Source organism: Prevotella sp. LCP21S3_D2 (genome assembly GCF_052118345.1).
Classification (GTDB): domain Bacteria; phylum Bacteroidota; class Bacteroidia; order Bacteroidales; family Bacteroidaceae; genus Prevotella.
Genome location: NZ_JBQKHJ010000022.1, coordinates 1 through 57,671 on the forward strand (window position 1 = coordinate 1; position 57,671 = coordinate 57,671).

General features: G+C 46.4%; 44 protein-coding genes and 2 pseudogenes (1 of these 46 running past the window's edge). 15 read left to right on the forward strand and 31 right to left on the reverse strand.

The genetic code is table 11. The features are described from left to right. Positions 1 to 160 precede the first annotated feature (160 nt). Positions 161 to 319: a hypothetical protein gene (locus tag ACTQ16_RS12530; RefSeq protein ID WP_441937685.1), complete on the forward strand. Its 159-nt coding sequence runs from the start codon at positions 161 to 163 to the stop codon at positions 317 to 319. Positions 320 to 376: 57 nt separating this feature from the next. Here the strand turns inward: ACTQ16_RS12530 and ACTQ16_RS12535 are convergent, their stop codons facing one another. After that, a complete protein-coding gene (locus ACTQ16_RS12535) occupies positions 377 to 943 on the reverse strand; it encodes a 6-carboxytetrahydropterin synthase (protein ID WP_094380541.1) in 567 nt (188 codons plus the stop codon). Between the two features lie 5 nt (positions 944 to 948). Further along, positions 949 to 1,365, reverse strand: coding sequence for a Fur family transcriptional regulator (locus ACTQ16_RS12540; RefSeq protein ID WP_427877084.1), 417 nt, complete (start codon positions 1,363 to 1,365; stop codon positions 949 to 951). A gap of 333 nt (positions 1,366 to 1,698) precedes the next feature. Here ACTQ16_RS12540 and ACTQ16_RS12545 point away from each other — a divergent pair. After that, positions 1,699 to 2,106 (forward strand): annotated as a pseudogene (locus ACTQ16_RS12545) (YifB family Mg chelatase-like AAA ATPase); the annotation flags it as partial. Between the two features lie 102 nt (positions 2,107 to 2,208). Further along, the gene (locus ACTQ16_RS12550) at positions 2,209 to 4,065 is read left to right on the forward strand and encodes a calcineurin-like phosphoesterase C-terminal domain-containing protein (RefSeq protein ID WP_441937687.1); all 1,857 of its coding nucleotides are present in this window, start codon (positions 2,209 to 2,211) and stop codon (positions 4,063 to 4,065) included. Positions 4,066 to 4,804: 739 nt separating this feature from the next. Here ACTQ16_RS12550 and cysS read toward each other — a convergent pair. Continuing rightward, positions 4,805 to 6,295 carry a cysteine--tRNA ligase gene (cysS, locus tag ACTQ16_RS12555; RefSeq protein ID WP_441937688.1) on the reverse strand — a complete coding sequence of 497 codons (1,491 nt, stop codon included), beginning with the start codon at positions 6,293 to 6,295 and terminating at the stop codon, positions 4,805 to 4,807. Positions 6,296 to 6,680: 385 nt separating this feature from the next. On the opposite strand from cysS, the gene ACTQ16_RS12560 reads away from it, so the two are divergent. Beyond that, complete coding sequence (locus ACTQ16_RS12560; RefSeq protein WP_217759997.1) at positions 6,681 to 8,186, forward strand: acetyl-CoA hydrolase/transferase C-terminal domain-containing protein; 1,506 nt, start codon at positions 6,681 to 6,683, stop codon at positions 8,184 to 8,186. 96 nt (positions 8,187 to 8,282) lie between these two features. Here ACTQ16_RS12560 and ACTQ16_RS12565 read toward each other — a convergent pair whose 3' ends face one another. From ACTQ16_RS12565 to ACTQ16_RS12590, 6 genes are all read right to left on the reverse strand, one after another. After that, complete coding sequence (locus tag ACTQ16_RS12565; RefSeq protein ID WP_264951117.1) at positions 8,283 to 9,095, reverse strand: DUF3108 domain-containing protein; 813 nt, start codon at positions 9,093 to 9,095, stop codon at positions 8,283 to 8,285. A gap of 2 nt (positions 9,096 to 9,097) precedes the next feature. Continuing rightward, positions 9,098 to 11,071, reverse strand: a complete 1,974-nt coding sequence (locus ACTQ16_RS12570) for an Ig-like domain-containing domain (RefSeq protein WP_441937690.1) — start codon at positions 11,069 to 11,071, stop codon at positions 9,098 to 9,100. Positions 11,072 to 11,122: 51 nt separating this feature from the next. After that, positions 11,123 to 12,631, reverse strand: coding sequence for a GH3 auxin-responsive promoter family protein (locus ACTQ16_RS12575; protein WP_441937691.1), 1,509 nt, complete (start codon positions 12,629 to 12,631; stop codon positions 11,123 to 11,125). Positions 12,632 to 12,845: 214 nt separating this feature from the next. Beyond that, a complete protein-coding gene (gene rnc / locus ACTQ16_RS12580) occupies positions 12,846 to 13,910 on the reverse strand; it encodes a ribonuclease III (protein ID WP_441937693.1) in 1,065 nt (354 codons plus the stop codon). After that, positions 13,900 to 15,162 carry a beta-ketoacyl-ACP synthase II gene (gene fabF / locus ACTQ16_RS12585; protein ID WP_118416262.1) on the reverse strand — a complete coding sequence of 421 codons (1,263 nt, stop codon included), beginning with the start codon at positions 15,160 to 15,162 and terminating at the stop codon, positions 13,900 to 13,902. Before fabF ends, rnc begins: the two co-directional genes overlap by 11 nt. Positions 15,163 to 15,183: 21 nt before the next feature. Continuing rightward, positions 15,184 to 15,420, reverse strand: coding sequence for an acyl carrier protein (locus ACTQ16_RS12590; RefSeq protein ID WP_004342032.1), 237 nt, complete (start codon positions 15,418 to 15,420; stop codon positions 15,184 to 15,186). Between the two features lie 225 nt (positions 15,421 to 15,645). Here ACTQ16_RS12590 and ACTQ16_RS12595 point away from each other — a divergent pair, with 225 nt between their 5' ends. The 5 genes and pseudogenes from ACTQ16_RS12595 to ACTQ16_RS12615 all read left to right on the forward strand — a co-directional run. After that, complete coding sequence (locus ACTQ16_RS12595) at positions 15,646 to 16,251, forward strand: DUF4254 domain-containing protein (protein ID WP_294971315.1); 606 nt, start codon at positions 15,646 to 15,648, stop codon at positions 16,249 to 16,251. 73 nt (positions 16,252 to 16,324) lie between these two features. Next, positions 16,325 to 17,410 carry a glycosyltransferase family 9 protein gene (locus ACTQ16_RS12600; RefSeq protein ID WP_294971318.1) on the forward strand — a complete coding sequence of 362 codons (1,086 nt, stop codon included), beginning with the start codon at positions 16,325 to 16,327 and terminating at the stop codon, positions 17,408 to 17,410. 415 nt (positions 17,411 to 17,825) lie between these two features. Next, positions 17,826 to 18,818 (forward strand): quinolinate synthase NadA, encoded by a 993-nt coding sequence (gene nadA / locus ACTQ16_RS12605; protein WP_217760003.1) that lies wholly within the window; start codon positions 17,826 to 17,828, stop codon positions 18,816 to 18,818. 85 nt (positions 18,819 to 18,903) lie between these two features. Then, positions 18,904 to 20,889 (forward strand): glycoside hydrolase family 97 catalytic domain-containing protein, encoded by a 1,986-nt coding sequence (locus tag ACTQ16_RS12610; RefSeq protein WP_441937694.1) that lies wholly within the window; start codon positions 18,904 to 18,906, stop codon positions 20,887 to 20,889. Between the two features lie 103 nt (positions 20,890 to 20,992). Beyond that, positions 20,993 to 21,106: pseudogene (locus tag ACTQ16_RS12615) on the forward strand (Rpn family recombination-promoting nuclease/putative transposase); the annotation flags it as partial. Positions 21,107 to 22,088: 982 nt separating this feature from the next. On the opposite strand, the gene ACTQ16_RS12620 reads toward ACTQ16_RS12615, so the two are convergent. The 9 genes from ACTQ16_RS12620 to leuS form a co-directional block, all read right to left on the reverse strand. After that, positions 22,089 to 23,177, reverse strand: coding sequence for a glycosyltransferase family 1 protein (locus ACTQ16_RS12620; protein WP_441937696.1), 1,089 nt, complete (start codon positions 23,175 to 23,177; stop codon positions 22,089 to 22,091). Between the two features lie 25 nt (positions 23,178 to 23,202). After that, positions 23,203 to 24,153 carry a glycosyltransferase gene (locus tag ACTQ16_RS12625; RefSeq protein ID WP_294969050.1) on the reverse strand — a complete coding sequence of 317 codons (951 nt, stop codon included), beginning with the start codon at positions 24,151 to 24,153 and terminating at the stop codon, positions 23,203 to 23,205. Beyond that, positions 24,141 to 25,148: a glycosyltransferase family 2 protein gene (locus ACTQ16_RS12630; protein WP_294969047.1), complete on the reverse strand. Its 1,008-nt coding sequence runs from the start codon at positions 25,146 to 25,148 to the stop codon at positions 24,141 to 24,143. Before ACTQ16_RS12630 ends, ACTQ16_RS12625 begins: the two co-directional genes overlap by 13 nt. Next, positions 25,145 to 26,263, reverse strand: a complete 1,119-nt coding sequence (locus ACTQ16_RS12635) for a hypothetical protein (RefSeq protein WP_441937698.1) — start codon at positions 26,261 to 26,263, stop codon at positions 25,145 to 25,147. Before ACTQ16_RS12635 ends, ACTQ16_RS12630 begins: the two co-directional genes overlap by 4 nt. After that, the gene (porZ, locus tag ACTQ16_RS12640) at positions 26,239 to 28,236 is read right to left on the reverse strand and encodes a type IX secretion system anionic LPS delivery protein PorZ (protein WP_441937700.1); all 1,998 of its coding nucleotides are present in this window, start codon (positions 28,234 to 28,236) and stop codon (positions 26,239 to 26,241) included. The genes ACTQ16_RS12635 and porZ overlap by 25 nt, the downstream gene beginning before the upstream one ends. Beyond that, a complete protein-coding gene (locus ACTQ16_RS12645; RefSeq protein ID WP_441937701.1) occupies positions 28,233 to 29,174 on the reverse strand; it encodes a glycosyltransferase family 2 protein in 942 nt (313 codons plus the stop codon). Before ACTQ16_RS12645 ends, porZ begins: the two co-directional genes overlap by 4 nt. A 3-nt stretch (positions 29,175 to 29,177) precedes the next feature. Then, positions 29,178 to 29,789: a non-canonical purine NTP diphosphatase gene (locus tag ACTQ16_RS12650; RefSeq protein WP_441937703.1), complete on the reverse strand. Its 612-nt coding sequence runs from the start codon at positions 29,787 to 29,789 to the stop codon at positions 29,178 to 29,180. A gap of 59 nt (positions 29,790 to 29,848) precedes the next feature. Next, positions 29,849 to 30,802 (reverse strand): YitT family protein, encoded by a 954-nt coding sequence (locus ACTQ16_RS12655; protein ID WP_294969036.1) that lies wholly within the window; start codon positions 30,800 to 30,802, stop codon positions 29,849 to 29,851. Between the two features lie 148 nt (positions 30,803 to 30,950). Further along, the gene (gene leuS / locus ACTQ16_RS12660) at positions 30,951 to 33,812 is read right to left on the reverse strand and encodes a leucine--tRNA ligase (RefSeq protein WP_441937705.1); all 2,862 of its coding nucleotides are present in this window, start codon (positions 33,810 to 33,812) and stop codon (positions 30,951 to 30,953) included. A gap of 244 nt (positions 33,813 to 34,056) precedes the next feature. Here leuS and ACTQ16_RS12665 point away from each other — a divergent pair, with 244 nt between their 5' ends. Continuing rightward, on the forward strand, positions 34,057 to 36,966 hold the full coding sequence (locus tag ACTQ16_RS12665; protein ID WP_441937707.1) for an outer membrane beta-barrel protein: 2,910 nt from the start codon (positions 34,057 to 34,059) through the stop codon (positions 36,964 to 36,966). Positions 36,967 to 37,159: 193 nt separating this feature from the next. Next, positions 37,160 to 38,452, forward strand: coding sequence for an ATP-binding protein (locus ACTQ16_RS12670; protein ID WP_294969024.1), 1,293 nt, complete (start codon positions 37,160 to 37,162; stop codon positions 38,450 to 38,452). A 112-nt stretch (positions 38,453 to 38,564) separates the two neighbouring features. Here the strand turns inward: ACTQ16_RS12670 and ACTQ16_RS12675 are convergent, their stop codons facing one another. After that, on the reverse strand, positions 38,565 to 39,965 hold the full coding sequence (locus ACTQ16_RS12675) for a hypothetical protein (protein ID WP_441937708.1): 1,401 nt from the start codon (positions 39,963 to 39,965) through the stop codon (positions 38,565 to 38,567). 455 nt (positions 39,966 to 40,420) lie between these two features. Between ACTQ16_RS12675 and ACTQ16_RS12680 the strand changes: the two genes are divergently transcribed. From ACTQ16_RS12680 to ACTQ16_RS12690, 3 genes are all read left to right on the forward strand, one after another. Beyond that, the gene (locus tag ACTQ16_RS12680; RefSeq protein WP_441937710.1) at positions 40,421 to 41,749 is read left to right on the forward strand and encodes a VapE domain-containing protein; all 1,329 of its coding nucleotides are present in this window, start codon (positions 40,421 to 40,423) and stop codon (positions 41,747 to 41,749) included. A 469-nt stretch (positions 41,750 to 42,218) separates the two neighbouring features. Next, positions 42,219 to 42,638 carry a DUF6078 family protein gene (locus ACTQ16_RS12685; protein ID WP_441937712.1) on the forward strand — a complete coding sequence of 140 codons (420 nt, stop codon included), beginning with the start codon at positions 42,219 to 42,221 and terminating at the stop codon, positions 42,636 to 42,638. Positions 42,639 to 42,794: 156 nt separating this feature from the next. Continuing rightward, on the forward strand, positions 42,795 to 43,964 hold the full coding sequence (locus ACTQ16_RS12690; RefSeq protein WP_441933737.1) for an ATP-binding protein: 1,170 nt from the start codon (positions 42,795 to 42,797) through the stop codon (positions 43,962 to 43,964). Between the two features lie 103 nt (positions 43,965 to 44,067). Here the strand turns inward: ACTQ16_RS12690 and ACTQ16_RS12695 are convergent, their stop codons facing one another. After that, entirely contained in the window at positions 44,068 to 45,036 is a 969-nt protein-coding gene (locus ACTQ16_RS12695) for an aldo/keto reductase (protein ID WP_441937713.1), read from the reverse strand. 193 nt (positions 45,037 to 45,229) lie between these two features. Here ACTQ16_RS12695 and ACTQ16_RS12700 point away from each other — a divergent pair, with 193 nt between their 5' ends. Further along, positions 45,230 to 46,315 (forward strand): TIGR04133 family radical SAM/SPASM protein, encoded by a 1,086-nt coding sequence (locus ACTQ16_RS12700; protein WP_441937714.1) that lies wholly within the window; start codon positions 45,230 to 45,232, stop codon positions 46,313 to 46,315. Here ACTQ16_RS12700 and ACTQ16_RS12705 read toward each other — a convergent pair. The 11 genes from ACTQ16_RS12705 to ACTQ16_RS12755 all read right to left on the reverse strand — a co-directional run. Next, entirely contained in the window at positions 46,298 to 47,611 is a 1,314-nt protein-coding gene (locus ACTQ16_RS12705; RefSeq protein ID WP_294968994.1) for an AAA family ATPase, read from the reverse strand. The genes ACTQ16_RS12700 and ACTQ16_RS12705 overlap by 18 nt on opposite strands. A 223-nt stretch (positions 47,612 to 47,834) precedes the next feature. Beyond that, entirely contained in the window at positions 47,835 to 48,791 is a 957-nt protein-coding gene (locus tag ACTQ16_RS12710; RefSeq protein ID WP_441937715.1) for a sensor histidine kinase, read from the reverse strand. Beyond that, positions 48,781 to 49,572: a hypothetical protein gene (locus ACTQ16_RS12715; protein WP_294968988.1), complete on the reverse strand. Its 792-nt coding sequence runs from the start codon at positions 49,570 to 49,572 to the stop codon at positions 48,781 to 48,783. The genes ACTQ16_RS12710 and ACTQ16_RS12715 overlap by 11 nt, the downstream gene beginning before the upstream one ends. 72 nt (positions 49,573 to 49,644) lie before the next feature. Then, entirely contained in the window at positions 49,645 to 50,352 is a 708-nt protein-coding gene (locus ACTQ16_RS12720) for a response regulator transcription factor (RefSeq protein ID WP_264951089.1), read from the reverse strand. A gap of 295 nt (positions 50,353 to 50,647) precedes the next feature. Further along, complete coding sequence (locus tag ACTQ16_RS12725; protein ID WP_294968985.1) at positions 50,648 to 50,998, reverse strand: hypothetical protein; 351 nt, start codon at positions 50,996 to 50,998, stop codon at positions 50,648 to 50,650. Positions 50,999 to 51,447: 449 nt separating this feature from the next. Beyond that, positions 51,448 to 53,319 (reverse strand): 4-hydroxy-3-methylbut-2-en-1-yl diphosphate synthase, encoded by a 1,872-nt coding sequence (locus ACTQ16_RS12730; protein ID WP_441937717.1) that lies wholly within the window; start codon positions 53,317 to 53,319, stop codon positions 51,448 to 51,450. A gap of 45 nt (positions 53,320 to 53,364) precedes the next feature. Next, complete coding sequence (purE, locus tag ACTQ16_RS12735; RefSeq protein ID WP_006848250.1) at positions 53,365 to 53,871, reverse strand: 5-(carboxyamino)imidazole ribonucleotide mutase; 507 nt, start codon at positions 53,869 to 53,871, stop codon at positions 53,365 to 53,367. A gap of 64 nt (positions 53,872 to 53,935) precedes the next feature. Next, a complete protein-coding gene (locus ACTQ16_RS12740) occupies positions 53,936 to 54,544 on the reverse strand; it encodes a phosphatase PAP2 family protein (protein ID WP_294968979.1) in 609 nt (202 codons plus the stop codon). 35 nt (positions 54,545 to 54,579) lie between these two features. Then, a complete protein-coding gene (gene rpoN, locus ACTQ16_RS12745; RefSeq protein ID WP_441937718.1) occupies positions 54,580 to 56,112 on the reverse strand; it encodes an RNA polymerase factor sigma-54 in 1,533 nt (510 codons plus the stop codon). 40 nt (positions 56,113 to 56,152) lie between these two features. Then, entirely contained in the window at positions 56,153 to 56,803 is a 651-nt protein-coding gene (locus ACTQ16_RS12750; protein ID WP_441933750.1) for a hypothetical protein, read from the reverse strand. A 670-nt stretch (positions 56,804 to 57,473) separates the two neighbouring features. Beyond that, positions 57,474 to 57,671, reverse strand: partial view of a C1 family peptidase gene (locus ACTQ16_RS12755; protein WP_441937719.1) — the 3' portion only. 873 nt of this gene lie beyond the right edge of the window; the window shows 198 of its 1,071 coding nt (coding positions 874-1,071); its start codon lies off the right edge, out of view; the stop codon is at positions 57,474 to 57,476.

A 57,671-nucleotide genomic window follows, 5' to 3' on the forward strand; every position in this document is an offset into this window, starting at 1 on the left:
TTTGCAACACTAAGATAAGTGAAAATTCTGACATGGCAAAATCCTGGGCAACTTTTTGTTGCTCAGGAACTTATAAATAAAGTTAAATTATAGTGTTGCGGAATTAAGGTAAATTAAACGAGAATGATAGCCTCTCTATAATCAGTCGAGCCTTAAAAAAATGGCTGCGGATGCAGGGATTACGAAAAATGTCAGTTTCCATACGAGCCGTCACACAACACAGGTGTATGCCGATGTGATTATGGAAACAAAGGTTGAAGCCATTAGCCGAATTTCAAATTATTTTTCTAACTTGTACAATACGGGTGGAAAAGTGTGAAATCTTTTCCACCCGTATTTTCATCATCACATTATTTTATATGCAGCTTTACGTGGATTATTTTTTACGATAACCACATTTTGGGCATACTCCATCCGCATTGAGGGCGACACCGCAAAGAGGACAGCGGTCGATGTTATTCTTTGTGGTAAACTCGGCAGAAGCGGCATTCACACCGCTTGTGAAAGTGATTTTAGCGATGTTCAGTTTGTCTTTCAACAAGTCATATACAATCTTAATCATACCTTCCACTGTCATGGTTTCTTTGGTAACAACCAGACGGGCATCAGGGTAAGCCGTTGCCAATTCGGTCTTGAAGGCCTCTCCTTTCATTTTGTTTTGCGGATGGCCGTTTTTGATGCCTTGCTTTTCATACACATCAAGAATGGCAGGAAGCAAAGGGTCATCTTCGCGGAGCACCAAGGCATGGTCAAAATTCTTCAACAGGCTCCATGCCACCTTTTGGATTTCATTACAAGGGTACACCATGTTTACACCTTCTTCAACCGTATCTTCCACCTCAATGGTCAGTGTGCCAGTGTGACCGTGAAGATACTGGGCTTCGCCTTGGAAGCCATAGAAGCGATGTGCATACTGCAAATCGAAAGTCGTGATACTTCTCATACTTGTTACTTTTTAGAGTTTAACTTTGGGTTATTTATCGTTATCTGCACCTGTATTCGGCTAATGTCAACCGATGCAAAATTCTTTTCTTTCAAATACTGTCGTATCAATTCCGTAAGCCCTTCATCCATATAATCCAAGATGCTCTCTCCCTCGAATATGTGGTGATGCTCTGTCACGGTAATGTCATAATAGCTTTTCCCCACTTCATGATGGAACACAAATGATAACAGATTAGCCTTGCAAAACGAATCAAGAATGCGATAGATGGTTGAGATGGTTATCTCATTATCTTTGGATTGCACACACTTGATTATTTCATCAATGGCAGCATGACGCAATTCCATCATAACCTCATAAACCACTTTACGTTGCGGAGTGATTTTTAGGCCTGCGTTCTTTATAATCTCCGTACTTTCCATTCTTCTCGTATTTTGATGCTACAAAGTTAATGATAATATTTCGCATTTGCAAATTTTTACCAACAAAATTATTTTTTTTTAAGAATAAAGCCGCAATACATTCCTTAGATTCTGTCTATCAGAAATTCACCTGGCCCATGTGGGAATGTATAGAGTCTATGCACAATGGAGCAATTCTAATCAAAAAGGCTCGACTAATTAAACAAAAAGTGTTATCTTTGCATCGTGAACATAAACAATGGCCATTCACCTATGTCCTTGATAAATCATCGTAGGCGTAGTGCCAGATGGCATGGAGCGAGCCAAAAAGTGAGACAATCAGCGGCCCCTCTTTTCTTAGACCGAATAGACATCCAATGTGAAATCAGTCCCGTTCCTTTCCAGGACATATCGAAGGCAGCACCAGGTGAGCCAAGTGCCAAGATCAGAGAAAGAGTCATCAAGGCAAGAGAAGTTCAAGCCGAAAGATTCAATGATTATAAAGGCATCCATTGCAACGCTCAGATGACCGAAAGAATGATTCATCAGTTTGCCGAACCCGACGAACAAGGTATCGAACTGCTCCGAATGGCAATGGAGAAGCTTTCTTTGTCAGCCAGAGCCTATAACAGAATACTGAAAGTGGCACGAACCATTGCTGATTTGGCAGGAAGTGAACAGATTAAGCCTTACCATATAGCAGAAGCCGTGGGATACGGAACCCTCGACAGAGGCGATTGGGCAGAAAGAGGACATTTATAATCATAAAGAAGATATATTAATATTTAGTTATTTTTAAACAATAATCTAAGGTTTTCCCATAATAAATGCGTAATTTTGCACGATAATATCAATACAAAAGGAATGAAAAGGAAACTGCTATACATCGGTGGAATATTGCTCGTTTGCTGCATGCTCGTGGCAATCGGCATGACAATGCGCCTCAACGAGGAAATCACTACCCTGCCCGCCATCGGACCCAAGATAGCGGCCAACATACATTATCATCCACAGATGAAGGATTCCATTCAGAAACCGAAGCCGGTGGTAAAGAAGATGGACTTCAATATCAGCGGCACCTTGCTGGATACCGATGGCAAGGGAGTGACTGGCGTCATCGTGAGCGATGGCTACCATTGTGTGAAGACTGATTCCTCGGGACGCTACAAGATGAAACGAGACTCGTTGGCTCGCTTCATCTACTACTCCGTGCCTGCCGACTGCGAGGTACCTACCCATAGCGAAACCGATCGCACGGCTTGTTTCTACCAAGCAGTTTCCAACGATAAGAAGAAATATGACTTTACTCTCACCCGATTGCCCGGCGGCAAGGAGGTGAGTTACAAGATGATAGTCATCGGCGACCCGCAGGTTACCAATGCCTACAGCCCTTACTATACTTCTCCGGATGATAACCCCATCAAGAAGAGCGATGTGGAAAGATTCACAACCCAGACGATGGCAGACATCAAGCAGACCATCAAGAGTCTTCCTGCAGGAACTCCCGTATATGGACTGAGCATGGGCGATGATGTACAGTATTATGGCGGCTATAATGCCAAGCTGGAGCGCCAGATACGCCAGGCATTGGGCTCTTCAGAGATGCGTCTCTTCTCCGTCATCGGCAATCACGACCAGGATGGGAAAGCACTCTATCGCAGGAAATGGGAGGAAAATTTCGGTCCTACCGATTTTTCCTTCGACCGTGGCGATGTGCATTATGTCTGCATCAACAACTGCTTCTTCCATCGCGGCATGTCTTATTATTCTCCTGGAGAATTGCGTGAGCGCCAGGTGAAGTGGCTGAAACAGAATCTGGCCCTTACACCCAAGGATAAGAAAGTGGTACTCTGCTATCACATTCCTTTTACCTTCGGCAATGCGCCTTTCAGCAAGGCGAAGCCGCTGACCAATGCCAATGAGGAGGGGCATTATTCCTCTTCCCGCCTCTCTCTCCTGCTCTCTCTGCTGAAGCGGTTTAAGGGAGGCTATGAACTCTTCTGCGGACATACTCATTTTGCCTGCAACCACGAAATCAACTACGAGGGCGAGGATGTGATGGAGCATTGTCATGCTGCTGCCTGTGGCAATATCTGGCAGTCGAACATCAACATCTGCGGCACCCCGAACGGATATTATGTCTATAGCTTTGTAGGTACCAGCATCAACGATTGCTACTACAAGGGAACTTTCTGGGACAAGAGCAAGCAGATGACCATCTTCCGTTCCCAGACCGATTTCAACGGTGAGAAATATGCCAAAGACTGGCAGTTGGCAACCAACAGGAATATCCTGGTAGCTAATGTCTTCAATGCCACCAGTCACTGGCGCGTGGTAGCCATAGAGGATGGCAAGGAATATCTGATGCGCCGCATCAGCAGCAAGGGTCAGGATGCCTTTGCAGCCGGCTATCATCATAAATACAGCGAGAGTGTATCCTATCGTTTCGTGAGCAAAGGTAACGGTTATCTCATCATGAACCACCTTTATTATTATGTACCAAAGAACCCGAATGCCAAGATTATCATCAAGGCAAGCGACCCATACGGTCACACATTCACGGCAAGCAGCAGCGATGCCGTAACCGAGCCTTTCGTCAACTACGCTCACTACTATGAGCGAGAGTACAAGGAATATAAGAAGCAGAAAGACAAAATGTTGAGAGATTCCGTAGTTACCAAGCAGAAGGATACGATTGCTACTAAATCAGTAAATAAATAGAAAAGAAAAAGGGAGATTCCCCTCTTATTTGAAGTTGGAAAGAGGCTCATTCCACTTTTTGCCTGACTATGGCACAATATTGCCCTCTACTGGGGCAACTTTTTGCCATTGCCGGGCACAAAGTAATACGCCGGGAGAAAATTTTCGGGAGGTCTACCATCGCCAGTCTGAATATGCTTTCCGGCTGCTGGAAGCGTGGTTTTGCTCGGGAAAAACCTTACTCTCGATTTTACTCTTCACTCTTCACAGATTAGCCTGAAACTCTGATAAACACTAGGGTTGCAAGCGGTGAAGAGTAGTCATCCACTCTTCACAACTCTTCACCACTCTTCACACGTACTCAAATTTTCCACCAGCATAGGATACTGTAGATGAAGCTCATCGAAAACCTCGAAGCTTACCATCCATTTGCCCTCCTCTTCCGGCATTTGGAAACAGTAGCTGATCATGGTGAAGAGTGGTGAAGAGTGGTGAAGAGTAGGCTACCACTCTTCACTCACCTAATCAACTGTATATTAGTTGTTTAGGGAGCATCCGTGAAGAGTGAAGAGTGTTTTTGAAAGTAGCTTTCTATCCACCCGCAGCTTGAAACTTATGCTAATTATTGCAAGAAGAAAAAACACGAAATATATGACCTTGTATCTCATCATTCCTTACGTTTTAGTTATCATACTAAATAAGGTATGTCTCTCAAAACGTTTCTTGAGAGACATACCTTAATTATATATAGAGACTATTTTTACTTGTTCAGTTTCCAGGTAACACCATCCTTGGTGTCCTTTACCTCAAAGCCGGCACCAGCGAGGGCATCGCGAATCTGGTCGCTGGTAGCCCAGTCCTTGGCCGCCTTTGCCTTGGCACGCAGGTCGAGAACCATATCTACTACCTTGCCATAAGCCTCTTCACGGGCATCATTGTTGGCTCCCTTCTCGCTCTTCAAGCCGAGCAGGTCGAAGGTGAAGAGCTGCATGGTGTCTGAAAGCTCCTTCAGGTCTTCGGCAGAGATGTTTGCCTTGTGGTCGAGGGCTGTGTTGATTACGTGGCAAGCCTCGAAGAGATAGCTGATGACGAGCTGAGTCTGGAAGTCATCGTTCATCGCATCGTAGCAGCGCTGGCGCAACTCGCTTACGAACTTCTTCACCTGCTCATCGCTCTGCTTAGCCACAGGCACACGCTCCAGGTCTTTCAAACCGTTCATCAGGCGCTCCAATCCCTTCTGGCTAGCCTTCAAGGCATCGTTAGAGAAATCTACTGTGCTGCGGTAGTGAGCAGAGAGGATGAAGAAACGGATGGTCATTGGCGAATAAGCCTGCTCCAGACTGTCGTGATTGCCAGTGAAGAACTGCTCCAGAGTGATGAAGTTGCCAAGACTCTTACCCATCTTCTGACCGTTGATGGTAATCATATTGTTATGCATCCAGTAATGAACCATCTGGTCGCCCTGAGAAGCCACAGCCTGGGCAATCTCGCACTCGTGGTGAGGGAAAATCAAATCCATGCCGCCACCGTGAATATCAAAGTGGCTGCCCAGATACTTTCTGCCCATTGCAGTACACTCGCAGTGCCATCCTGGGAAACCATCGCTCCAAGGACTAGGCCAGCGCATGATATGCTCTGGTGAAGCCTTCTTCCAGAGGGCAAAGTCAGCCTGGTTCTTCTTCTCGCCGATACCAGCCAGTTCGCGGCTCTCGTTGATTACGTTCTCCAGGTTACGTCCGGAAAGGATACCGTACTTATGATCCTTGTTATACTTCTCGATGTCGAAGTAGATAGAGCCGTTGCTCTCGTAAGCATAGCCATTGTCCAGGATTTCCTGTACCAGCTTCTCCTGTTCGATGATATGGCCTGTGGCATGAGGCTCAATGCTAGGAGGGAGTACGTTCAGCGCCTCCATGGCATCGTGGTAGCGGTTGATGTAGTACTGCGCAATCTCCATTGGCTCCAACTGCTCCAGGCGTGCCTTCTTCTCAATCTTGTCGTCGCCCTCATCTGCATCGTGCTCCAAGTGACCCACGTCGGTAATGTTTCTAACGTAGCGAACCTTGTAGCCCAGGTGCTTGAGATAGCGGAAGAGTATATCGAATGTAATGGCAGGACGCGCATGACCAAGATGCGGATCGCCATACACAGTTGGGCCACAAACATACATGCCCACGTTAGGAGCGTGGAGCGGAGTGAATCTCTCTTTCGTACGAGTGAGAGTGTTATAGATCAATAATTTCTGTTCCATTTTGTTTGAACCTTATTTTTATATTATTTATGTTTTGAGTGCAAAGTTAACTCATTTTTCTGATATATCCGACAAATCATTCGCAAAATGTTATTAAATGCCCCTAAAATACCACTTTTATCTGATGAAAATGCTAACATGAGTAGAGAATAAATCGGGAAAAAACAAAATACAGGATGCAGAAAACAAAATAGTTTTTTGCATAAAGTAATCAGTTTCTGTATATCTATTCACTATTTGTAAGTTTTTTGCCTAATATATGCATAAAATTATCAAATTATTAGCGTATATCGAAAATAATGTGTAACTTTGCAGCCGCATAACAGTTATCAATTATCAAGAAGGCGGCTATAAGTTCCGCCAATGAGTATTAAGTTAGAAGAAAATGGCATATACAAGATTGAGTGCTGCCGAAGCGGCAGCGATGATTAACGATCAAGATACAATCGGATTGAGTGGTTTCACACCAAACGGCGTGCCTAAGGCAACTTTCCGCGAACTCTCCAAGAGAGCCGTGGCAGAGCATGAGGCGGGCAGACCTTTCCAAGTGGGCATCCTGACAGGTGCTTCTACCTCGCAGAGTATCGAAGGTGACATGGCAGCAGCCCATGCCATCAAGTTCCGTGCGCCATTTTCTACCAACAAGGATTTCCGCACCCATACCAATCTCGGTGAAATCGACTACGAGGATATGCATCTCGGCCACATGGCTGAGCGCCTGCGCCGTGGTTTCTATGGCGAGATAGACCTTGCCATCATCGAAGTTTCTGATTTGGAAGAAGGCGAAACTACCTGTAAGGCATTCCTTACCTCTGCCGGCGGCATTGTTCCTACCATCGTCAGATTGGCAAAGAAGGTGCTCATCGAGAAGAATACCTTCCACAGTCCAGCTTCCCGTTATCTTCACGATGTATATGAGATAGCAGAATGCCCATTCCGCACACCTATCCCAATCTTGAATGTGGGCGATAGAATAGGTAAAGAGTATGTGGAGATTGATGCACATAAGATTGTGGGTGTGGTAGAATGCAACATTCCGGAAGAGGCGCGTGCCTTCAAGCCACTCGACCCTGTAACCGAACAGATGGGACATAATGTGGCTGATTTCCTGGTCAGCGACCTGAAGAAGGGACATATTCCTCCTCAGTTCCTGCCTTTGCAGAGCGGAGTGGGCGTAACTTCCAATGCCGTTCTTGAGGCATTGGGACAGAATCCTAACGTGCCTGTATTCAGCGTCTATACCGAGGTGGTTCAGGATGCTGTAGTGAAATACATGCGTGAGGGAAGAATCAAGGATGCATCCTGCTCTTCGCTCACCGTAACAAACGAGACTTTGAAAGAGGTGTATGATGATATAGATTACTTCAAGAAGCATCTCACCATCCGCCAGAGCGAGATTTCCAACTCTCCGGAGGTAATCCGCCGACTGGGTGTCATCGCCATGAATACCGCCATCGAGTGCGATATCTATGGCAACGAGAACTCCAGCCACATCTGCGGCAGCAAGCTGATGAATGGTATCGGTGGTTCGTGCGATTACGAGCGAAATGGCTACATCTCCATCTTCACCACCCAGAGTACCACCAAGAACGGTTGCATTTCAGCCATCGTTCCGATGTGCAGCCATGTAGATAGCACCGAGCACGATGTGGATGTTATCGTTACTGAGCAGGGAGTCGCCGATCTTCGCGGCAAGGGTCCTTTGCGCCGTGCCAAGGAGATTATCGAGAACTGTGCGCACCCGGATTATCGTCCAATGCTTCGTGAATACTTGAAATTTGCAGAAAAGGGGCACGAGCCACAGAGCATGCGTGCCGCCCTCGCCATGCACGATACCTTCCTGAAGAAGGGAGATATGAGACTGACCGACTTCGGAGAATATCTGAAATAAGGAAGATTACCGCATAAACATAAAAAAGGCACCAGGCTGTTTCCATCAACGGAATACAACCTGATGCCTTTATTTTTTTATCTATAAACCTGCTGCTTACTTCACAATAGAAGTAACAGGGTTTCTGGTGCCCTTCATGCCAACCAGGAATGCCTTTGCCGAACCAAACTTCAGGAACATATCCAGGCGTACAGGCACATGATTCTCATCATCGGTGATATAGAAATCTACGATTTTCTTCCATTTACCATCGTCAATCTCCATATATTCAAGACGCAGGCAACGATACTTCACGCCGTTGTCAGCCTTGACCGTAACCTTTCCACCATACTTCAACTGAGCCGGATTACGACCGCCGCCATCACAGATAGGGAACTTGACGCAATGTCCCCGCTTCCAGTTGGCAGGATCAAAGCTGCGGGCACGGAGGAAGATGTTCATCATGTCGAAAACACAATCCTCGTAGGAAGCCTTCTTCCATTTATGCTCACCATTCTTATTCTGATAATGCAGGTTTACATTGCATTTGCCACCGGCATAATTATAGAAAACCTCATCTACGGTATATCGCTTGCCTTCACGGGCTCCCTTGCGGAAATAGAGCGGTGCCAGATCCGTACCACTATAGCAAAGCAAAGTATCACGAAGCACAAAGAAATCGTCTACTCGCTTATTTCCTCTGGTTACGAGCGAACCACGATAAGCAGGCTTACCATGACGGGTAGTCTGGATAACCGACATGCTGGCATTACCAGCCTTTACCCAAACGAACTTCCAATTGTAATATAGGTTATAGGTGAGAAACTCACCCGATTTGAATGCCGTATTACGAAATGTACACTGGGCAGACACGGTTGTGCTGACCAAGAGTAGCATTGCTGCTATCAAAAAAGATTTAAATGTCTTCATAACTATAACATTTTAGGAATGTACTCTATGCCCAATTTTTTGGCACGTTGCGCATTCTGATTCTTTACTTTCTTTTCCTTGTCAGGTTTCTGCTTGGTGATGGCAGAAGGCTTCTGCCTGGACAGTTCATAAGACTTCGGGCTCCAGCTTTCCGTCAAATCCCATTTAGCCTTACATTCCAGGAGTTCCGGATAATAATATACTTCCTCCGCCTGCAAATCATCATCATAACAGCCCGTATCCCATTTGCCGTTGTTGTTTCTATCAACAATCAGGCGCATGTAATACTTCTCCGGTTTAAGATAATAGAATTCTGCTACCCCATTTACTGCCTTCACCGACTTCACCACCTGGTCCTGAGCATTCAACAACTGTACCAGGAGAGGCAAATTTCCAAAATTATCGGTGATATTCACCAGGAGAGTGCCGTATGTATCGAGCGAGCTGACCTTGAATCCCTGCTTGATAGGCTTGGATGCCAGACCGTAGATATCCTCGAAAGCAGCAGAATCCACCTCAAGACTATATTCTATATCAGGTCTCCACTCTCCTCTCAGCACATATTCCCGGTTTCCTATCGAATCAAATTCAAAAGGAGCCCGATACCAGAGCGTATCATGCTTGGCATAAAGATGCATTCCTGCCGTATCTGCCTTGGCAAGCGGAGTATCAAAACTGAACGTAACGTTCTTGTCCGGGTCCAGTTCTGAGGCAACTCCCACCTTGACCTCAAGCGGTTTGATGGCCATCACCGAGTCATAAGGCATACCTTTCTTCTTGAGTTTTTCCTGCTTCTTGGTCCACTCGGCTATCTCCTTTTCCTTGGCTTTCATTCGCTTGGCGTATGGTTCCTTGGAAAGAATCTCCATAGCCGTATCGGTATGACATATCAGCACACCCGTACTGTCGGTCATGCGATAGGTAAGATCCATGCGAAGCGTATCCTGATTGACCAGGGCAGTATCCCTCAGCCAATAGGTGATGGAATCTTTCTTCTCAGAACTTTCTATGATGAACGCTTTTTCGGCATCAAAGTTAAGTCCCTTTATCTCAGGAAGGATGGAATCTCCATAACTGAAATAGAGAGAGAAACAGTTAGGCATCTTGCGCTCTGCCTTCAGGAAATATCTGTCTGTCAACGGTTCCGTAAAAGCCCTGAGCACCACGTCATCAGGCAGGAAATGGGTATATTTCACCTGGTCAATCGACTTGATGTGCAGCGAGTCTATCCATGTGGTATCCTGTCTGATATCAGGCTTGCTGGATGGTATGATGATGTCATGGGTGAAGGCGATTTTCTCGCTCTTCTGATTGAACATATAGTTGCCGTCCATGTCCTGCAGGGCATAGATGCGATAAGAGCCCGGCGCTACGCCCTTGATGACGAAACGTCCTCTACTGTCCGTACGGCTTACACGCAACATAGGCTTGGTCTTGAACGCAGAATCAGCCTGATCATCATAGAGACCTACGAGAATACCCTTGATAGGTTCCAGATTCTCAGCCTCCAGCACATATCCCGCAACCTCCATCGTATCAATGACGGTACCTGTAGAAAAACTATAGGTATAGTTGCCCATCGGATTTCCCTCGTTGTTGTCGCTGATAGCATCCGAGAAGTCGATGGTATAAGTGGTATTGGGTTTCAGAGAATCGACAAGCGAAATATGAATACGCTTTCCTGCGCCTTTGATTTCAGGCACTTCGAGCTGAGGAGGCGAAACCACCACCTTCTCGGTAGGATTATCCACCTTGATAAACTCATCGAAGTAAATATCTATCTTCTTCTCCTTCACATTGACAGCACCGTCAGCCGGCGAGGCACCTACCACCTTAGGTGGTGTCTCGTCAAACCATCCTCCGTCAGGCTGTCCCATTCGTGCACAGGAAGCCAACAGGAAGAAGACCGCCAGATAGAAAGGCAGAAACAAGGAATTTAACTTCAACTTGTCCTTGATGTCGTTCATATTAATCATTGTATATTATCTTTATATTCGCTACCCTATCTCGAAGGCAGCGATAAAAATTTACTTGTTCATCATCAGCATTTCGTCGAGATTCTTGCGGCTGTTGCTGAGACGGGGAATCTTATGCTGACCACCCAGCTTGCCCTTGCTCTTGAGCCAATCGTTGAAGACTCCCGGTCTTGCCTTTACTATTTCCAGATGCTGGAGCGTAACGTCGTGGAATCGCTTAGCCTCATAGTCGCTGTTGATTTCCTGCAGTTTCCGGTCGAGCAGGCTGGCAAACTCGTCCAGGCTTTCCGGTTCCTTGGAGAATTCGATAAGCCACTGATGGCGGCATTTGGCGTTGCTGTCCATATAGACAGGAGCAGCCGTATATTCAGCCACCTGGGCACCCGTCTTCTCGCAGGCATAAGCCAGACCCTTCTCGGCATTATCCATAATCAGTTCCTCGCCAAAGGCATTGATGAAGTATTTGGTTCTGCCGGTAATGACAAACTTATATGGATTCTTGCTTGTAAACTGAACGGTATCACCAATCATGTAACGCCATAATCCACAGGAGGTTGTGATAACCATCGCATAGTTCTTGCCTATCTCCACATCCCATAGAGGTATGATGGTAGGATTGGCCTTGCCGAATTCATCCATAGGGATAAACTCGTAGAAGACGTCATAATCTATCATCAGGAGCATCGCCGGGTCGGATGGATCGCTCTGCAGTCCGAAGAAGCCTTCGCTGGCATTATAAGTCTCCATATAATGCATGTCAGGCGAAGTGATGAGCTGCTCATACTGCTTGCGATAAGGCGTAAAGGCAATACCACCGTGGAAGAAAACCTCCAGGTTTGGCCATACTTCCTCCAGATGCTTCTTGCCTGAAAGCTCCATGACGCGTACCAGAACGCTGAGCATCCAGCTAGGCACACCCGAGATATTCGTAACGTTCTTGTTCAGGGTTTCCTGCGCAATACGGTCGCGCTTCACCTCGAAGTCGCTCAGGAGAGCCGTTTCCTTCCTAGGCACACGCACCAGATTGGCAAGCGGATTGATGTTTTCGATGAGAATAGCGCTCAAATCGCCCACCAGACTGCCCGAAACATTATAGTTAGGCGAATGGCTACCGCCGAGAATCAGGCTCTTGCCGTCGAAAATCCTGCTTTTCGGATTATTACGCAGATAGAGCGCTACGGCATCAAATCCACCCGCATAATGAATACCATGCAAACCATCATGAGAAACAGGGATAAACTTACTCTTGTCGTTGGTAGTACCCGAAGATTTAGCATACCATTTCACGGTACCCGGCCACAGGATATCCTTTTCTCCATGGCGCATGCGGTCGATGTCCCCCTTCAGCTCCTCATAGGTGTTGACAGGCACATTCATCGCAAATTTCTCATAACTATTGGTAGTATTTAATAGATGCTTTACACCATATTCCGTATTCTTGCCCTTTTCAATAAGGCGCATGAGTGTATGATGCTGCAAATGTTCTGCATCATTAACATACTTCTCCAACTCCTTCTGTCGGGGTTTGAAGACATTACTTACTATCGTTGTTAAACTCATATCTAGATATATATACCTTATAAAGTAGATGCAAAATTAATTCAATCTTTTGATATAGAGAAAGTTTTTACTTTTTTTTAATACAAAAATCCAAGATAGATATATATGAGGAGAGAAACTGCAATGAAACCCTACCTGATGTATACAAAAAGACTCCCATAGATAAGTTTATATTACCTTTCTATGGGAGTCTTTTTCCGATATGTAAAAGAGTTTATTCTTCAGCAAAAGCAGCCGCCTCGGCAGCTGCAATGATGTCTTCTCTAGACATCTCCTTAGGCTCTGCTGTAATATCGCTCAAGTCAAACTCGTCGCTATTGTTCTGTTCTACGACGGTTTCTGCCATTTCATTCTCCTCTGCAGCAGCCTTGTCCGAAAAAACCTCTTCCTTGAACACGCTGACGTGCTTCTCCTCTAGGTTTTTTTCGTCCAGATTCTGCGAGATGATGAAATTCTCCTGCACTTCTGTGCTAGGCACATTGAGCACAGGCTCTTCCTCCATCTTTGTACGGTTAGCCTTGGCAGCAAAGACCTCGTCAATATACTGCGGTTTCTTGCGCAGGTTGTCTAAAGTTTCCTTAGAGGCAAACTGCTGGCTTTCTTTCTTGGAATATCCCTTGCCGATACCCCCTTTCACGCCTTCAATTTCCACCTGATAGGTGAACACAGGGCTTCCATTGTCATCTTTCTGCTGCTCAATCAATACATATTCAAGCTGTACGCGGTTTTTCTGGCTCCATTCGATAAGCTTGCTCTTGAAGTTAACCTCCTTGTAAGCCACCTTATCAATGTTTATCATTTGTGCCAGAATGCGATTCTTCATGAAAAACATGCATGCGTCATAACCGCGGTCCAGATAGATGGCACCAACCAAGGCTTCGAATGCATTTCCTCCCATATAGCTGTTATGAGAAGAACTGTGTCCGTTAGATAAAATCAGCTGATTGATACCCATCTCCTGCGCCAGCTTGTTGAGCGTGTCGCGCTGCACTAGCTTGCTTCGGGTATTCGTAAGGAATCCCTCACGCTTGCCAGGGAAGTGCTGGTACACGATGTCTCCTACTACAGCATCCAGAACAGCATCGCCCAGGAACTCCAGGCGCTCGTTATTCACCGGCTTACCCTTTGAATTGCGGCGCATGATGCTCTTGTGCATCAAGGCAAGCTTGTAATAACTGATATCGTGAGGATAGAAACCAAGGATTTCGTACAAAGAAAAATAAAGCTCTTTATCCTTGCGGAAAGAGAGCTTTATTCTATCTATAAAATTATTCAGCATACTTCTTGAATACTACACAGCAGTTGTGACCGCCGAATCCGAAAGTATTGCTCAATGCAGCACGAACTTCACGCTTCTGAGCTTTGTTGAAGGTAAAGTTCAAGTTGTAGTCGAGCTCTGGATCGTCATCACCCTCTTCGTGATTGATAGTAGGAGGAACGATATCGTTCTTCACACTAAGAACACAAGCCATAGCCTCTACTGCACCGGCAGCACCGAGGAGGTGACCAGTCATTGACTTGGTAGAACTGATGTTAAGCTTGTAAGCTGCATCACCGAAGACTGCCTTGATAGCCTTAGCCTCAGAGATATCACCTACGTGGGTAGATGTACCGTGAACATTGATATAGTCAATGTCCTCTGGCTTCAGATTGGCATCAGCCAATGCGCGCTCCATAACGAGCTTAGCACCGAGACCCTCAGGATGAGAAGCTGTGATGTGATAAGCATCAGCACTCTCGCCCTCGCCTACCATCTCAGCATAGATCTTCGCACCACGAGCCTTAGCGTGCTCCAGTTCCTCGAGAATCAAGCAACCAGCACCTTCGCCCATGATAAATCCATCACGGCTTGCGCTGAATGGACGTGAAGCATGCTCAGGATCATCATTACGTGTTGACAATGCATGCATAGCATTGAAACCACCCACGCCACAAGCGCAGATAGCAGCCTCGGCACCACCGCTCACGATGATGTTTGCCTTGCCCAGACGAATCAGGTTGAAGGCATCAGCCAATGCGTTGCTTGAAGAAGCGCATGCAGATGTAGTAGTGTAGTTTGGTCCGTGGAATCCGAAGTGGATTGAAATCTGACCAGAAGCGATATCTGCAATCATCTTAGGGATAAAGAATGGATTGAACTTAGGACCATTCTCCTCGTGAGTACCGTAGTACTTCACCTCATCCTCGAAAGTCTTGATACCACCGATACCTACACCGAATACAACGCCAACGTTGTCCAAGTCTTCCTTCTCAAGATCAATTTCAGCGTCCTTTACACCCTGCATGGCAGCAATCATAGCCAACTGGGTATAACGGTCAAGCTTGCGAGCTTCCTTACGATCAATCCAATCATTGATGTTCAGGTCTTTAACCTCGCAAGCGAACTTGGTCTTGAAAAGGGTTGTATCGAAATGAGTAATAGGAGCAGCACCGCTCTTTCCAGCAAGAAGGTTATTCCAGGTTTCCTCTGGATTATTACCTACTGGAGTCACAGCACCGAGACCTGTTACAACAACTCTCTTTAATTCCATTTATAAAATTTTAGTGCTAAATTACTTAGCGTTCTCCTCGATGTAAGCGATAGCGTCACCTACAGTAGCAATCTTCTCAGCCTTATCGTCTGGAATAGAAATAGAGAACTCCTTCTCGAATTCCATGATCAACTCTACTGTATCCAATGAATCTGCACCGAGATCGTTTGTGAAGCTTGCCTCTGGCTTTACTTCTGCCTCATCAACACCGAGCTTATCAACGATAATTGCCTTTACTTTGCTTTCAATTTCTGACATAATTGTAACCTTTAAAATGTTTATAAATTAATTTCTAATTAAAAATCTGGGTGCAAAGGAACACTTTTTTTTTGAGATAAACAAATATTTTGGCGAAAAAAGTGACTTTCGGTGCACAATCACCCCTAAATTGTGCATTAATTTGGTCTTTTTTCGCTTTTTTGTTGGCTCTTTGAGAGAAATTTGTTACTTTTGTGCAGTATTTAATTAAACATTTCAAACCATATGACATTTACAGAAAACGCTAACAGGATTTTTAATCAGGCGATAGCTGATTATCACATCAAAGACAATATTGATACTCCTATCAATAATCCGTTTGCCGAAGGTACCATCGAGAACCGTCTCTACCTCAAGTGCTGGATTGATACCGTACAGTGGCATTTCGAGGATATCATCCGCGATCCGCAGATTGATCCTGCTGAAGCGCTCGTCTTGAAGCGCCGTATCGACAAGAGCAATCAGGACCGTACTGACCTCGTGGAGCAGATTGACTCTTACTTCCGTGAGACTTATAAGGACGTAAAGGTACATCCGGATGCGCGCATCAATACCGAGAGTCCGGCATGGGCTGTTGACCGCCTGAGCATCCTCGCCCTCAAGATTTATCACATGAAGGAGCAGGTAGACCGTCCTGAGGCTTCTGCTGAGCACAAGGCTAAGTGCCAGGCTAAGCTCAACGTGCTGCTCGAACAGCAGGTAGACCTTTCTACAGCCATCGACCAGCTCCTGGAAGATATCGAGGCGGGAAGAAAGTACATGAAGGTATATCGCCAGATGAAGATGTACAACGACCCTTCTACCAATCCGGTTCTCTACAACCAGAAATAAAACAGGAGGAGGATGAGGGAGAGCTATTTCTCCCCATTCCCACCTTATTATATATATAAAGAAGAAAAAACAAATGAAGACAGAGCATATACTTGTTATAAGATTCTCGGCCATGGGCGATGTTGCCATGACCGTACCTGTGATATATTCGCTGGCCAGACAATATCCACATGTCAGGATAACAGTGCTCAGTCGTCCATTCGCCCGCTCATTCTTCGAAGACCTCGCCCCTAACGTAGGCTTCATGGAGGCAGACATCAAGGGCGAATACAAAGGCGTAACGGGCTTGAATGCATTGTATCGCCGACTCATCGCCAAGCAGTTCACGGCGATAGCCGACCTGCATAGCGTATTGCGCTCCAGCTATCTGCGCATGCGTTTCAATCTGGCCAATTTCAAGGTGGCACACATCGACAAGCATCGCAGCGGCAAGCGCAAGCTGGTAGCATCTTCCGGCAAGAAACTGCAGCAGCTGTCTAGCTCCTTCCAGAATTATGCAGATGTTTTTGCACAGTTAGGCTATCCCGTCAAGATGGAATTCACATCCATCTTCGGCGAAGGAAAAGGTAATCTCGCCAGCCTGCCACAGGAAGTTTTCAGAGCCGGCGACAGCGTTATCAGTCTGGAAAACAAGCACATAACCGAACCTTGGATAGGCATCGCTCCGTTTGCTGCACACGAAGGCAAGATTTATCCCGTACAGCTGATGGAAAAAGTTATCCAGCAACTTATCCACAATCATCCCCACTGCCATATCTTCCTCTTCGGAGGAGGCAAAAACGAGACTCCGGTCATGGATAAATGGGCAGAAGACTATAAGCAGGTAGTGAATGCTTCCTCCCATCTGGGCGGTCTGCAGCAGGAACTCATCCTGATGAGCCATCTCCACGTCATGCTGAGCATGGATAGTGCCAATATGCATCTGGCTTCGCTCGTCAATACTCCTGTCGTTAGCGTCTGGGGAGCCACTCATCCTTACGCTGGCTTCATGGGATGGCATCAGAGCCCCGACAATGCCGTTCAGCTTGACCTGCCTTGCCGTCCTTGCAGCATCTACGGCAACAAGCCATGCATGCGCGGCGACTTTGCCTGCATGAAGAATATATCTCCCGAACTGATTATCGAAAAAATAGAAAACGTATTCAAGCAGAAATCCTGACCGGTTTCTGCTTTTTTGTTTATACACGAAAAACCGTTGATAAGTGTACGGAAAACCCTATTCATAACTTTTTAATAACTTCGTAAATATCCACAGCCCCCATGTCATGAATGTGAAAATAGGGATATCCACAGGGTTATTAATAAGTTTTTAGAAACTTTTTCGCACTTTTTGAGCGGAAAAAGATATAAACTTATTAACTTTGCAGCGAATTGGGGAAATGTTGATAAAACGGTTAAGGCATTAAGAGCCAGGAAAAAGATTTCCATTACCCGTGCTCATAACTGACAGGAAGACTTGGAAAACGGAAACAGCAAATATCCGGACTGTTTTTTATCCACTTATCCACGTCATATCATCATCCTAATAATTCCTTTTTAAAAATTAGAAATAAAGAAATATAAATATGAATATTATGGTGAAAAAAGAATGGATTGAGAAAGGATACGTTGACGAACCCGTTGACGAAGCCTTAGACTTGAAAGCTGAAATCAAGAAACTCTGTAAGGAGAAGGATGCTATCATCCTGGCGCACTACTATACCGTAGGCGAGATTCAGGACATTGCCGACTTCGTGGGCGATTCCCTGGCGCTGGCACGCAAGGCTGCCGAGACCGATGCCAAGGTGATGGTGATGTGTGGTGTTCATTTCATGGCTGAGACCTGCAAGCTCCTGAGCCCTGACAAGACCGTGCTCTGCCCAGACCTCAATGCCGGCTGCTCGCTTGCCGACAGCTGCAAGGCTGAGGATTTGAAGAAGTACAAGGAGGAGCATCCTGGATATAAGGTGGTGAGCTATGTCAACACTACCGCTGCCGTGAAGGCGCTGACCGATTGTGTGGTGACCAGCGGCAATGCCAAGAAGGTGATTGATGCCTTCCCGCAGGACGAGAAGATCATCTTCGGTCCTGATTACAACCTGGGCAACTATATCAACAGCGTGACGGGCAGGAACATGCTGCTCTGGAATGGTGGCTGCCATGTGCATGAGAAGTTCTCTGTAGAGGCTATCATCCAGTTGAAGCAGGAGCATCCTGATGCCGTCGTGATGGCCCACCTGGAGTGCAAGGCGCCTGTGCTTGCCGTAGCCGATGTGAAGGGTTCTACAGCCACCATGCTTCATTATGCCCAGGAGCATCCGGAAATCAAGGAGTATATCATCGCCACAGAGGCTGGTATCCTGCACGAGCTGGAGCGCAACTGTCCTTCCGTCGTCTTCTATCCTGTTCCGCCGGAGGTTAGCGAGGGTGGAGTAGGCTGCAGCTGCAATGAGTGCGAATATATGAAGATGAACTCATTGAAGAAGATCTACAATAGCCTGAAGTTCGGCTGGCCTACGGTAGAAGTGGCTCCGGAAATAGCCAAGGATGCCGTCAAGCCTATCGAGAAGATGCTTTCCCTCTCATAAGACCCGGAAGTTCCGTTCCGTGAATGATCTGCATTTTTGGAACGGAACTCTTTAACCATTAGATAAACAACAAAACAACTTAGGTATGGATGCAAGATTAATCACTCCAATCCTGGCTTTATGCTGCCTGCCTTTGTCGGCGAAAGTATATACCGTCCAATCATTATTGGGCGATATGGTTGTTAACATCCATGTGGATAAGTCGATAACCTGGGATATCACCAAGGGGAAAACTCAGGTTCTGAAACCTTCCGCTATCTCCTTACAGACTGATAGACAGACCTTTGGCGTCAATCCGAAGGTGCGCAAGGCTACCGTTCATAATTATAAGAACGATGATACGGGCGGCTATCAGCAGCTGCTCCTTTCCTGCAACGGATATGATGTGGAATTCCGCGTTTTCCTGAATGCTGCAGCCTATCGCATCATCCCTAAGAAGACAATCAATAAGGTGGTGAATGAAACTTCCGAATATCGCTTTGCCGGCGATTATCAGAGTTTCGTACCTTATGTGAATGATAACCGTGAAGGAGAGCGCTGGTGCTATTCCTTCGAGTCCTATTATGACGAGGCTCCGCTGTCCATAATGTATCAGGATTCCCTCGCCATCACGCCTCTAGCCGTCTGTCTGCCTGAAGGAAAGAAGGCCGTGGTCATGGAGGCTGATGTGGAAAACTATCCGGGCATGTATCTCCTGAAGGGTGCGTCTTCTTCAGAATATTCGCTGCAGGCTGCCTTCCCTCCTTATCCTTTAAAGGAGAAGATAGGTGGATACAACCGCCTGAACCTGGTCCCTACAGAGCGTGCCGGCTATATCGCAGAAAAGGTAACCCGTCTGCCTTGGCGCATCGTTCTCGTAACCGATGAAGACAAACAGCTGGTAGGCAATGATATTGCCCGACAGCTGGGACCTCAGTGCAGAATCAAGGATACATCGTGGATAAAGCCGGGAAAAGTGGCTTGGGACTGGTGGAACAACACCAATATCACGGGCGTGGATTTCCGTGCCGGCATCAATACCGATACCTATAAGTATTTTGTGGATTTTGCCCGCAAGAACGGCTTGGAATATATCATCATCGATGAAGGCTGGAGCGATTCCGAAGACCTGCTCATCTTCTCCGACAAGATGGATATGGCGGGCATCATCAACTATGCCAAGCAGAATGGGGTAGGAGTGATTCTCTGGTCTTCATGGCGCAATCTCATCCAGCGCGGTCATGAGAAGATGGAAGAAATCATGAAGCATTACGGCGATATGGGCGTCAAGGGATTCAAGGTTGATTTCTTTGACCGTGACGACCAGAAGGCTATCAATTCCGTATACGAGGTGGCTGAATGTGCTGCCAGACATCATCTTCTGCTCGACCTTCATGGCATGCGGCCGTTTGGCGTACAGTTTGCCTATCCCAACATCGTGAATTTCGAGGGCGTGAAGGGTTTGGAGAATTCCAAGTGGGAGCCTCGTGTGGGCGATGGTCCTCTGCACGACCAGCCTCGCTATGACGTGACGATTCCATATCTCCGTGCCCTGCCGGGCAGTTTCGACTATACGCCTGGAGCCATGGTGAATGCCGTCCGTTCGCAGTTCTTCGGCAACAACGACCATCCGATGAGCCAGGGCACCAGAGTGCATCAGATGGCGATGTATACTATCTTTGATGCTCCTTTGCAGATGCTTGCCGACAGTCCTACGAAGTATATGCAGAATCAGGAGTGTACCGATTTCATAGCCCAGATACCGACGGTTTATGACCAGGTGGTGCCATTGGACGGCAAACTGGGCGAATATGTGGTTGTAGCCAAGAGAAAGGGCAGCAGATGGTATATTGCAGCGATGAACAACTGGCAGGCCCGTGACCTCACCATCGACCTCTCTCCATTGCTGAAGCTGAACGGAAAGACCAACCGTCCTGAAAAGCTGAGCGGCAAGGCGAACATCTTTGCCGACGGCATCAATGCCGACCGTGAAGCCACAGACTATAAGCATACTTACCAGCAGATCAGTGCCGGCGATAAGCTTCAGATACATCTGGCTCCAGCAGGTGGTTGGACAGCCATCGTAGAGTAAATAAAAGGGTCTATACGTCACCCGTTCATCGTGCCATTTAGACCCTTTTTCTATTGTTTTGCCCCACACGCCCTGGGCTAGGAGCTTTTGGGCCTTCAGCCCGGAAGGCAAACATAAGACCAAAACTGAAACAGCACAACGATTGCTGGCAATGGGACTTTCTGCCGAACAGGTTGCCAAAGCTACCCAGCTACCTTTGGAAATCATTAAGAAATAAATATACCAACTGAGATGTAGATACTAATTGTAAATTATTAATTGTTTCCATCTTTCTTCCGATTGGCGCCTATATCTTCCGATTGATGGTGTGAAGGAGAGGTTGATGCCTTTCTCCTAATCACCTGCAAAAGTACGACTTTTTTTTGATACCACCAAATTTCGGGTTGTGATAAGGGCCGATTTTCAGTAGCTTTCAAATTGTAAGTTGGTTAATAATTACAAGTCATAGTTTTGAGAGAAGAAAAACATAGAGTTGCGGAGCAGAAAACATAGAGTTGTGGAGCAGAAAACATAGAGTTGTGGAAAAGAAACTGTAAATCAGGAGAATCAGGATATTCCGGAAAGATCCCCGATTTATTATTTCAATTTCAGTTATTTCAGTTATTTCAGTTTTCTGCGCCTTAGTACTTTTCTCTTTATAGTAGTATCTTATATATTTATATATATATATATAAATATATAAGATATATAATTTACTTACAATTCGTAACTACATATCTAACATATAGGGGCACGCTGAAAACTGAAATAACTGAAATAACTGAAATTGAGATAGGGTTTGGAGTATTTGGCCCTATAAGCCAGCCTTCTTGCTCTACAGACCCCTTGTATGTGGTCTCAAGAACGGGCTGAAGGCCCAGAAGCAGTGCACAAGGCATCCTGAAAACCCTGGGCGCCGTCCTTTATTAACAAAATGTACGGTAAATATTGTCGGAAAAAGAAAAGAGAGTATCGATAAAGGTGGTAAAAACTGGTTGATAGGTGGTAAAAACTGTTTTCTTTTATATAAAACAATATTTTTAACCTCCTGAAAAGACAAAAATTACGATATTGGTAATCCGAAATATTGTATCTTTGCATCAGTTAAAACAAACGGACGTTGTGAAACGTCTTTTCATCATCTTTTACTTATACAAATAAAATTAGAAAGTTTAATCTAATTATAAAAAAGAGTGCTCAAGTGATTGAGTGCTCTTTTTTTATTTCCAGTAAAAGGCTTCATATTCGCGAGCCACCTTTATATAATGGTGGTGCTTTTCTATATATTCCATACTTTGCTTTTTTAACAGAGGTATCCGCTCTGGATGCAGGATGAGTTTTTCCAGTTCTCCGTAGACACTCTCGTAGCTGGGCTCTACGTTGATGATGGGACGAAGCTGGGTTTCATGAAGAATCTCGTAGTTTTCCGGTTCTCCACCTCCTATGCAGATGATGCCCCTTGCCATCGCTTCCAGCGGATTCATGGAGGGAGTGTAGCTGTAAAGCTGGTCGAGGATGGCATCGCTCCCGTTCATCATCCTTACGTATTCCCGGAAGGGCAGGTTTTCTGCCTGGCGCAGTTCCATCCTGTCGGGATATTTTTCTGCTATCGCCAGGGCAGCCTTCAGCATGATGTCCGTACCCTTATATTCGCTCCGGCTTCTGTTGATGCCGATGAAAATCCTTACCTTATCACTATCCTCCTGAGTCGGTTCCAGGTCATGGGGCTTGATGGGGAGAGGGATAAAGGTGGTCTTTGCGGGGAATTTCGGGTGATAGCATGCCCAGTATTCATAGAGTCCCGTCACGATGCCGTCGCACTCGCCGGCTATGATTCTGTTGAGTCTTTCCTTCTCCGTGCCCAGCCAGTCTTTCCTTTCCTTCAGGGCGTCAGCGTTGGTCCGCAGGGTCTCTCCCATGTTGAAATCGCTGTATCTCAGCGGTTGGTCGTTGCAGCAGCCACTCACCCAATAATAGTCCATCCCGAAACCGCCCAGGATAATCTTCCCGTTGTGCCGTTTCAGATAGCGGTAGACGGGTAGGATGCGCTCTGCCTTCAACTCGAGAAACATGGGATTGATGAGCTGTACGACATCATATCCGCGAAGCTTGGGCAACAGCGCATACAACCGTGCCATATACGCTATTCCGCCCCATTTCCCGGGCTTCCTGACCAGGTCGATATCCCGCGGATAGTTCTTCCAGAAGTCGCCGTTAGAGAGCACGGTAACCTGATGCCCCAGCTGTCGGAGTCCTTCGGCAAGTGTGGCATGAACGTTGCTGTATTCTCCCATGAGTAGTATTTTCATATCCTATGAATCTAAAAATGAATTTTTATCCCTTCAGCTGGGGCAGGGTCATGACCATGAGTCTTCTGCCCACCTTGCTTCTTATCGCCTTGCAGAACAGCTGGTATTTCTTGGTATATTTCTTGTCTGGAAGCGGATAGAGCCCCTTGTCGTGGAGCCGCTTCATGGCATCTTCCAGATGACGGGTGCTGCGGGTGAGCAGGATAGTGTTGTAGAGATAGTCCATGGTGAGCTGGGCTATTCTGCGGTTGAGGGCCACTCTCTCCGTATCAGACAGTAGCGCCGCCTTCTCCTGCAGATGGCAGATGACGAGCTCGGTATCGGCGAGTCGCCTCAGATTGTGGCGCATATTCTCCTTCTGATGCATGATGGAGTCTTTCCTCGTGCGGTAGAAATATGCCCTGGCATCGGTGGTGATGACTCTTTCAGCCTTCAGGAAGAGGAGCGGGGTGAATTCCTCGTCCTCGTGCAGGATGCCCGGGGTGAAGCGCTGGTTCTGCAGGATATCTCTCCTGAAGACATAGCTGCAGGATGAACCCCGCAAGTTGTTGTTGTGCAGGAAGATACTGCCGCTAACCGGTTCGGTATATGAATAAGGTACCTCCTTAATCTCCTTATCCGTCAATTCGAAATATACGATGTCGGGGTTGTGATATCTCACCAAATCGAGACAGTGTTCATAGCCCCGCTGGAGCAGATAGTCATCGCCGTCAATAAACTGCAGAAATTTGCCGGTAGCTATCTTGATGCCCGTGTTCCGGGCTATCGACAAGCCCTGGTTGCGCTGGCGCAGATAGATGAAATCGTCCTGATAGTCCATCAGGTCGTGGATGGGCGAGAGGTCGCTTCCATCGTCGACGATGATGATTTCGCGCTCCTTTGGATTGAGCGAGAGCTGCAGGATGCTTTTCAGGCAGAATTCCAGATATTCTGACGGCAGGTTGTAGGTGGTGATGATGAAACTTACCAGTGGCATCTGAGCTTTCTGCCCAGACAGAGAATTTGATGTATAAGATGATTGACTTTGCATAATCGTTGATAACCTAATATTTTAAGAAGTTGAAGTTTAAACGGATGGATTCCTTTATCTATCCCGGCAAGATATTCCACGAGAGGCGGGGAAGGTTCCAGCTTCCCGGAAACGTCGTAGAGATCGAGCATGATGTTCAGTATCTGCGCCATATAGTCCTGCAGCTGTTCTCCGTATTGCTGCATATAGGCGGGATGCGCCTTGAACCGGTGCATGATGCTGGTCAGGATGCGGATATGGGCATCGTATAATGATTTCAAATCCCCATATTTTGCCTGGGCTGTGATGCCCCGACTGTTCCAGTGATAGACGTATTTCCCTATATCCGTGACCCTGATGACGGGGAAGGCTTTTTCGTCCTTCCTGTCAGAAACCAGTCTTATCAGCAGCGGGGTGGTCCATGCGTCTTCGAAGGTCCTGCCCTTGGGAAATTCTACGTCGTCGAAGAGATGGCGCCTGTAGATCTTATTCCAGGCATAGGTATGCTGATATCCCCTTTCGGCAAACCAGTAGTCCAGCGGATTCTGATATTCGGCAGGCGTGAAGGTGAGTTCTGACTGTCTCTTCCGGTTGCCGTATCTCTCTGATACAGAATACTCCAGAATGTCGACATGGGGATGCTTCCCGATTTCCTGAATCAGGTTTTCCAGGGTGTTATCCACCATCGTATCATCGCTATCCACAAAGGTGATATATTCTCCCCGTGCCTTTCTGATTCCGGCATTGCGGGCATCGCTCAAGCCTCCGTTTTCCTTGTGAATCACCCTGATGCGGGCATCTTTCCGGGCATATTCATCGCAGAGCTGGGGACTGCCGTCGTCTGATCCATCGTCTACGAGAATCATCTCATAGTCGGTGAATGATTGCTGCAGGATACTCTCCAGGCATCTTTCCAGGGTATCCTGCGTGCGATATACGGGTATGATAATGCTCAGTTTCATGACTTTCTGATGTTTGCTATGATGATGAATGGAAGCGACATGCTGAAATAGGAGATGTCGTATGTGGGACTGAACAGCTGGTAGTTGCCCGATGTTGCCATATTGATGATGAACGTGACGGCGGTGAGGAGGAAGAGTCCGTAGCCTATGTTGCCATACAGTCTTCTTCTGCTGTCCTGCCAGCTGAATGCGAGATAGATCATGACAGGTATCAGCAGGAGGATGCCCGACAGGCTGCCCTGGCGGGTCTGCAGGACGAAGGGATTGTATTCGAAGAACAGCAGACTCTTCATATCCCACAGCAGGAAGGGGAGAAACGTGAGGCTGAATGTCAGGAAAATTCCCAATAAGAAGCTTGTTTTCCTCCGAAGGTTTAATGAAAGGAAGGGGCGCAGCAGGAAGATGAAGAACGGAATGGCGGCTGCCAACCGCGTGCTGAGCAGCATTCCCAGCAGGAGGGAAAAGAGTACGGGACGGGTGGATAAACCTGCTTGCTTTAGCAGCAGCAGGTTGATGACTGCCAGCACCAGCAGGAAGTTTGCCATCAGGTCGCTCCTGACGAATATCTCGTATAGGAAGGCTGGAGAATAGAGCAGACACGCTAGGAAACAGAGTGTTGCCCTGTTGCCATACAGGCGTTTGACGGTATATAGCGTGAAGGCTAAGACCGCAAAAAGGGAGAGTCCTACATTGTTGAGATAATAGAACGGGATGTGCAGAAACTGCCAGACGGGGAAGGGAGATCCGTAGCCGCCCAGATGGGTTGGAGCCATATAGGGGTATCTGCCATGCACCAGATAATTGATGAAATTGTGGATTGCCGACCATCTGTCTACCTGTATCTGATAGGGGTCGATGAGATATTGCATGCCTGCCAAAACGAGGATGAAGCCGAGGATGGCGAACCAGAGGCTGCGACTGCCCACATGCCCTACACGAGCAGCAAGACGGGGGAGAAGCAGACCGGTAAGAAGGTAGGCAGAAAGCACCAGAAGGGTGACAGAGAGGCTTATCCTCATCAGATACTTCGTGATGAACAAAGCATTGATGAGAAAATAGAGCACATACAGAATATATGTATTTATATCTTTTATCTGATGATTGCAATTTTGCATACTGTTCCTTGATTACCTTCGTTTGTTGCCGTTTCTACCATATAGATACCGCTAGCCACCTTTTCTCCCTTCCTGTTTCTGCCGTCCCAGGTATAGGAGCCTCCGTTGCTCTTGCCCTGGTTTACGAGGACACCGTTGGAAGTGACAATCTTGACATCTGCCTGGAATGACAATCCGGTGATGGTGATGAGTCCCGTATAATCAGGTTTCACGGGGTTAGGATAGGCCCAGACATTGCCACTGGTCATTTCGTCATTGGTCTTGCTGGCGTTGCTCATATAGGAGCAGAGACCCTTGTCGGTGCCGAAGAATACCTCACCGGTGGCATCGTTGATGGCTATCGACTCGATGTTGTCAGAGAGCAGAGGACTGTTGCCCGACGTGAAATGATGGATTTCCTCCATATTGTCGTCGCTGATGAGATAGACACCGTTGCTGCTGGTTCCAAACCATTTTCTGTTGCCCTCATCGATGGCGATGGCGCTGATGCTTACGCCTCCCAGCAGATAGTCGGCAAAATTGGTACCGTCGTTTCTTGGAATCTTCACCTGCGTCAATACCGGGGATTCCTGGGTTGTTTCCTTCTTTTCTATCAGTATCGGACCCGCATCCGTTGCCAGCCAGATGTTGTGTAACCGGTCTTCCTTGATATCCTTCAGCCAATAAGTTGTAAACTTAGTTTCATCCTCATTGATGAAATTGGTGGTAGAATACAGCTTGTTGTTCGTCATGTCATATCTGAAGAATGCCGGATTCTGCCAGTTGTCGTTGCTGAACCACAGGATGTTCCTGCTGTCTATCAGCAGATGGCTCATGTTGGGCAATGTAGATAACTCGTTCTGCGAAAGCGCCGTCCAGATTCCGTCCTGATAGGTGAGCAGGTTCTTTTCCTTGTTCATGCTGTTGATGAGCCAGAGCTTGCCCTGGCTGTCGAACGTAAGGCCCTGCACGACCACGTAGTTCTTGTCTGAACCGAATACGGAAACCAGCGGACTGTTGTCGTAGCTGTAATGCTTGATGAATCTGCCATCGGCAAACTTGTAGAGTCCGGTTCTTCCGCATGCAAAAAGGGTATCGGGATGCAGCGGATTGAAATCGATGCAGTTGATGTCCATATAGGAAGGATTTCCGGCAGCCTCATGAAAATTGTCTTCATAGATGTTCCATTCCTGGTTGTCCAGAAGCTGGATGCAGCCTGGGCGTCGCATGTCCTGCATCACGTTATAGCCGCCTCCGCAGGTATATAGCTGTCCCCGGTCGAACTTCATGAATCCAAAGTAGTTATACTTCGGACCTCCCGGCTTCAGGGTGCTTACTATCTGCCTGAGTTCGCTCTTGTCTTCCTGCTTCCGGGCAGCATAATCTCCCACCCTGCTCCAGCTGCTCCTATCGAGCAGGTTGCTGGTGAGCGGGGCACGGTATTGTCCGCTCGCCTGGCTGTAGGCATAGATATACCGGTCTTTTATCTCGCACCAGTCAACCTTGAATCCGAGCTGATAGGTATCGCTGATTTCGCCATCTGCCACGTTCACCTTGACGATGCCGAAACCGTTGCTGAGATAGGCATATTTACCATATATATAGATATCGTTTACCGATTTATCGCCAGTGGTAGCAGCCGTATAATAATCAGAGAGATTCTGAACAGAGTAGTTACTGCTGTTCATCAGGTCGATATTGGCATTTCTGTAGAGAATCAGCAGGCGTCCGGCAGCCTTGTTGTAGGCGATGTGCTGGATATCGCAGTCGCTCAGATAGTCTACCTTGCTGAAGGTCTGGATACTCTGGTCGTTCCTGTTGTAGACATATAGATTGTTGGAAGCCTGTACGAAAATCAGGTTTCCTGCGTGTTCTATCTCCTGCACTTCGCTATATGCCATATAGGCTTTCCAGTCGCCGATGGCAGCGAATGTGCGGTTGGATGCAACCTGCAGAATCAGGAACGTAAGGAGTATCAATATTTTCTTGCTCATATATCCAGATGTATATAATATAATAACTTATATATATTAAACAGAAAAATGCTGGGTTTATTGCCTGTGAGCCTTGCTTTTATTGGTAGACTCAGCAGCGGAAAGAGATGCTGGCAGAGCGGATAGAGACGGCAGCGCTTCAGCTTGCCGGCATAACTGATGATTCTGGAATAGCCCTGCAGTTCTGTTCTGAACTGATAGAGGGTGTGCAGGCTTTCCTCTGTCTTGCGGATAAACGACATGTTGCCGATAAAGTGTTCATAACCCAGTGGATTATCTACGTGTAGAATGGATATGTGGTTGTCTTTCAGGTTTTTACCCCATAGTACATCTTCATATCCATAGTGGATAAACCTTTCGTCGAAGGGATATCTGAGCATGATATTCCGCTTCACGATGAAGTTGGAGGTGTGGAAATCTGCATAGGGATTAGCCTGGCGCTGGAGATGATTTCCATTCTGCGTGCCGGCTGATTCGAAGATATATCGTAAGTTATACTTCAGCCGTTCTCTGGTTTCAGCATCCCGTTTTATCTGATAACCGCCATAGATAACATCGTTTTCCTTTTCTCTTTGATAATCGGCAAGATACTGCTGGCTGATAATGTTCATGTTGCTGTCGATAAACAGCAGCCAGGGATATTTTGCCTCCTGTGCCAGGAAATTCCGGATGGCAGCCCTGCCCACGTTTTCTTCTCTTTCGATATATCGGCAATGGGTGAGGGTGTTGATGATTCGGTTCTCCTCTACGGTTCCCTTATCGGTAGAACCATCATCGGCAACCAGGATTTCGTATTCGAAACAGGAGGATGATTCCTGGGAAGAAGAGCGGGTTTCCGAGGAAGAAGACAATAATGAAGCTTGAGCCTGTAAGGACTTTACAAGCTCAATACATACATTATTATATGTAGGGATTAATATCGAAAGGGTATTAATCATACCTTATTTCTTTTTCAGATATTCTGCCAGTTTAGCCACGGCTCTGGCTCTGTGGCTGATGCCGTTCTTGATTTCCTCACCCAACTCGGCAAAGCTCTTGTCGTAGCCTTCAGGAACGAAAATAGGGTCGTAGCCGAAGCCTTCCGTGCCGTGCTTCTCGATAGCGATAGAACCGTTTACGATGCCGTCAAACTGATGGATTTTCTTGATGCTGGTACATCCGCAAGGACATACATCCTGCTTCTCTATGTAGCAGATAACGGTACGGAAGCGAGCCTTTCTGTTCTCTTTCCCATTCAGTTCTCTCAACAGCTTGGCCATGTTAGCCTCGCTGTCGTGGTCGGTTCCCTCAGCATATCGGGCACTATGAACGCCCGGAGCACCATCCAGCGCCTCTACCTCCAGTCCGGTATCATCGGCAAAGCAGCTCAGATGATAATGGTCGTAAACATACTGTGCTTTCTGCAAAGCATTCTCTTCCAGTGTGTTTCCGGTTTCAGGAATGTCCACGTTGCATCCTATTTCCTTCAGCGAAACTACCTCGTATTCGCTGCCCAGGATGTCGCGTATTTCCTGCAGTTTATGCTGGTTGTTGGTTGCAAATACTATCTTCATAATTTTCAATTTTTCAAATAATCTCTAACTAAGCAATCACTAATAAGAATAAGTAATCACTACTTCAGTTTCTTAATATCCTTGTCCTTGATTTTCACCTTCATTTCATCAAATCCCTCGCCATATACACCGATGACGGCACTCTGGCTGACGAAGGCATTCGGGTCGATGATTTTCACAATACGGAAGATGGTGACGCTCTCGTTCTTTTTAGCCAAGATACAGAGCACTTTCATCTCATCACCCGTGTACCAGCCGTGACCATCAAGAATCGTCACACCATGATTCATCTGCATACCGATGGCGTTGGCTATCTCCTGATATTTCTTGCTGAATATCATGAATTGCACACTCTCTCGCTTGGCATTCATCACATAGTCGAGTACCAGATTCTCTATCACCATCGTACAGAGACCGAATACTACCTTTCTTACTGCATCAATCGTAGTGAATTCCGGTTTAGCATTGAAGACGAAGAAGGAACTGCCCACGATGACGAGGTCCACGAAGATGAGCACCCGTCCCAGCGAGATATTATGGTATTTGTTCACGATGGCGGCGATGATATCCGTTCCTCCCGTACTTCCATTGTGCAGGAAGACGATGGCGAGCGACAAGCCTGTAAACAGACAGCCGATGATGAGCGACATGAAATCCTGTCCCTCTCCCAGCACCTGTACCATCTTGCCGTCTTCACCTATCATCAAGTCTTGTGCCAGAGCCAGGAATAGGGAGAGCATGATGATGGCATAGACGGTCTTCACCATGAACTTGAATCCCAGAATCTTCAGCGCAGCCAGCAGTAAGGCGGCATTGATGAGAAAATAAGACAAATAGATAGGTATCCCCGTGCCGTAGTAAATCACGGCTGCGATACCCGTTACGCCACCTGTTACTATCTGGTATGGAAGCAGAAAGATGGTCCATCCAAATGTGTAAAGCAACAGACCCAATGTAATGTAGAAATAGTCCTTGATTTCGTTCTTAATTCTCTGACTGATTGCTATTTGCATAATATTTTCCTCGTATTTTAAAAGTAGTTAAGGAGTTAAAGGAAGTTAAGACAACAGCTTTTGTTTTCGTATATCTTCTATTGACAGGATATACAATTGTCTTAACTCCTTTTACTCCTTAACTCCTTAACTTCCTGTTATCAGTAAATTACTTTTTCAACACAACGTTGACGATCTTCTTTGGTACGATGATCACTTTCAACACGTTGAATCCTTCCAAGTACTTCTGGCTCTTCTCGTCTGCCAATACCTGCTTCTGGATTTCCTCGTTAGGAGTATCCACAGGGAAAGTCATCTGGAAGCGAGCTTTACCGTTGAAGGAAATGGTGAGCTGCATATCGTTCTCCTTCAGATACTGCTCATCATACTTTGGCCATGCAGCATCGCAGACGCTGCCCTGCTCGCCAAGTGCTGCCCACAACTCTTCTGCGATGTGTGGAGCGAATGGAGCGATGAGGATCACGAGGTCTGTGAGCAGTTCTTTGTTGCGGCACTTCTGCTGACCGAGCTCGTTCACGGCAATCATGAAGGCTGAGATAGAAGTATTGTAAGAGAACTTCTCAATATCCTCGCTTACCTTCTTGATGAGCTTGTGAACGCTCTTCAGACTCTCTGGCTTCGCAGCCTCGTCGGCTGATGGAAGGAAGTTGTCGGTGCGGTTCTCGTAGAACAGACCCCAGAACTTCTTCAGGAAGCGGTGGCAACCGTCGATACCGTTGGTATCCCAAGGCTTGCTTGCCTCTACAGGACCCAGGAACATTTCGTAGAGACGCAGGGTATCAGCACCATACTTCTCGACAATCATATCTGGATTTACCACGTTGAACATACTCTTAGACATCTTCTCGATAGCCCATCCGCAGATGTACTTGCCATCCTCCAGGATGAACTCAGCGTTCTGATACTCAGGGCGCCAAGCCTTAAATGCCTCTATATCCAAAACATCGTTGCTTACGATGTTTACATCTACGTGGATAGGAGTTACGTCGTAATCCTTCTTCAGGTTCAGGCTTACGAATACAGGAGCCTTGTCGTGGTCATCGCTGTTGATGCGGTAAACGAAGTTAGAGCGACCCTGAATCATACCCTGGTTCACCAGCTTCTGGAATGGCTCTTCCTTGCAGCTTACGCCGAGGTCGAAGAGGAACTTGTTCCAGAAACGGGAGTAAATCAAGTGACCGGTAGCATGCTCGCAACCACCTACGTAGAGGTCCACGTTCTGCCAGTACTCATCAGCCTTCTTGCCTACGAGTGCTTCGTCGTTGTGAGGATCCATGTAGCGCAGGTAGTAAGCAGAAGAACCTGCGAAACCTGGCATGGTGTTGAGCTCCAGTGGGAATACGGTCTTGTTGTCTACGAGACTCTTGTCAACCACCTCTTTTTTCTCAGTATCCCAAGCCCACTTCTTAGCTCTGCCCAATGGTGGCTCGCCAGTCTCTGTAGGCTTGTAGGTCTCAATCTCAGGCAATTCGAGTGGCAGGCACTCCTCTGGAACCATCTGTGGCATTCCGTCCTTGTAATATACAGGGAATGGCTCACCCCAGTAGCGCTGACGCGAGAAGATGGCGTCGCGGAGACGATAGTTTACCTTTACTCTACCGATGCCCTTCTCGGTAACAAACTTCTTGGTAGCTGCGATAGCCTCCTTCACGGTGAGTCCGTTCAGAGAGAAACCATCCATGCTGCTCTTGCCTGCTACAGGTGAGTTGGTTACGATACCTTCCTTGGCATCGAAGCTCTCCTCTGAAACATCAGCACCCTCGATAAGAGGAATGATAGGCAGGTTGAAGTGCTTGGCGAAGGCGTAGTCACGGCTATCGTGAGCAGGCACAGCCATGATGGCACCTGTACCATATCCTGCCAATACATATTCTGAAATCCATATTGGAATTGCCTCACCGGTGAATGGATTGATGGCGTAGCTTCCTGAGAATACACCGGTTACGCTGTGGTTAGCCATACGGTCCAACTCGGTACGCTTCTTCACGTAGTCGAGATATTTCTCCACCTCTTCCTTCTGCTCGGCAGTAGTTACCTGCTGAACATATTCGCTCTCTGGAGCCAGAACCATGAAGGTTACACCAAACATAGTATCGGCACGGGTGGTGAAGATGGTGAACTTCACGTCGCTGTCCTTTACAGAGAATACTACCTCTGTACCCTCAGAACGGCCAATCCAGTTCTTCTGGGTTTCCTTGATACTGTCGCTCCACTGGATGGTTTCCAAACCGTCGAGCAGACGCTGAGAGTAAGCAGATGTTCTCAAGCACCACTGCTGCATCTTCTTCTGGATGACAGGATAACCGCCACGCTCACTTACGCCGTTTACTACCTCGTCGTTGGCAAGCACAGTACCCAGGCCTGGGCACCAGTTTACCATCGTTTCACCGAGGTAAGCGATGCGGTAGTTCATCAGGATCTGCTGCTTCTTCACGTCGTCGTAGCTGTTCCATTCCTCGGCTGTGAAGTCAATCTGCTCGTTCTGAGCCACGTTCAGGTCAGCAGAACCCTTCTCCTCGAAGCGCTTGATGAGCTTTTCGATAGGCTGAGCCTTCTGGCAGCTGTTGCAGAAGAATGAGTTGAACATCTTCTGGAAAGCCCACTGAGTCCAATGGTAATACTTAGGGTCGCAGGTGCGGACCTCGCGATCCCAATCGAAGCAGAAGCCAATCTTGTCGAGCTGCTCGCGGTAGCGGTTGATGTTGGCCACGGTAGTTACCTCTGGGTGCTGACCGGTCTGGATAGCATACTGCTCAGCAGGCAAACCGTAAGCATCGTAACCCATAGGGTTCAGTACGTTGAATCCGTTCAAACGCTTGTAGCGTGCATAGATATCGCTAGCGATATAACCAAGTGGGTGACCTACGTGCAGACCAGCTCCTGATGGATAAGGGAACATGTTGAGCACATAGAATTTCTTCTTGTTTTCATCCTCAGTCACCTTGTAGGTCTTGTTCTCGACCCATTTCTGGTGCCATTTCTTCTCGATTTCTCTGAAGTTGTATTCCATTGTCTTTATCTAATTATTTTGTTTCTTTTCTTTAATATAATAAGGTATAACCCCATTCAAGGTGCAAAATTACATTTATTTTAGCATATTACAAAATAAATCGTCATTTATTTTTAGAAAAGGAATGCGAGTAGAGTTTTTTTTTTTGTATCTTTGCAAAGTCTATCAGTATCTTTGCTGCCTGATGGGGCAATACGGTAGGTAGATGAGAGAATGTGGTGAATAATAACTAACTGATAATAATATGAAATCTATTAACTTGATTATCTTGTTTTTGATGGCTGTATTGCCAAATTATGCTTACGGCAATCAGCTGCAACAGCAAAACAACCAAGACAAGAAAAAGAAAGAGCATAAAGTAGAAGTCTATGGTGACGTGAAAGATTCGTTTACCCAAGCCTATCTGAAGGCCTTTGTCACGGTGATGGACAAGGACAGCAACGTGATAGATACCATGACTACGAGTGGATGGGAAAAACACCTCTTTTATCATACTCAAGTCCCAGCACGTCCCGCTACTTATATCGTCAAGGCAGAATGTGAAGGCTATGAGACGAACTGTATCAATCATACCATCAAATACATAGCACGCAATAAAAATTTCTTATTCCCTTCGCTTTTGCTCAAGAAGAAAATCAGTAGGGATGTTGCCCTCGATGGCGTGGTGGTGACTGGCACCAAGGTGAAGCTGGCTTACCGTGGCGACACGCTCATCTTTAACGCCAGCGCATTCAATGTGCCTGATGGCTCCATGCTCGATGCGCTTGTAAGACAGATGCCGGGAGCCGAAATGAAGAGTAACGGCGATATTTACGTAAACGGAAAAAAGATAGATTATCTGCTCCTCAACGGAAAAGACTTTTTCAAGGGGAAGAATCAGGTGATGCTCGACAATCTTCCTTACTATACCGTAAAGGAACTGAAGGTGTATGACCGTTCTTCTGAAAAAAGCCGACTCATGGGGAAGGAGATGGAGAAGAAAGACTATGTGATGGATGTGGCCCTGAAGCGTGAGTACTCCCGTGGATACATCGCCAACATGGAGGCGGCGGGGGGAAGCGAAGACCGCTATCTGGCTCGTCTCTTCGGTCTCTACTACACTGACAATTCTCGAATCTCGGTATTCGGTAACATGAATAACATGAACGAAACACGAAGACCGGGAAGTCAGGGCGACTGGTCGCCTTCCAACAGTCCGCAGGGACAGAAGACTACCCGCCAAGTGGGCGTTGACTTTAATACGTCATCGAAGAGTCAGAAAATACTTGAGCGGGGAAACGTAACGTTTGCTTGGGACAATACGCACGACTTGACCCACAGCTCGCAGGAGAATTTTGCCTCTACCGGCAATATCTTCGGTAGAAGTATCAATGATTCGCGCAGCGATAACCATAGTTTCAACCTCTATAATAACTTCCAGATGAGTGGAAAGTTGGGAGTATGGTTGGATACCCGTATCGACTACTCCGACAGAAAGACTTCATCGACAAACCGTAGTGCTACCTATTCTGCCAATCCTGAAAGATGGGGTGATATCAGGCAGACCATCGATTCTACCTTTGCACAGAATGTTAGTGGCAGCTTGCATGACATCATCACCAACCGGTCGCTCTATCAATCGCGCTCAAAAGAGCATGCATTCACAGGTAGTCAGACTGCTATGGTATGGTATAAGTTGCCATGGGGTGATAGAATAGACCTGAATTTGAATGGAAGCTATGCCAGCTCTAAGCCAAACGAGTCTTTCAGCCTGAACCGCAATGAGTATTTCAAGACTGGCGAGAAGGACTTGCGTAACTATTACAACGATAGCAGGTCGAACAGATATAATATAAGAGGTACCTTTACGTATGGAATAGAAATTCCATATACTAAATGGACTGTGTTGGTTGGCCCAGATTTTGAGCAAACCTATCAATCGGTAAAGGGCTTGAAATACCGTCTGGATGAGCTGGGCGGCGACTGGATAGCCAATCCGGAACTGACGTTTGCTACGCTGCCTTCTAATATGGAGCAGCTTTCGGGGGTGATTGACGAGGATGTGAGTAGAAGCTATCAAACGCTGAAAAAGAATACGGGTGGTGAACTTATATTCCAAAGAAGTGGTCCTTCTTCGTACCTGGTTCTGTCGCTGAGCATTTCTGAAGAAAAGGAGCGACTTAATTACCATACTTCGGCTCTCGACACGATAGCCAGGAGAAGCCGTGTGGTATTCAGACCTTCGTTCATATACGATTGTAATGACGATAAGAAGACTATCCGCTTATATTATTATATGCAGAGCCAGACGCCTGATTTCTTCAGCATCATGCCATACAGAGACAATTCGAATCCGCTGGCGGTGAGGGTGAACAATCCGGACCTGGAGAATTCGCTGTATCATCATTACGATGTAAACATCCGTTTCAACGGACTCAAGAATCAGCAGTATGTGGGATTCTTCGTTACGGGTAATTTCTATCACAATCTTGTGGGTACCCGCACTACTTATAATTCGCAGACGGGTGGCTATACCTATATGAGTGATAATATTGGTGGTGGCGGCAACTGGGATTTCTGGACAACGACATCTTATGGTGTGGCTCTTGACAAGGCTAGATTGTTCCGTCTGGATTATCGTCTGTGGTTTAACGGTTTACGCCGCAAGGATTTTGATATTGCTTACGATGATAATTCTACCCAGCTCTGCTATGTGCTCAGAACTGAGTTGGGTAACAGTTTGTACTTCAAGTATCAGAAAGACAAGTTGAGCATCAACTTGGGTGGAAAGGTGGAGTGGAAGCATGGTACGAGCGACCGCAGCAATTTCGAGAAATTGAATGCCTATGATTTTGAGTATGGTGGCAACATGACTTACACCTTGCCTCTGGGCATTTCGCTCTCTACCGACCTGAAGGAATATTGCAGGCGTGGTTACAGCGAGAAATCGTTTAACACCAGTGATCTGGTATGGAACGCCTCGCTGGCCCGTTCGTTCTGCAAAGGCAAGCTGACGCTGAAGGCCGAGGCTTTTGATATTCTTCAGAATCTGTCGAGCACCGTGTATGAGGTGGGCGGACAGGGCAAGACTGAGAAATGGAACAATACGCTGCCAAGCTATGCGATGGTGCATTTGATGTATAAATTCAGCAAGGCGCCGAAGAGTAAGAAATAATTGTGGGGGTATGAGGCTTGTGGGGGCTTTGGATGTATGATACAAATACACTTTTAAGGACGACTTTTTGTGGTTTTATACACTTTTAAGGACGACTTTTTGTGATTTTATACATTTTTAAGGACGACTTTTTGTGTTCTTTGAAATAAAAAATGTATCTTTGCATTCAGAAACATCAAATAGTCAGATAGTTATGAAGAGAAATGCCATCAAATACCTATATCAATGGAAAGCAAGCAACGACCGAAAGCCGTTGATCATGCTTGGAGCCCGCCAAGTTGGCAAAACCTGGTTGATGCAGGAATTTGCCAAAGAGGCCTATCCCCGTAGTGCATATGTAAACTTCGAAGACAATGAAATGCTCCGGGAAGTTTTTGCTCATGACTTTGATATCCCCCGTATTATTAATAGCATACAATGGAGTACAGGCGTTTCTATAGACGAAGATACGCTTATCATTCTTGATGAGATACAAGAAGCGCCCAGGGGTATCACTGCATTAAAGTATTTTGCAGAAAAAGCACCTCAATATCATGTCGTAGCTGCAGGTTCGTTGCTCGGAATAGCAATGCATCAGAAAGACTCTTTTCCTGTAGGTAAAGTAGATTTCATGCATTTATATCCTCTTACATTCTTTGAGTTCCTGGATGCAATCGGTGAAAGCCGTATGGTGGAACTGCTCATGTCAAAGGATTGGAATATGATAACCATGTTCCGGAATAAATTTGAGGAATGCCTGCGTCAGTATTATCTGGTAGGGGGAATGCCGGCTGTTGTCCAGTCTTTTGCCAGTGAGGGGAATCTGTCTAAAGTCAGAAGCATTCAAAATGGAATCCTTGAAGCGTATGAGCGTGATTTTTCTAAACATGCCCCGGCTATAGAAGTTCCACGTATCCGAATGGTATGGAAATCCATTCCATCCCAACTCGCCAAGGAAAACAAGAAATTCATCTATGGTGCCGTGAAGGAAGGAGCCAGAGCAAAGGATTTTGAGCTCGCCATCGAATGGCTGAAAGATGCAGGGCTGATCTATAAGGTAAACCGCTGTAAGAAAGCCTTGCTACCATTGACAGCATACGAGGATTTCTCTGCTTTCAAGTTATTCCTGTCTGATATCGGACTGATGGGAGCCATGAGTAATATTCCTGCCCAAAGCTTGCTGGAAGGAAATGTGCTGTTTTCTGATTTCAAGGGGGCGCTGACAGAACAGTATGTCCTGCAGCAGTTGAAGGAGAAATCTTCCTTGTCTATCTATTATTGGTCGGCAGAAAATTCACGTGGTGAAATAGATTTTCTGGTGCAGGATGAGGAAAGAATCATTCCGATAGAAGTAAAGGCTCAGGAGAATTTACAGGCTAAGAGTCTGAGGGTGTTTGTGGAGCGCAATCAGGGATTGAAAGGTATGCGCCTATCCATGTCACCTTACAGGGAGCAGGATTGGCTTGTCAATTATCCATTATATTCCGTATCTGCAATATTCGGATAAAAAAAAGTTCACAAGTTTGTGGACCACAAACTTGTGAACTTTTAATATTATTTTGTAAATCAGGCATTTAAATGTGTTTTTCTTGCTGCCATCAACCTGTATCAATGGGGGGCTAGCCGAAGAAACTGTAGCCCCAGATGGCCTGCATCATCCTGGCACAGAGCGAGGAGAAATTCTGATAGAGTTTAGGCGACCACTTCGTCATCCCATACAGCTCCTTCTTCTCCAGAAACATCTCCTCGTTCCATTCGGTATAATCATATTCATTGAAGTAGCGGGAATAATCGCTCAGATTATCTCCCGTAAAGCGGAGACGGGGATCGATGTTGCCAAACCAGTCGTCACTCATCATCTGATGGGCAAAGGTGGCGAAGGTACTCTCATGCTTGATCAGGTTGAGATGCTTCAGCACGCTCCATACGCAGAACCAGTGGTTTTTCCTGGAAACCAGATTCACCATCTTGGAGATGGATTTCTTCAATTCCTCCAGATTCACCGAACGGCCATTCACCGTAAGATAGAACACCTCATTATGGAGGTCTTGCTCGAATTCCTCCGGAAATTCTATGGCACGGATATGCTCCGTGATGAGCTGGTATTTCGCCACAGCATCCACGAGCATCATGAATTCATCATTCGAGAAATTCACTTTTATCAGCGAAGCACCCAACTGGCTCACGTCATCTGCACTATTGAGAAACAGCAGGAGCAGATTCTGGGGCACCAGATGCTTCAACTCCCTTCTGGCCTGGAGCCATTGGTTCACGTTGAGCGGTTTTCCATCGTTGTCATACTGCAGATTGGAGAAATACAGTTCCAGCTTTTCGCTGCTTTCCTTTTCCGAGATGTATTTCTGCACAGCCCATTCCGTTAATCGTGCCGCTTCCTCGGGTGGCATTTCTGAACTGGTAACGTGGCAAACTCTGCGGAAATGCAGCACCAGATAGCTGGCGAGGCAATAGAGACGGATGAGATACCACAGACGTTCCTCGTATCTCACTCCCGGAAACTTCGTAATTTTATGATTTTTCTGAATCAGCTTCTCCGTATTCAGGATATCTCCCACCATTATCTGTATCGATTCCCTGCTCATGCCATCCATCAGCAGCAGGTCCTGCAACTTAGGCAGGAGCGTACTGATTTCTGAGGAGAACATCGGGGAAGAGTGTCCTTCTACTTTCTTGCCAGCCTTGACCTGGGCAAGGACTTTTTTCATGAATTTGGTAAACTGGGTGGTGATGATGAGTTCGAAGGAGGTAAAATACGTTTCGTTCTGCTCCTTGCGATGATGGGAAACATCGGTATGCTGCAAGGCGAGGTCCTGATCTGCCAGATAGCAGAGTCGGGAAGCCTTGGTACATAGGGAGTGGATGTCGAAGGTCATCTCCTGAGAGCTGTAATCTTCCCATCCGTCCATCAACACCTTGAGCATCATTGCAAAATTGTCGAGTTGACGATCGAAAACCTCGTAGCTGAATGCGGGGACTTGTTTATTTTGTTGAGTCTGAAGCATATTTCTTGTTTTATAGTGAATAGTTTTCGAAACGAAGTTCCGTTATCAGTCTGCAAATTTACGTTTTTCTATCATTATCACCAAATGTTTTCCCATAAAACTGAAGAACTCTGCCCGATTTTCCCACGCCTTTTCCCACAACCCCTCTGATTTTTTCCCAAATGGAGCGGGAAGGGCGTGCGACAGACGGGAAAACTTGGAAAACGCCTTTCCTATTGATTATCTTTGCACCCGGAGTTGAGAAGACTGGATGGAAGTTTCAGGCTGCGGGTGGATAGAAAGCTATTTTCAAAAACACTCTTCACTCTTCACAAATGTATTATAAATAGCTAATATACAGTTGTTTAGATGCGTGAAGAGTGGTAGCCTACTCTTCACCACTCTTCACCACTCTTCACCCCATCTTTTTTGAGGGTGAATCACATCATTATTAATAATTTTTAAAGCCATGAATTATGGAAGAAAAAAGAAATTTTAAGTCATCTATGATGACAGGTAATCAGCTGGCAATCTACCAGGTAGAGAGCTTTCTGGAGGAGTCTTATCTCTTCCGGAGAAATGTTTTGAACGGAAAGACCGAGTTCATCTGCATCAAACCAGTAAAGGAACTGGAAGAAGAGGAACCGGAAAATTCCGAGGCGAAGGAGAACTCCGAAATAAAGGAGATTTCCGGGGAGAAGGAGTTGGAGAAAAAAGAAGTGACTCAAAAGAAGGAGGAGAATCCAGAGAAGAAAACCTGGCAGATTCTTACAGCTGAGGCATTCAACTCCATCGTACGCCGCGCCAAGAAATTGGGAATTGGCGAGCAGAAGTCGCCAAGACAGGACATCGAGGAGTACATCAAGTCGGATGCTGTTCCCGTTTTCGACCCTATCCGGGAATACATGAACAAGTTGCCGAAATGGGATGGCAAGAACCATGTGGCTGCTCTTTTCGGCAGAATTCCGGGATTGACCAGCGAACAGCTTGCCTGGTGCGCCACCTGGTTCCGTTCGGCAGTAGCCCATTGGCTGCAGATGGATATGCTGCACGGTAATGAAACCGTACCGGTGATTATCGGACAGCAGGGTTGCGGAAAAAGTACCTTTGCCGTCAGACTGCTGCCCGAGGAACTTCGACAGTATTTCCTCGACCACATCAACTTCGGCAACAAGTTTGATTCAGAAATGGCTCTCACCCACAATCTCATAGTGAATGTCGATGAGCTTGCCAACATCACCGTTGCCCAGCAGGGCAAGTTGAAACAGACCCTCTCGAAGGTAAAGGTGAATGGTCGTCCTATCTTCGGCAAGAGTCAGGCAGACCGCAGAAGATACGCCTCATTTCTGGCAACCACCAATGATGAGCATCCGCTCTGCGACCCGACGGGAAGTCGCCGCTACCTCTGTCTTCGGGTTCCCGACGGGGAGTTTATTGACAATAATTCAGCCATCAATTATGACCAGCTCTATGCACAAATGATGTATGAGCTTCGTGATAAGAAGACCCCTTATTGGTTCACCAATGATGAGGTGGCACGCATTCAGGAGTGCAACCTGCCTTTCTTCAAGGTAGATGATCTGGAGACCATGATCAACTACTGTTTCCGAATGCCGGAAGAGGAAGAGGAGGGCAAATGGATGGTAAGCTCCGAGGTATTCAAGGTGCTTCATCTGCAGTATCCTATGCTGGTAGGAAATTTGAGTACGAAGATTAAAATAGGTCAGGCTCTCAAGTTTATGGGATGCAAGAGCAAGCATACCAGAAACGGACAGGCCTATCAGCTCCTCCCTCTCTCGGCTTGAGAATAAACTGTGAGGAGCCTTATTTCCCCCAGAAGGGTAAACGTAAGCGGCTCCGCTGTGAAGAGTGGTGAAGAGTTGTGAAGAGTGGATGACCACTCTTCACCTCTCACAACCCCTGTGTTTATCGGGATTTCAGGCGAGTCTGTGAAGAGTGAAGAGTAAAATCGAGAGTAAGGTTTTTCACGGGCAAAACCACGTTTTCTGCAGTCGGAGAGCATATTCCGAATGGTTGTGGTAGATCTCCCGAAATTTTTCTCCCGACGTATTACTTTGCGCCCGTCAATGGCAAAAAATTGCCCCAGTAGAGGGCAATATTGTGCCATAGTCAGGCAAAAAGTGGAATGAGGCTCTTTTCAACTCGTCAGGACTATCATGACGACTTCCGGGAGGCTTTCCGGCACCTCGTAAGTACCCTTCCATACCTATTATATAATAGACTATACAATAACTTTTAAAATATAACGCAAAAATGAACAAATACATTCCTTACAACATTACATGCCCATTGGCATCATGTAGCCGTAGCAACACTTGTGCCCGCTACGCCAACTATCAGAAGGCAAAAGCCGAAGAAGCTTCCTTCATCATTTTGAATACCGATCTTCTCCAGGTAGAGGGAGAAGGCTGTCCTTATCATCTCGTATACGAACATCAGCGCTGGGCTAGAGGTTTCACCCGTCTCTGCGATTCCATCCCATCGGGCAATGCCAGATATCTGAACGTATACACCCCCTTCAGCCAGCGCCGTTTCTACAAGGCAAAGAATGGCGAGTTCCCCCTCGACCCTGAGATGCAGGAAGCTCTCCTGGAGGTTTTCAAGAAAAGAGGTGCCGACATCAGTCTGGGGTTTGACAGCTATGAGGACCAGAATGTGCTGGTAGAGAAGTAAGCGCCGATTATCTGCTAGTTTTTGGCATTTATAATGTAATTTTAGAAAATTGCACTCTATTCAGTGCAATTTTCGTTAAAAAGTGCACTAAGCCCAGTGCACTTTCGCTATTTATTCGTATATTTGCAGCCAAAGAACAACATAATCGGGCATAAAATGGAACAATTACAAGCAACATTCGACAAATTGCTGAGAGAAACGAGTACTACGTTTCATCGCTATATGTATAATCGCATCAATTGGGATGCTCGTATGATAGGTCTGATGGGACCAAGAGGTGTAGGTAAAACAACTTTGGTGCTTCAACACATCAAAGAACAACTACCAAGAAAAGACTCACTCTATGTACAGGCAGAAGATTTTTATTTTGCCAGTCATAGGCTCACCGAACTGGCAGATTCATTTGCAAAGATGGGCGGAAAGTATCTTTTCATTGATGAAATTCATAAATACAAGGATTGGGCAAGAGAGTTGAAATTGATATACGACTACCATGCCGAACTCCATGTAATGTTTACCGGATCATCTGTTCTCGACATAGCTAAGGGAGCATTTGACCTGAGTCGTCGTGCACTTATGTACGAGATGCAAGGTCTGTCATACCGGGAATATCTGGAACTCTTTCATGGAATCCACTTTCCGGTATGTACTTTAGAACAGCTTATGCAACAGGAAGTCAATATACCGACTGGCTTCTTGCCATTAGAACACTTCGCAGACTATCTGCAACGAGGATATTATCCTTTTTCTGATGGCGACATCAGAATGTATATTCAGCAAGTGGTCAATGCAACGATAGAAACCGATATTCCGCAATATGCTGACCTTACTGTTTCAACAGCAAGAAAACTCAAAAGGCTACTTGCCATTATCGCTCAGAGTGCACCATTCAAGCCTAATATGAGTCAGATAGGAGGGCAGTTGGAAGTTTCTAGAAACAATGTTGCCGACCTTTGCGCCTACTTGGAGAAAGCCGGACTTATTGGGCAACTCCGCACTTCAACTGGTGGTATTCAAGGACTAGGAAAGGTAGATAAGATTTATCTGGATAATCCAACGCTTATCTATACTCTTGCTGGAAAGAGTGTTGAGATAGGAACTGTGAGAGAAACTTTCTTTTTCAATCAGACACGCTCATTCATGCCAGTAACAGTATCACCTATATCTGATTTCCTGATAGACGGGAAATATACATTCGAGGTTGGAGGAAAAAAGAAAAAGCAAAATCAGCTGCAGAACATAGAAAATGGATATGTAGTAAAGGACGATATTGAGACTGGTTATGGAAACATTATTCCGTTATGGATGTTTGGCATGCTCTATTAAAATACCACGATTTGGCAAAATAGTGAACTGTTATTCTGCCAAATCTATGTAAAAATACTACGATTTGGCAAAATAACAGAGAAATGATTTGGTTAATCCAATATTAAAAAGCCTTGGCATGAACACACTTCATGTTCTTTTCCAGCTGGGCTGTTGAACTGGCACCTACCAATACGCTGGTAACGCCTTTCTGCTGCAATATCCAGGCTAGCGCCATCTCGGCAAGGGTCTCGCCTCGTTCCCCAGCTTCCTGATTCCATTGCTTCAGCTGCTCCAGCAACTCCGGTGTCAGGGCGCTGTGCTTCAGGAAATGCTCCTTTGCCATGCGGCTATCGGCTGGGATGCCGTTGAGATAGCGGTCGGTGAGGAGACCTTGTGCCAGAGGCGAGAAGGAGATGAATCCGATGCCGTTCTCGTGACAGTAGTCGAGGGTTCCGTTCTCCTGTGGCGTACGGTCGAGCATGTTGAGTCGGTCCTGGAAGATGAGCAGCGGACAGTCGCGCTCCTTCAGGTATTTATCTGCGAACTTCAGGGCTTCCAGTGGCCATCGGCTGATGCCGAGATAGAGTGCCTTACCCTGCTTCACGATGTCTACCATTGCCTGGAGGGTTTCCTCAAGTGGGGTATTCGGGTCGTAGCGATGACTGTAGAAGAGATCTACATAGTCCAGATTCATGCGCTTGAGACTCTGGTCGAGGCTCGCCATCAGATACTTGCGAGAGCCCCAGTTGCCGTAAGGACCTTCCCACATATCGTATCCCGCCTTGGTAGAGATGAAGAGTTCGTCGCGATAAGGCTGGAAATCATCCTTCATCAGTCTGCCCATGGTTTCCTCGGCGCTTCCGTAAGGAGGACCATAGTTGTTGGCAAGGTCGAAGTGGGTGATTCCGTGGTCGAAGGCATAATGGGTGATGGCACGGCTTCTCTCGTAAGGATCCACTCCTCCGAAGTTGTGCCAGAATCCCAGACTAACCTTAGGCAGCAAGACTCCGCTCTTGCCGCATCTCTTGTAAAGCGCCTCTGCATCGCCATAGCGATTGGCATCGGCTGTGTAGATTCCTTTTAAGTCCATAATTCCTATTTATTTTATGTTTGAATATCTTGTTCAGCAGCAAAGGTATTGCTTTTTTTTAGAAATGGGTGGAAAGTGGCTCTTAAAAATGTGTAAAACGGCAAAAAAACTCTCTGGGCTTTGCCTGCTCATGGGAAGCCTTCAGCTTCTGTGTTTTCACTAATTCCCTCTAGATTAAATAAGATAATTCAGTATGACGAAGATAGAACCCTTATCCTTGCGCCGAAGACTCGCTTTGGAGATTTTGCGCAAGGGGTATCAGCATATAGTAGAGGAGCATCCGTTGCGCCAGCTCTTCTGGGAATGTACCCTGCGTTGCAACCTGCATTGCCGCCATTGCGGAAGCGATTGCAAGGTAAAGGCAGGAATAACCGATATGCCCCTTCAGGATTTCCTGCGGGTGCTAGATAACATCAGCCAACATACGGATCCTCATCAGGTATTCGTCATCGTAACGGGGGGAGAACCCTTGATGCGTGAGGACATCACCCAATGTGGAGCTGCCATTTACAAGAAGGGCTTTCCATGGGGAATGGTAACCAACGCACTCTATCTTACTCCTCAGAAATTCAATGACTTACTGAATGCAGGACTCCATACCATGACCATCAGCATGGATGGATTGGGCGATGAGCACAACTGGATGCGGGGCAACAAGCATAGTTTCGAGATGGTTTCGCAAGCTATCGACCTTCTGGTTTCGCATCCCGAAATCAAGTTTGATATCCTTACCTGCGTCAATCGCCGCAATTATCCCCATCTTGACGCCATCAGGCAGTTTCTGATAGATAAAGGGGTGAAAAACTGGCGAGTTGTTGCCGTATTTCCTGTAGGCAGAGCTGCTTCAAATCCTGATATGCATCTAGCTGCGGAAGAATACAAAGGCATCCTGGAGTTTATCAAGCAGGCCCGAAAAGAGGGTAGGATAGCGTGCAGCTATGGTTGCGAGGGATTCATGGGCAACTTCGAAGGCGATATCCGCAATACTTTCTATGGTTGTCATGCAGGCGTAACCGTTGGTTCGGTCTTGGTAGATGGCTCCATTTCAGCCTGTGCCAGCATCCGTTCCAACTATCATCAGGGCAATATCTACCAGGATGATTTCATGGATATCTGGCAGCACCGTTTCCTTCCTTACCGTAACCGTGAATGGATGCGGAAGGGTGAGTGTGCCGAGTGCAGATACTTCAGATACTGCCAGGGCAGTGGTATGCATCTTCGTGATGATGAGGGCAATCTCATCATGTGCCCGCTTCATAGATTACATGTCTTGCAGTGAAAGTCCTATCGTCTCAAACTCATATTCTCCAAAGTCCTTTTTGGGCAATATGGCTATCTTCTCTTGTAGCTTACTCATACTGAGCTTATGAACATTGCGTTTGATTTCTGCAATCAAGCCGGTATGGGTGAACTCGTTGATGGCGATGAGATCTATTTCGTTCTCTCCTTTTCGGTCCCACCAGTTTCCTATTTGCGTAAATTGCTCTGTTTCCATGAATTTATCCTGGAAATAACGTTCCAGGGTTCTGCCTGTGAAGCCTTCGTAATTGTTTTCGATGTTGCTGCGCAGGAGAGAGAACAGATTGCGCTCTATCAGCGACTGATATGGATAGATGAACCGGAACCAGAAGCGCAGGAAGTTATCATGGATTTCGTATGCCGTAACTTTTCCGTTTTTCTTAGCCAGTAGTGGCTTCATCCGGTTGATGAGTTCATATCTGCTTTCCAGATTCTGGAGATATGTGCCCATGTCTTTATGTAATACGCTATCTATCTCGCTACGCTTGGTCTTGCCGTTGGCGATGACTTGCAAGATGGAGAAATAGGTGGTGAAATCTCCACTGAATTCCTGGTTCAGAAGATCCTTACCCTCGGTAAGGAAGTAGGAATCCTGTCGGCAGACATAGTCGAGCATCTTTTTTCTGGTGTAGCATTTGGCATCTATGAGCAATTCTATATACTTTGCCACGCCACCGGTAATGGCATATAGACAGAGTAAATCCTCTGGCAGATAGTTTGGGTTTACATCTTGCAGAATCTGCTTCATCACCTCAATGGTGAAAGGACGGAGGGTAAACTTGGATGTAGGACGCCCGTAGAGCGGTTCCGATTCATCCTCGAAGATTCGTTTCATTAAAGTCTGGATACTGCCCGATACAATGAAATTGATTTTTGCCTCTCGCTTATATCGGTCCCAGATATTCTGTATATCTCCAAAGATAGATGGATTAATCTTATAGAGTGTCTGAAATTCATCCATCACGATGGTGAGGTGTCGCTTTTGGGCTTCCTTCATGATCACTTCGAACAGGTCCTTGAACTTGGAAACCTCACCATAGATGGTAAGTCCTATCTGCTGCTCCAGGTCTCTTTGGAAATTCTGGCACAATAGAGCCTCCGAGTCTTTGGAGACAAAGAGGTAGGCATACTCCTTTTTCTCTAAAAACTTTGTGATGAGTGAAGTCTTGCCTATTCTTCTGCGCCCCATCAGAACTGTAAACACAGCACTCTCAAACGACTGCTGCTCATTGGCTTGCAAGATTGCAAGTTCTTTATCTCTATCGTAAAACTTCATAATGTAAATCCTCGTTTATATAAATGGCGGTTTATATTTGTGCTGCAAATATACGAAATAGTTTTGTAACAGAGAAGAGTTTTCTCATAAAGTTTCTTTTTTTAATGTTATTTTCATTATTTCCCCCAAAAACTTGCGGATTTCAAATATGTATCTTTGTTTCGGACATTATGAAATCTTCGTTACGTAAAATTCATAATTCAGTAAATGCTTATGGTACAGATTATTTCGGCAGCGAGATGGTGAACTCCGACCATTTGTCTTTCTCGCTCTTCACGCTTATCTTGCCGCCATGGGCGTTGATTACCTGCAGCACGTAGTTCAGACCGATACCGAAGCCGCCACGAGTCTTGCGGGCATCCTTTTCGTGCTCTGCGGCGCGCTCAAAGCGGTTGAAGATGGTCTTCAGCTCGCTTTTGGCTATGCCGATACCCTCATCAAAAACCTTGATATAAACGTTTCTGTCATCCTTCAGGGTGGAAATCTCAATGTTGATTTCCTCCTTCGAGTATTTGGTGGCGTTATCCACCAGATTGCTGATCGCTTCCTTCAGATATTCCTCGTCGGCTAGGGCAGAGGTGGCTCCAAACCGGGTGATGATATGGATCGGTTTCGCTGATTTCGCCTTGTATTTATCCACCACATCCTCTATCATCGTTTCCAAATCTACTTCCGCCTTCTGAATATGCAGCTTGCCGTGCTCCAGTTTCGAGATGGTGAGCAGGCGGTTGATGAGGGCAAGCAGATGCTGCGCCTCGTCTTCTACGATGCAGAAATATTTCTCCTTCATTTCCGGCTTCTTCTCCAGTACGCCGCTGTGCAGATACTTGGTTCCCATGATGATGGAGGTGAGTGGCGACTTCATGTCGTGAACCATTGCATAGGAGAAGTCCTCGCGCAGCAGTCGCACCCTTTCCTGCTCATCGATGTAGTTGATCTGGTCGATGAGGCTCAGGATGATCACCACCGTGGTAAGGAGCGAGGTGAAAACCGTGAACTTGCTTTCGTAGAAGGCAGCGAGCAAAGCCTGTGCCCTGACATCCGGTGCCAGGTTCCAGGGCGTTTCAAATCCCATCTGGTGAACGGTCATCTCGAAAGAGTTCCACATCCAGAACAGCTGCATGCAGAGCACGGCAATCAGAGCCGTGGTGCTGAGTGCCTTGGCTCTATTAGTCTTCATCTTTCACAAGCATTTCAGGCAGTTTCCTGCTCAGGGCAGCGAATCCACCTATAGTTAAGGCTGTGCCGGCTATCAGGAGCAATATGCCGAGCACTTTCGATTCAAACTGGAAGGGAACCAGATTGGATACGAAATAGAGCACGATGAGAATGATGGTGCTGCGCGTCTTGCTGTATATCCAGCTGCAATAGCAGAGGGAGATAAAACCGAGCACGGTCAAATCTACATTGATGTCACCACTAGATGTTACCGACATCATGCTGGCTGGCAGCATCATGATCGAGAGGGTGAGCAGCTGCACCCAACTCTTCTTGCCGCAGCGGATCAGTTCCTCCTGAATGGCGCCGAAGAAGATGTAGGCAGATATAAACGATCCGTTGATATTAAAAGGCAGGAAGCCGAGATAGCTAATATCCATCATCTGCTTGGGAAGGAAGTCGAGATGGAAGAGGTTCATGATGGAATAGAAGACCATGGTGAAGCCCAGAATCGGCATGGTGCAAATGGTCATCGCCTTCCATTTGGCGGCAGGAATCACCTTTCCAAGCGAGAACCTGGAGAATTTGTAATGTCCGAAGGTGAACCATACGATGAGTATGCCCAGAAATCCGATGACTATTATAAACGGATAGATTGATTCCTTCAGGGCTCCTATCTGCTGGCTGTGGGAGCCCGAATGCATGTTCATTGCCATGTAGAGTCCCACCAGGAATCCTCCCAGGAAGATGGTGATGAGATATTCTGCCAGGAACAGTATGTAGTATAATATCGCTTTCAGCATGATGAATGTCTTTTCTGTTTTTTCTTTCTTCTAATTAATTCTCGTATGATGTTATGAGGGGGTGGGGGATGTTTATTCTGCGATGAGCTTGAATCCCACTCCTCTGATGGTTTTCAGTTCTACGGCAGGCTCGTCTTCCAGTGCCGTGCGGATTTTTTTGATGAATACATCCAGGCTTCTGGAAGCGAAGTAATCCTTGTCTTCCACGCCCCAGAAACGGCTCAGTACGGCTTCCCGGCGTACCACCTCGTTCTTGTTTACCGCCAGCAGTTCGAGGATTTTAGCCTCTCGTGCGGTAAGCATCTTCTCGCTGCCTTCCTGTGTATCTTTCAGGGTGGCGTGGTTGGCATCCAGTGTATATCTTCCCAGCTTGATCTGGCAGCTGGCATTCTCGCTGCGCTTTCCGGCTTTCAGCTGGATGAGGCTATGTATGTGGGCATCAAGCTCTTCGGGAATGAAAGGCTTCTTGATATAGTTGTTGGCTCCGGCGGCATAACCTGCCTTCAAATCCTTGGGTGCGGTGAGGCCGGTGGTAAAAAGGATGATGGTATCTCCATCCACCTCTCGGATGTTCTTCACCATTTCGATGCCGTCCATGATAGGCATGTCGATATCCGATACGATGACATCGGGCTGAAAGTCTCTCCACGCCTTCAGTCCTTCCTTGCCGTTAACGGCGGTTTTCACTTCATATCCTCCGATGATATCCTCGAAGCAGCTTTTCTCCATATAGGCGAGGTTTTCATCATCCTCAACCAGGAGTAACTTAGTATCAGCCATAATCGTATTTTGTTTTCAATGTTTCGATTGCAAAGATACATTTTTTATTTGAAACGGCAAAGCAATGAAGGGATGATTAACTTAAAGATAACATAGTGAACTCTGGCAGCAAAGTATGCTTGCCTTCCTTTGTCATTCAGGGAGTATGTGGAAGGCATCGGAGGTACGTCCAACTTACGGCAGCTACAGTTAGGGACGAGGCTACTCTGAAGCGAGAGCTAGCCTCGCTTCAGCAGATTAATGGTCAATATCCCAAATATATCCTTACCCTAGATGAAGATCCTGATGCTCTTTATTAACTTGAAAATTTTATATTTCGTATAATTAAAATAGCAACGATAGTAACCATCGCTATAACAAATGGAAGAGCGAAAAGTAAGGCTGGAATGAAATCCCATGCTACGAAGTACCAATACGAATACATTGGAATCATGATAGACATGCCGCCCAAACAAAAACATGTATATGTCTTGACTGGCTCTTTTGCAGGATGAATTTGCAGACCACAATGAGGGCAGGTTGTATAGTAAGACGTGCCGTGCAGAAAGTATTTTTTTACGGTACTGAATGGCACTTGCTCTCCACACTCTGGACATTTTGCATGGCAAAGGTGTTGAAAGAGAGACTTTTTCTTATTCTTTTCCATTTAAAAAATCTTGAAATACAGACAATATACGAACAGAGAAAGTAGCAATAGCAATGCGGCTATTGCGATAATGCTAGCAACTGAAGTGCATGTAGTCGCAGAAATCTGCGCTACCCATCCGTCTATAACTAAAATAGCAACAATTAACCACTACTTGGGGCTTCTGCTACTTAATGGTTTTAAAAAATCACTCATAAGAATCTCTTTTATGTTGGTTATTAAATCTTGTGCAAAGATACAACTTTTTCTGTGATAATAGCGATATTCTTCTCTTATTAACTTAAAGATAACATTTTTTCTTTGCAACAGTTCTTTCTTTTAGTGAAAACAAATTGGTGATTAAACTAAAGAAATCTGTTGTTGCTTTTGTTACAAAATAAAACAAAAAGGTCAAACTCGTGTCTTACCTCACAAGTTTGACCTTTCTGTTTTTTATGATTTTCTCTTTATTATCCTTCCTTATCCGAGTCGATGAGGGCGAGCAGATGCTCTACTGCCACCTCCTGTGGAATGTTCTTTTCTACGCAAACCTGCTTGCGGTAGAGGCTTACACGGTTAGGACCGGCACCTACGTAGCCGTAATCGGCATCCGCCATTTCGCCTGGACCATTCACGATGCAGCCCATGATTCCTATCTTCAAACCCTTGAGATGCTTGGTTGCCTCCTTAATCTTGGCAATGGTTTCACGGAGATCGTAGAGTGTTCTGCCGCAACCAGGACAACTGATATACTCGGTCTTGCTGGTGCGCAGACGGGCTGCCTGGAGAATGCCGAAAGCGGTTTCATCTACTGTCAGGGCAGGGATGTCACCATCGTTCATCAGCCAGATACCATCGGTAAGACCATCAATCATCAGGGCTCCCATATCGGCTGCTGCCTCCAGCTGGAAGTCGCTCTTCTCCTCCTTGCTGTGCTGGTACATCTCGGCGAAAACCACAGGGTTCTTCAAGCCGGCATTCATCATCTCGTGAACCAATGCGCGCTGGTCGCCCAGGCGATTCTGATGATTGCTGACGCAGATAACCACCACCTCTGGATGAGCCTTCAGGCAGGCGATGTATTCCTCGGCTGGAGTACCAAACTGCAGGGTGAGGAACTTGACGTCGGCCTTGATGCTGGCGATGAGCGGCATTGCCATGGCTGGGAAGATAGGGTAGAGCTTGGCACCGGTGGTCTCAGGCTTGCTGTTCAGCGTCTCGTAAACATTGTAATCTACGATGTAGCTCTGACCTGGCACAAACTGCTTAGGCATCTTGCCGCCTATATAGATATAATCAGGCGTAGCATCCTTGTTCTCACAAACGGTGCTCTCGCCGTTGATTCGGTTGCTGATAACCACCGGAACGTTGTTGCCGCCGATATTGCCTACTGCCACGGTTTCGCGGCGGGTAGGGCGCAGCCAGTCGAAGCCAGGATAAGCTGCGGCAGGAATCAGCAGATGACCCTGTTTCTTGCCGATGTAATCTACCAGGTGTCGAGCCACCGGAATCTCTGCAGCAGGCTCCTCGCTGAGGCTTACACGAACGGTATCGCCGATACCGTCAGCCAGCAGGGCACCGATACCCACGGCACTCTTGATTCTTCCATCCTCGCCTTCGCCAGCTTCGGTTACGCCGAGGTGGAGTGGGTAGTTCATGCCTTCCTTCTCCATTTCTTCTACCAGGAGGCGCATGGAGCGGACCATCACAACGGTATTGGATGATTTGATGCTGATAACCACATCGTGGAAATTTTCCTTCTTGCAGATGCGCAGGAATTCGAGGCAGCTCTCTACGATGCCCTCTGGCGTATCGCCATAGCGGTTGCGGATGCGGTCGGAGAGGGAACCGTGGTTCACGCCGATGCGGATGGCTGTATGGTTCTCCTTGCAGATGTTGAGGAAAGGCACGAAGCGTTCCTCAATCTTCTTGAGTTCGTGAGCATACTCTTCATCAGTATATTCCTGCTTGATGAACTTGCGGGCAGGATCCACGTAGTTGCCTGGATTTATGCGTACTTTCTCACAATAGAGAGCAGCCACGTCGGCAACGTTAGGATTGAAGTGAACATCGGCTACGAGCGGAGTCTGATAGCCGTCGGCACGGATGCCGGCATTGATGTTTTTCATATTCTCTGCCTCGCGGGAACCCTGAGTGGTGAAGCGCACCAGCTCGCCACCAGCCTTGATAATCTCCTCAGCCTGTTGAACGCAAGCCTCGGTATCATTGGTGTTGGTGGTGGTCATCGACTGGATGCGGATAGGATTATCGCCACCCAGGTTGAGGGCTCCGATATGTGCCACAGAAGAGGCACGGCGGGTATAATTGAATAAATCTACCATAATGTATAAGAATAGAATATGCCCCAAAGAATGGGGCATATTAGATTAATTACACTTGAAGTCGTATTTCACCTCAGCCAAATCCTTGTTAGCCTTCTCAATCTTGGCACCGAGACCCGCCTTCCAAGCCTCTACCTTCTGAGCCACTTCCTCATCGGCAAGGGCAATCATCTCGGCAGCGAGGATGGCAGCGTTCTGAGCCGCATTCACACCAACAGTAGCCACAGGAATGCCAGGAGGCATCTGAATGATGCTGAGCATGGCATCAAGACCATCGAGCATACCCTTGATAGGCACACCGATAACTGGCAGTGGGGTAGATGCTGCGATGACACCAGGAAGGGCGGCAGCCATACCGGCAGCGGCGATGATTACCTTTACGCCACGCTCCTTAGCTCCCTTGGCGAATGATTCTACTGCATCTGGAGTGCGATGAGCAGAGAGGGCATTCACCTCGAAAGGAATCTGGTTGTCGTTCAACCACTTACATGCTTTTTCCATAACAGGCAGATCGCTTGTACTGCCCATGATAATGCTTACTAATGGTTTCATTTCTTCTTATTTATTTATAATTATAAACTTTTTTCTTTGCAGAATGTGCTTTCTGATACTGATGCTAGATAATCATAATAGCACAGACGATTCCTATCAGAAATCCCATAACCACCTGAGATAGCGTATGTTGTCGCAGAATCATTCTGGCTGTTCCTACTGCTCCTGCCAGAATCAAGACTAAGCAGAGCCACCATAGCGGGTTGAAGGAAAACGCCATGGAATAGGATACCAATGTGCCTGCCACGCCACCGATGGCTGCAGTATGCGTACTGATTTTCCACCAGACATTGATGATGGCACAAATCATCTGTATTGCCATCGCTACAACCACGATGATGCTGATGACACGTGGCGTATTGCGGTATTCCATCCAGAAGAAACAGCAGAAATAGCACACGATGGAGATGATGTATGGCACGATACGACGCTCCTTCTTGCCTAATTCCTTGGCTGTCCATCCCTGTACTCTGCGATATAGATGTATCAGGAGGGATGGAGTAACAACCGTAAACAGATACACAAAGGCAAGCATCGTCAATTTATAAGCCATGGGCAATAATGCCATGTAGCTGAATATGAACAGCACGGTGAGTCCTACCAGCGGAAGATAGAACGGGGTGAAGATCATACTCATAATCTGAGCTGCCAATATGATATTTTTCTCTTTCATAACTCTAATATTTCATAACTCTAACGTATCTTTCCTTATTTCCTGAGTCGTGCAACCGGGATGCCGAACTGCTCTCTGTATTTGGCAACCGTGCGTCGTGCAATAGGAAAACCTTTCTCTTTGAGCGCCTTGGCAAGGGCTTCATCGCTTAGTGGTTTTTTCTTATCCTCCTTATTGATCAGCTCCTGCAGGGCCAGCTTGATTTTGCGGGTAGCCATCTCCTCTCCGTTTTCCGTTACATAGCTGTCGCCAAAGAAGAATTTGAGTGGGAATATTCCCCATTTGGTCTGTGCATATTTTACGTTGCTGACACGTGATATGGTACTGATGTCCAAACCTGTACGGTCTGCTATGTCTTTGAGAATCATCGGTTTCAGGTCGGCTTCGTCTCCATCCATGAAAAACTGACGCTGAATGTCAATGATGGCTTTCATCGTGACGATGAGCGTGTGCCGACGTTGCTTGATAGCTTCGATAAATCCCTGAGCCTTGTCTACTTTTTCCTTGGCATAGAGCAGCGCCTCCTTGTCTTGGCGGCTCATTTTTTCCTTGTGCTTTTTGTAGGTGTCTATCATATCAGTAAATGATGGAGACACGGTGAGCTCGGGAACGTTTCCGCGGTTGAGGGTGAACGTGATAGAACCGTCATCATTGGTGTCGATGATAAAGTCGGGAGTGATTTGCTGCATGTTTCTGCCTTCCGTTTCGCCCATTGAAGCACCAGGTTTAGGATTCAGCTTTCTGATTTCCTCCTTCAGGGTTTCTACCTGGGTATCGTTTAATTCGAGTCCCGCCTTGATCTTATCCCAATGTTTCTTGGTGAATTCTTCGAAATAGTCGGTGAAAACTTCTTCCATCGTCTTGCGGAGAACGCCTCTTGGCAATCTCTTGACTTGCAGCAGGAGACATTCCTGAAGGCTTCTGCCACCAACACCTGCAGGGTCGAAGGTATGGAGGATGTGGAGCACATGCTCAATCTCCTTCTCCGTTACGTCTATGTTGTGATAGATGGCAAGCTCATCGCAGATGCTGTCTAGGTCTTTGCGTAGCAGACCGTCATCATCGAGCGAACCGATGAGGTATTCCATAATCTCCTTTTCCTTATCAGAGAGTATGTGCATATCCATCTGCTCCTTCAGCTTATCGTAGAAGGAGGTAGTATCGCCATACACCATTTCTTCATAGTCAGCATTGTCCTGATTGCTGTATCTATCTGTATTATAATCAGGCATCTGGTCGTCTCTTCCTATGCTTTCCAAAGCCTGGTCCAGTTCATCTTTTCTTTCTTCTTTTTCCGATTGAGCCTCGTAGGCAGCCTCTTCGTTGCTGTCGTCATTATAGTTTTCTGTATCAGTATCCATCGGAGTCTCTCCATCGTAGCTTTCGTTCAGCATATCGTCTGGATTCTCACTCTCCAATGCAGGATTATCGTCCAGTTCGGCATTTACGCTTTCCTCCAGTTCGGTGAGAGGCATTTCCAAGAGCTTCACCTGCAGTATCTGCTGTGCGGTGAGCTTTTGAAGCTGTTGCAGCTTTTGTGCCTGTGTCTGAATGAGTTTCTGAGCCATTTTTTTTCTTTTTTGAGTTAAGCTATAATTTGATAGTATATTACTTGTTCTTAAAATATTCTTTCAGTTCATTGGCAAACTGATACAGTTTATCCGGATTTCCATTACCGTATTTTTGCCAAATATCGCTGCATGGTTCCAGGAGTGGGCTTGCGGGTTCTTTCTCTCTGTTGAGATAAGGGTCGCAGAACCGGAATACGCTCATCACCTCTGCAATTATCTCCGGCGTTGTTTTGATAAACTTGGCGAGGTCTATAATCTCAGGGGTTTCTGGTACCATGGTGATGGGGGTAAGCTGGAAATAGAGATCAAGAATAATGATCAGCTTCACCGGAGTGAGTGAAGGTTCTGCTTCTAGCGGTTCCCAATCTTTCTCGAATGATTCTTTCAAAGCCACTCCTTCGAAGAAAGCTTGCGCATTGCCACATCCCCTCATCTTTCTGACGAGAGCTATATCGTGAGCCAGTTTGCGTGGATTATCGGCGTATTTATCCCATAATCGCTTGATGTGCGGAGCAACCATTCTCAGTTTGAACATCTGCTCATGCAGATATTCTGGTTGAATGTGGAGCTCCAGGCTCAAGTCAACCATTCCTTTCGAATAGAGAGGTTTTACGCCCATTGGTTTTTTCTGGTACAACTGTAACAGTAACAGCCAGTAATCTTCGTTCCACAAAGGATGTCTTGCCATATTCTCAATGCCTTTATTAATCTTTTGCAAAATTACGACTTTTCATTGGTAATACAAAATAAAATCGAAGATATTTTCAATAAAAATAAAGTGCGCAACCTCGAGAGTCCTCGAAATTGCGCACCATTAATGCTATATTCCCAATTTTTTCATAACTCAAGGAGGTTTGCTTTCACAAGTCCCCTCCGTTGTGTTGCCCGAAGCAGTCATTTTACTGCTCACAGGCTTCATCTTTTGTTATCCGATACGTTTTTCTTTTTTACCTTAAGTTACGCCTAACCTACTGAAAAACTATCCTGTCGTCCTTGAATAAACAATCTTTTTTCTTTACCTTAAAACTAATAACCTAAAAAAACTAAACAACTAACAATCTTAAACCTAAAAACCTAATAACCTAAACAAATTTTCTTTTGTCGTCCTTGAATAAACAATCTTTTTTTTACCTTTTAACTAATAACCTATAAACAACTAACAATCTTAACCTAAAAACCTAATAACCTTTTTGTCTTATTGACGATGCAAAGGTACGACGATTTTGCCAACCAGCCAAATCTTTTATGCGGAAAATGCTAAAAAAGCCCCCTTTTTTGATGTAAATCAACTATGTGTGTGCGTACACAAGTGTTATGAAGCAGATATTTGACTTATATCAAGTATTATCGTACCTATCTTAAACCTTATCATAAAGGAAGGCATCTTCACTCATGTAGACGGCTATGGTCTTTTGCTTGATATAGTCTTCCGAGAGATAGATGAGTCCCTTGTTTCCCCATTTCTTACCCCATGAATTGCGGCAGACGTAATAGCGCTGCTTGCCTTCAACGAAAGAACCTATGATTTCCATCACATGATCATCGGTAGTGCGGAG

What these genes read in the sequence shown, in the direction of transcription:
- ACTQ16_RS12530 (WP_441937685.1), top strand. Translation starts at nt 161, where the DNA reads ATGGCTGCGGATGCAGGGATTACGAAAAATGTCAGTTTCCATACGAGC.
- ACTQ16_RS12535 (WP_094380541.1), bottom strand. Translation starts at nt 943, where the DNA reads ATGAGAAGTATCACGACTTTCGATTTGCAGTATGCACATCGCTTCTAT.
- ACTQ16_RS12540 (WP_427877084.1), bottom strand. Translation starts at nt 1,365, where the DNA reads ATGGAAAGTACGGAGATTATAAAGAACGCAGGCCTAAAAATCACTCCG.
- ACTQ16_RS12550 (WP_441937687.1), top strand. Translation starts at nt 2,209, where the DNA reads ATGAAAAGGAAACTGCTATACATCGGTGGAATATTGCTCGTTTGCTGC.
- cysS (WP_441937688.1), bottom strand. Translation starts at nt 6,295, where the DNA reads ATGGAACAGAAATTATTGATCTATAACACTCTCACTCGTACGAAAGAG.
- ACTQ16_RS12560 (WP_217759997.1), top strand. Translation starts at nt 6,681, where the DNA reads ATGGCATATACAAGATTGAGTGCTGCCGAAGCGGCAGCGATGATTAAC.
- ACTQ16_RS12565 (WP_264951117.1), bottom strand. Translation starts at nt 9,095, where the DNA reads ATGAAGACATTTAAATCTTTTTTGATAGCAGCAATGCTACTCTTGGTC.
- ACTQ16_RS12570 (WP_441937690.1), bottom strand. Translation starts at nt 11,071, where the DNA reads ATGATTAATATGAACGACATCAAGGACAAGTTGAAGTTAAATTCCTTG.
- ACTQ16_RS12575 (WP_441937691.1), bottom strand. Translation starts at nt 12,631, where the DNA reads ATGAGTTTAACAACGATAGTAAGTAATGTCTTCAAACCCCGACAGAAG.
- rnc (WP_441937693.1), bottom strand. Translation starts at nt 13,910, where the DNA reads ATGCTGAATAATTTTATAGATAGAATAAAGCTCTCTTTCCGCAAGGAT.
- fabF (WP_118416262.1), bottom strand. Translation starts at nt 15,162, where the DNA reads ATGGAATTAAAGAGAGTTGTTGTAACAGGTCTCGGTGCTGTGACTCCA.
- ACTQ16_RS12590 (WP_004342032.1), bottom strand. Translation starts at nt 15,420, where the DNA reads ATGTCAGAAATTGAAAGCAAAGTAAAGGCAATTATCGTTGATAAGCTC.
- ACTQ16_RS12595 (WP_294971315.1), top strand. Translation starts at nt 15,646, where the DNA reads ATGACATTTACAGAAAACGCTAACAGGATTTTTAATCAGGCGATAGCT.
- ACTQ16_RS12600 (WP_294971318.1), top strand. Translation starts at nt 16,325, where the DNA reads ATGAAGACAGAGCATATACTTGTTATAAGATTCTCGGCCATGGGCGAT.
- nadA (WP_217760003.1), top strand. Translation starts at nt 17,826, where the DNA reads ATGGTGAAAAAAGAATGGATTGAGAAAGGATACGTTGACGAACCCGTT.
- ACTQ16_RS12610 (WP_441937694.1), top strand. Translation starts at nt 18,904, where the DNA reads ATGGATGCAAGATTAATCACTCCAATCCTGGCTTTATGCTGCCTGCCT.
- ACTQ16_RS12620 (WP_441937696.1), bottom strand. Translation starts at nt 23,177, where the DNA reads ATGAAAATACTACTCATGGGAGAATACAGCAACGTTCATGCCACACTT.
- ACTQ16_RS12625 (WP_294969050.1), bottom strand. Translation starts at nt 24,153, where the DNA reads ATGCCACTGGTAAGTTTCATCATCACCACCTACAACCTGCCGTCAGAA.
- ACTQ16_RS12630 (WP_294969047.1), bottom strand. Translation starts at nt 25,148, where the DNA reads ATGAAACTGAGCATTATCATACCCGTATATCGCACGCAGGATACCCTG.
- ACTQ16_RS12635 (WP_441937698.1), bottom strand. Translation starts at nt 26,263, where the DNA reads ATGCAAAATTGCAATCATCAGATAAAAGATATAAATACATATATTCTG.
- porZ (WP_441937700.1), bottom strand. Translation starts at nt 28,236, where the DNA reads ATGAGCAAGAAAATATTGATACTCCTTACGTTCCTGATTCTGCAGGTT.
- ACTQ16_RS12645 (WP_441937701.1), bottom strand. Translation starts at nt 29,174, where the DNA reads ATGATTAATACCCTTTCGATATTAATCCCTACATATAATAATGTATGT.
- ACTQ16_RS12650 (WP_441937703.1), bottom strand. Translation starts at nt 29,789, where the DNA reads ATGAAGATAGTATTTGCAACCAACAACCAGCATAAACTGCAGGAAATA.
- ACTQ16_RS12655 (WP_294969036.1), bottom strand. Translation starts at nt 30,802, where the DNA reads ATGCAAATAGCAATCAGTCAGAGAATTAAGAACGAAATCAAGGACTAT.
- leuS (WP_441937705.1), bottom strand. Translation starts at nt 33,812, where the DNA reads ATGGAATACAACTTCAGAGAAATCGAGAAGAAATGGCACCAGAAATGG.
- ACTQ16_RS12665 (WP_441937707.1), top strand. Translation starts at nt 34,057, where the DNA reads ATGAAATCTATTAACTTGATTATCTTGTTTTTGATGGCTGTATTGCCA.
- ACTQ16_RS12670 (WP_294969024.1), top strand. Translation starts at nt 37,160, where the DNA reads ATGAAGAGAAATGCCATCAAATACCTATATCAATGGAAAGCAAGCAAC.
- ACTQ16_RS12675 (WP_441937708.1), bottom strand. Translation starts at nt 39,965, where the DNA reads ATGCTTCAGACTCAACAAAATAAACAAGTCCCCGCATTCAGCTACGAG.
- ACTQ16_RS12680 (WP_441937710.1), top strand. Translation starts at nt 40,421, where the DNA reads ATGGAAGAAAAAAGAAATTTTAAGTCATCTATGATGACAGGTAATCAG.
- ACTQ16_RS12685 (WP_441937712.1), top strand. Translation starts at nt 42,219, where the DNA reads ATGAACAAATACATTCCTTACAACATTACATGCCCATTGGCATCATGT.
- ACTQ16_RS12690 (WP_441933737.1), top strand. Translation starts at nt 42,795, where the DNA reads ATGGAACAATTACAAGCAACATTCGACAAATTGCTGAGAGAAACGAGT.
- ACTQ16_RS12695 (WP_441937713.1), bottom strand. Translation starts at nt 45,036, where the DNA reads ATGGACTTAAAAGGAATCTACACAGCCGATGCCAATCGCTATGGCGAT.
- ACTQ16_RS12700 (WP_441937714.1), top strand. Translation starts at nt 45,230, where the DNA reads ATGACGAAGATAGAACCCTTATCCTTGCGCCGAAGACTCGCTTTGGAG.
- ACTQ16_RS12705 (WP_294968994.1), bottom strand. Translation starts at nt 47,611, where the DNA reads ATGAAGTTTTACGATAGAGATAAAGAACTTGCAATCTTGCAAGCCAAT.
- ACTQ16_RS12710 (WP_441937715.1), bottom strand. Translation starts at nt 48,791, where the DNA reads ATGAAGACTAATAGAGCCAAGGCACTCAGCACCACGGCTCTGATTGCC.
- ACTQ16_RS12715 (WP_294968988.1), bottom strand. Translation starts at nt 49,572, where the DNA reads ATGCTGAAAGCGATATTATACTACATACTGTTCCTGGCAGAATATCTC.
- ACTQ16_RS12720 (WP_264951089.1), bottom strand. Translation starts at nt 50,352, where the DNA reads ATGGCTGATACTAAGTTACTCCTGGTTGAGGATGATGAAAACCTCGCC.
- ACTQ16_RS12725 (WP_294968985.1), bottom strand. Translation starts at nt 50,998, where the DNA reads ATGGAAAAGAATAAGAAAAAGTCTCTCTTTCAACACCTTTGCCATGCA.
- ACTQ16_RS12730 (WP_441937717.1), bottom strand. Translation starts at nt 53,319, where the DNA reads ATGGTAGATTTATTCAATTATACCCGCCGTGCCTCTTCTGTGGCACAT.
- purE (WP_006848250.1), bottom strand. Translation starts at nt 53,871, where the DNA reads ATGAAACCATTAGTAAGCATTATCATGGGCAGTACAAGCGATCTGCCT.
- ACTQ16_RS12740 (WP_294968979.1), bottom strand. Translation starts at nt 54,544, where the DNA reads ATGAAAGAGAAAAATATCATATTGGCAGCTCAGATTATGAGTATGATC.
- rpoN (WP_441937718.1), bottom strand. Translation starts at nt 56,112, where the DNA reads ATGGCTCAGAAACTCATTCAGACACAGGCACAAAAGCTGCAACAGCTT.
- ACTQ16_RS12750 (WP_441933750.1), bottom strand. Translation starts at nt 56,803, where the DNA reads ATGGCAAGACATCCTTTGTGGAACGAAGATTACTGGCTGTTACTGTTA.